Below are 56,368 nucleotides of genomic sequence, written 5' to 3'. Positions count from 1 at the left end.
TGGCAGCCCAGGCCTTCCGTCCACTTGCATTCGCCTGAAGGAAACGCCATGGACACCCTCCACGCCACCCGCCCCGACAGCCTGCGCCAACGCTGGAACCACCTCGCCGATCGTACACAGCTACTGCTCGGCGACACCCTGCTGTGCCTGGTGGCGCGCATGGCCATCGCCTCGACCTTCTTTCTGTCCGGGCGCACCAAGGTCGAGGGGTTTCTCAGCATTACACCCAGTACCTATGACCTGTTCCAGAGCGAGTATGCCCTGCCGCTGGTTTCCCCCTGGCTGGCAGCCCACCTGGCCACCTATGCCGAACACCTCTTCCCCCTGTTGCTGGTGCTCGGCCTGTTTACCCGGCTGTCGGCGCTGGCCCTGCTGGGCATGACCACGGTGATCGAGATTTTCGTCTACCCGGATGCCTGGCCGACCCATCTGACGTGGGCGGGCTTGTTACTAATGCTGATCGCGCGGGGCGCCGGAGCGTTGTCGCTGGACCGGGCCATGGGCTTGCGATGAGCCTCTAGCAGTGGGCCGGTTCGTCGGTCTGCGGCCCCACGCTTTTTTTGAACTCCAGGTGCAGGCGCCCTCTCCCAATCAAGAGACCGCGAACTGTCCCGGAGCCCGCCATGGCCAAGCCCCTGCAGGAGTACCAGCGCAAGCGTGACTTCAACGCCACACCCGAGCCGGCCGGCAAACGCGCGCATCCACGGCCGGCTCACGGGTTGCAGTACTGCATCCAGAAGCACGACGCCAGCCACCTGCACTATGACTTTCGCCTGGAGCTGGATGGCACCCTTAAAAGCTGGGCGATTCCCAAGGGCCCGTCCCTGGACCCCAAGGTCCGCCGCCTGGCCGTGCATGTAGAAGACCACCCGCTGGACTACGCCAGTTTCGAAGGGCACATCCCCGAAGGCCACTACGGCGCCGGCGACGTGATCGTGTGGGACCGAGGGCTTTGGGAGCCCGAAGGCGACCCGCGTGAGGCCTATGCCAAGGGCAAGCTGCGCTTTCGCCTGCAAGGTGAAAAGCTGTCGGGCGTCTGGAACCTGTTTCGTACCCACCTGGCGGGCAAGAAAGAGCAGTGGATGCTGGTCAAGTCCCACGATGGCGAGGCTCGCAGCGAAACGGACTACAGCATTGTCGAAGCCCTGCCGGACAGCGTGTTGAGCGACCGCACACTGGTACCCCGCCGCCCAGCCAAGGCGGCGACCTCCACGCGCAAGCGCAAGGCCAGCCCTGGCGCCCTACCCGACATGCTCCAGCCGCAGCTGGCAACCCTGGCCGACTCGCCCCCCGGCGGTGATTGGCGGTACGAGGTCAAGTTCGATGGTTACCGCATGCTGGCCCGCATCGACGGGGACGATGTGCGCCTGTTCACCCGCAATGGCCACGACTGGAGCGCCAAGCTGCCCCATCAGGTGGAAGCGCTGAAAGCGCTGGGGCTCGACTCGGCCTGGCTGGACGGTGAGATGGTGGTCGCAGACGACAATGGCGTGGCCGACTTCCAGGCGTTGCAGGCCGCCTTCGACAGCGAGCATGACGATGACATTACCTACTACCTGTTCGACCTGCCGTGGCTCGGCGGCAAGGACCTGCGTGAATTGCCGGTACAAGACCGCCGGGCGACCCTGGCCAAGCTGCTGAAGCACAACGCATCGGCCATCCTGAAGTTTTCCGAAGACTTCAACCAGCCGGTCGACGCGTTGCTCGACAGCGCCTGCCGGCTAGGGCTGGAAGGCCTGATCGGCAAGCGCGCCGACAGCCCCTACGTTGGCCGGCGCAGCAGCGACTGGATCAAGCTCAAGTGCAAGCAACGCCAGGAGTTCGTGATCGTCGGCTACACCGCGCCCAAAGGCAGCCGCCAAGGCTTCGGCGCCCTGCTGCTGGCGCTGCACGACACCGACAGCGGCCAGTTGCGCTACGCCGGCAAAGTCGGCACCGGCTTCAGTGCCGCCACGCTGGAAAGCATCCTTACCCGCCTGAAACCCCTGCACACCGCCAAGCCGCCCCTGCCTGAGCCCCCCAGCGGTGCCGATGCGCGGGGCGTGCACTGGCTAAAGCCCGAGCTGCTGGCCGAAGTCGCCTACGCCCAGATGACCCGCACAGGCATCGTGCGCCACGCGGTGTTTCACGGGCTGCGCGACGACAAGCCCGCCACTGCCATTGCCCTGGAACGTGCCATGCCGGCAAAGAACGCAGCACACACTGAGCCCAAGGGCCTGGGCAACCTCCGCCTGACCCACCCCGACCGCGTGATCGACAAGACCAGTGGTACCACCAAGCGGCAGGTCGCGGAGTACTACGCCCAAGTCGCCGACTGGCTGCTGCCACAACTCGAACATCGCCCCGTAGCGCTGGTCCGCGCCCCGGAAGGCCTGGACGGCGAGCTGTTCTTTCAGAAGCACGCGGGGCAGTTGCACATCCCCGATCTGACCAGCTACACCAAGGCCCAGGCCGGCCAGGCGGCAATGGTGCTCAACAGCGCCGACAGCCTGTTGGGCGCAGTACAGATGAACATGCTTGAACTGCACACCTGGAACGCCACCGACAAGAACTTCGACAGGCCTGACCGCTTCATCCTCGACCTGGACCCCGACCCGGCACTGCCGTGGAAGGCCATGCTCGAGGCCACCCAGCTGACCCTCACCCTGCTTGATGAGCTGGGCCTCAAGGTGTTTCTCAAGACCAGCGGCGGCAAAGGCATGCACCTGGTCGTGCCGCTCACCCGTCGGGCCGGCTGGGACGAAGTAAAGGACTTCAGCCATGCCATCGTCAAACACCTGGCAGGCCTGTTCCCGGACCGGCTCAGCGCGGTCTCCGGCCCCAAGAACCGGGTCGGGCGCATCTTCATCGACTACCTGCGCAACGGCAAGGGCGCTACCACCGTGGCCGCCTACTCGCTGCGCGCCCGCGAAGGCCTGCCAGTGTCGGTGCCGATCTGGCGCGAAGAACTGCCCAAAATCAAAAGTGCCAACCAATGGAATATCGGCAACTTGCACGCGCGGCTTGCGCAGCTGGACGACCCCTGGGCCGAGCTGGGCTCGACCCGGCAATCGATCACCCTGCGCATGCGCAAGCAACTGGGGATCGCATGATGGACTTCGCCCACCTCGATAACCTGCTGCAACGCTTCGCTACCCGTAAGCGGGCCATCGACCTCGACCCCTTGCTGCCTGAACTGTTGCAGGTACTTCGAGCCGAACAGCTTGACCTGCTGCCATTGCCGGGCCACGGGCGCACCCTCGAGCGCTGGCAGGCATTGGCGCGGGTCGCCGGATGCGATCTGGGCCTGGCCAAGCTGTATGAGGGCCACACCGATGCCTTGGCGATCCTCGCCGAGTGCGGCGCCGCCCAGCCTGCTCACGACGGTATCTGGGGCATGTGGGCCGCCGAGCCGCCGGATGCCAGGGCCCACATCGTCGCGCGCCATGGCCAACGGGTTCAACTGCAAGGCCGCAAGGCTTGGTGCTCGGGCGCGTTGCAAATCAATTGGGCATTGCTGACCGCCTGGGAAAATGACCAGCCACAGCTGGTAGCCGTCGAACTGTCACACCGCAGCCAGCGCATCCAGACCGAGCAATGGCAGGCCGTGGGCATGGCCAGCACCGCCAGTGTCACCGTTGAATTCGACGACTCGCCGGGGCTGGCCATCGGCGCACCCGGCCAGTACCTGTCGCGCCCTGGCTTCTGGCAGGGCGGCGCGGGTATCGCTGCCTGCTGGTACGGCGCCGCCGAGGCATTGGCAGGCTACCTGCGCGAGCACTGCAGCAAACCTCGGCCCGACCCCCATGCCGATGCTCATCTGGGGGCGGTCGATGCAGCCTTGTACGGTGCCCGCGCCGCCCTTCGCGAGTGCGCCGCGTGGATCGACCAGCATCCCAAGGACGACGCCAGTTTTGAAGTACGCCGCACCCGCGCCCAGATCGAGCAGGCAGTCGAACAGGTCATTCAGCATGTTGGCCGAGCGCTGGGGGCCACACCCTTCTGCCGCAGCAGCCATTTCGCCCGGCTCAGCGCCGACCTGCCGGTGTACCTGCGCCAGAGCCACGCCGAGCGCGACTTGGCCGAACTGGGTCAGCAAGTGGCCCGCACACCGACAGGAGCATGGCAGCTATGAACGAGAACCTGATTGATGCGGCCACGGGCACGCCATGGAGCGACTGGCAACATTCCGCGCACCTGGCACGCGCTACCTGGCTTGCGCCCGAGCAGCTGTGCCCACCCGGCCGACGCCTGGTGCTGCTGGCGCCGCACCCGGACGACGAGGTGCTCATGGCCGGCGGGCTGCTTGCCAGTTTTCGCGGGCGTGAACAGGACCTGGTGCTGATTTCCGCCACCAACGGCGAAGGCAGCCACCCGCAGTCCCCCCACTGGACCGAGCAGCGCTTGCGTCACCAGCGCCCGCTGGAAAGCCGGCATGCCTTGCAGCAACTGGACCTGGACCTCAACCGCCTGGACTGGCGGCGGCTCAACCTCAAGGACGGCGCACTGCCCCGCGATGAGGCTTTCCTGATCCGCCACCTGGAGCAGTTGCTGGAGCCCGACGACCTGCTGCTGACCACCTGGCGTGGCGACGGCCATTGCGACCATGAAGCAGCAGGCCGCGCCGCTGCCCAAGCGGCCCAGGCGCGCGGGGCACAGCTGGCCGAAGCGCCCGTGTGGGCCTGGCACTGGGCCGCACCGGACGACCCTCGCCTGCCATGGTCGCGGGCGCATCGCCTGCAGGTCGACGAAACGCGCCAGGCTCGCAAGCGCGAGGCCTTGGCTGCCCATACCAGCCAGTTGCAGCCCGACGGTGACCGCCCGCCGGTGGTACCGGCGCATTTGCAGGCGTGCTTGCTGCAACCCTTTGAACTGGTCTTCCTGTGATGGAGTCGCCATGAGCCTCGACGCGCAATATTTCGCCGACCTGTACGCCGACAGCGATGACCCCTGGGCGTTTCGCACCCGCTGGTACGAGCGGCGCAAGCGCGACCTGCTGCTGGCCAGCCTGCCCCGTCAGCGCTACGAGCGCGTGTTCGAGCCGGCCTGTGCCAACGGCGAACTGAGCGTGCTGCTGGCCGAGCGTTGCGCCAGCTTGCTGTGCCAGGACATCGACCCGACCGCCGTGGGGCTGGCTCACCAGCGCCTGGGCACCGCGCACCACGCCCATGTCGAGCAGGGGCATCTGCCGGGCGACTGGCCAGGCGGGCAGTTCGACCTGATCGTGCTCAGCGAAATCGGCTACTACCTCGACCCCACCGATTGGCTGCAAGTGATCGAGCAAGCGGTGGCCAGCCTCACGGGCGATGGCGCCCTGCTCGCCTGCCACTGGCGCCACCCCATTGCCGGCTGCCCGCAGGATGGCCGTGAGGTTCATGCCCTGCTGGCAAGGCACCTGCCGCTGTATCCGCTGTTGCGTCACGAAGAGGCGGACTTTTTGCTCGAGTACTGGACGTGCCAGCCCAGCGTGGTCGACCTGAATGAGCGCTGCCCATGATCGCCGTCATCATTCCCGCCCACAACGAGGCCCGGCGCCTGGGGCACTGCCTCAAGGCGGTCAAGGCTGCAAGCGCGCGAGCTGAGGCGGCAGGCTTTGCGGTAGAAGTGCTGGTGGTGCTGGACCGTTGCAGCGACACCAGTGCGCGGGTGGCCCGACGCCACGGGGTGCATACCCTTGAAGTGGACGCAGGCAATGTCGGCGTGGCCCGGCGAGCAGGCGCGGCATGGATGATCGCCCGTGGCGCCCAATGGCTGGCGTGCACCGACGCCGACAGCCGCGTCCCGCAACACTGGCTGACCTCGCAGTTGCAATGGCGCGCCGAGGTGGTGTGCGGCACGGTGCACATCGAGCGTTGGCAACCCTGGCAAAGCATCGCCCTGCGCCGGTTGTACCGCAGCCTTTACCAGGCCCGTGAGGGGCATCGGCATATTCATGGCGCCAACCTCGGCGTGTGCGCCAAGGCCTACGAACGCGTTGGCGGGTTCCAGCCATTGCCGGCCCACGAGGATGTTCAACTGGTGCTGGCCCTGCAAGCCAGTGGGGCGGAGATTGTCTGGACCGCTGAGCACAGCGTGGCCACCAGCAGCCGGCGTGATAGCCGGGCAAAGCAGGGGTTCGGCGACTACCTCAGTGGGCTGGAAGGCCAGGTGTGAGCACCTGGCGAGTCTCCACCCTCAGGAGGCCTTGCGTGGTCGTTTGGTAGCCGGTTTTGTTGCGCCCTTGGCCTTGCCGCCGAGGCTGCGTTTGAGCAATTCGGTGAGGTCGAGGATATCCGCGCTTTTCTCCTCGTCGGCGCCCTCCCCTTTGGCCACTGTCTCGATCTTGCCCTTGCTGGCCTTCTCTTCCACCAGGTCGAGAATGGTCTGGCGAAACGCATCGTGGTACTCGTCCGGGGCCCAGGGTCCACTCATGTCTTCGACCAGGCGTTTGGCCATGCCCAATTCGCGCTTGTCGACCTTGGCATCGGTCACGCTCTTGTCCAGCTCCAGGGTTTCAACACTGCGCACCTCCTCGGGCCAGCGCAGGGTGATCAGCACCAAGGCGTCTTCCAGTGGCCGCAGCAGCGCCAGGTGCTGACGGGTATGCAGCACCACGGTGGCCAGGGCTACCTTGCCGGTGCTTTCCAGCGTGTCGCGCAGCAGTGCATAGACTTTGCCGCCGCGCCGGTCAGGGCTCAGGTAGTAAGGTGTGTCAAAGTGCTGAAGTGGAATTTCGCCAGCCTGCACGAACGAGAAGATATCGATGGTCTGGGTCGCTTCGGGGCGCGCATCGCGGATCTCCTGCTCACTGATCACCACGTAGCGGCCCTTCTCGTACTCCACGCCCTTGACGATGTTGTCCTTGTCGATTTCCTTGCCGGTGACCTTGTTCACCCGCTTGTAGCCCACCGGCTCCATGCTGCGCTTGTCGAGCCAGTCAAAATCCACCCGCTCGGAGCTCACCGCAACGTTGAGCGAAACCGGGATGTGCACCAGCCCGAAACTGATTGCGCCTTTCCAGATAGCCCGCGCCATGTCGACCTCCTATGGGTTACCAGCGAACGGAGCACGTACTAAGACTGACTGACGACGGGTACGAAGGTTTAGTTTGGTTGCTCGACGGCAACGGGGGCGTGGAGTACCGGATAAATTGACCCGACTGCAAGCGGCCGAACCCTCAGCTGGAGACCACCCGCCGAGCATCCCTTCGCACGGCTTGAGGGGGAACCCCAAAACCACGGATGAACACCTCCCGCATATGCCGGCGGTCCCTGAAGCCGGTCTCCCTGGCCACCACATCCAGGCTGTGCAGGCTCTGCTCGATCATCAACCGGGCAGCCTCCAGCCGCAGGCTCTCGACGGCCCTGGCCGGTGACTGTCCGGTCTCGGCATAATCCCAGTTTTGGAGCCGCTTTGCGGCCCATCGCCGGCAAGCCGGGCTCCCACAGGTACAGCGCAATATTTGAGGGGTGCACCGTACCTGTGGGAGCCTGGCTTGCCGGCGATGGGCTGCGCAGCAGCCCCAAATTGCTTTTGTGTGGAGCGACCAGTCCAGGTCACGGGCGCTTCACACCATTTTCACTTCAAGCGAGAAAGTCTTACTCCACTCGGGCTGTTTTTTGAGTGAATCGAAACGAATAGTCTAAACCCACTTTTCGCATCCCCAAGAGGCAACGCCAATGAAGGCAGTCGTTTACACCCAGCCCGGTCTACCGATCCACGACCCACAAGCGCTGTATGACGCGCAGCTGCCCACGCCAAAACCGGGGGCCCGTGACCTGCTTGTCGAAGTCCGGGCAATTGCCGTCAACCCGGTCGATACCAAGATCCGTGCAAGCCGTGGCGGTGAGCAACCCCAAGTGCTCGGCTGGGACGCTGTCGGCGTCGTCCGCGAAATAGGCCCTGAGGTGACGTTGTTCCAACCGGGCGATGAGGTTTTCTATGCCGGTGCCATTGACCGCCCGGGCAGCTACAGCGAGCTTCATGTCGTGGACGAACGCATTGTCGGGCATAAGCCCCGCAGCCTGGACAACGCCAGCGCCGCCGCCTTGCCACTCACCTCCATTACCGCCTGGGAGCTGCTGTTCGACCGCCTGGGCGTTGAAGAAAACGGCGGCAAGCACCGAAGCCTTCTGGTGGTGGGTGCTGCCGGCGGGGTTGGCTCGATCCTGGTTCAACTCGCCCGCAAGCTCACACAACTCACGGTCATTGGCACCGCCTCGAGGCCCGAAACCCAGGCCTGGGTGCAGCAAGCGGGAGCCCACCATGTGATCGACCACTCCGAGTCGATTCCACTGCAGTTGGAAGCGCTCAAGCTGGGGCCGGTCGATTACGTCATCAGCCTGACCCACACAGACACGTACCTTGCGCAACTGGTGGAAGTGCTTCGCCCACAAGGCAAGCTCGCGCTGATCGACGACCCGGCGCAACTGGATGTCATGCCGCTCAAGCGCAAGTCCCTTTCACTGCACTGGGAGCTGATGTTCACGCGCTCGCTGTACAAGACCGAAGACATGATCAAGCAGCACCAATTGCTTGAGCGCGTTTCGCGGCTGGTCGATGATGGCACGCTCAAAACGACCCTGGGCGAGCACTACGGCACGATCAACGCCGAGCACCTCAAGCGCGCCCACGCCATGATCGAGAGTGGCAAAGCACGCGGCAAGATCGTGCTGGAAGGTTTCTGACGCCCGATCAGGCGCCCGACGGCCACGCCGCGGGCCCAGACACCGCATTGACGCCCTCAAGCGTCGAAAACGAAATGTCTTTCGCCGTGAGCAGGAAATCACTCATGTAAGGCACTTCGAGCATGTCGCTGCGTACCGCCGCGAACAGGGTGGCCTGCAACCCTGCTTCGCCCAGGCGCTTGGCCAGCACGTAGCCACGGGAGGTGTATTCATGCACCGCCCAGTTCGGCAGGCAGCAAACGCCACGGCCGCTGGCCACCAACTGCATCATCATGACGGTCATTTCTGCGGTACGTACCTGGGCAGGTTCGATGTCGGCCGGGTCGAAGAAACGGGTGAAAATGTCCAGGCGGTTGCGCTCGATCGGGTACGTGATCAGGGTCTGGCTGGCAATGTCGTCAGGTTGCAGATACGGCTTCTCGCGCAGGGGATGATGCTTGTCGATGGCCAGCATGGCCTCGTATCCGAACAACGGCACGTAGGTGATACCCGGCAGGGTCACCGGGTCGGAGGTCACCACAAGGTCGAGGTCACCCCGCTCCAAAGCCGGCAGCGGCGCGAACGACAACCCCGATGCCAGGTCCAGTTCAACTTCCGGCCAGGCGCAGCGAAACTCGTCCAGCGAGGGCATCAGCCATTGATAGCAACTGTGGCACTCGATGGCGATGTGCAGGCGGTCGGCCGTGCCACCCGCCAGCTTGCTCAGGTTGCGCTCCGTTGTGCGAATCAGCGGCAGCACCTGGTCGGCCAGCTGCAGCAGCTTGAGCCCGGCGGTGGTGAAGCGTACCGGTTTGGACTTGCGCACAAACACAGGCATGCCAACGCGGGTTTCCAGCTCCCGGAACTGGTGCGAGAGCGCCGACTGGGTCAGGTGCAGGCGTTCGGCGGCCTCGGGCAGGCTGTCCGTTTCGCGCAAGGCATGGAGAGTGCGTAGGTGTCTCAAGTCAATCATGAGCAGAAGGCAACGCTCACAGCGCGCCAGGCGCGGCAAGGTTGCAATATTGTCCTTTGAAATACAGCAAGGGTTGCGTCGCCACAGCGTCCTGCACGTTCAACGCTTTCACCTCACCCACCACGATCAAGTGATCACCGGCAACGTGTTCGGCGTAAATCTCGCAGTCGAGCCAATGCAGGCTACCGGCAATGACCGGGTTACCCAGCGGCGACACCTGCCAATCGACACCCTGCCACTTGTCAGTGCCTTTACGGGCAAACCGGTTGGATACGCCGACCTGTTCACCCGAAAGGATATTGACTGCAAATCGGCCCGCGCTACGAATACCGGGATAACTGGCCGAACTGGACATCACGCTGAATGACACCAGCGGTGGGTTCATCGACACGCTATAGAACGACTGGCAGGTGAAGCCAATCGGGTTGCCGTCGATAAGCGATGTGATCACCGTGATGCCCGAGGCGTAGTGCCCGAGCGCTTCGCGAAAGCTCAAGGGCTCGATGGCAGTACTGGAAAGCGACATGGTAAGTCCTGACGTTCGGGTGCCTTTAACGGGCCGAGAGTTCTCTGCGGACGATGTCTGCACCTGCACTCAACGCCCTGAGCTTGCCGCTGGCGACCCGACGCGGCAAAGGCGCCATGCCACAGTTGGTGCAAGGATAGAGCTTGTCTGCCTCTACAAATTGCAGTGCCTTACGTAGGGTATTGGCCACTTCCTCGGGTGTTTCAATGGCGTGGCTGGCCACGTCAATTGCGCCGACCATCACCTTCTTGCCTCGGATCAGCTCAAGCAGGTCCATGGGTACATGGGAGTTGTGGCATTCCAGCGAGATGATATCGATGCTGGACTTCTGCAGCTTGGGGAAGGCTTCTTCATATTGCCGCCACTCTGAGCCCAGGGTCTTTTTCCAGTCGGTGTTGGCTTTGATGCCGTAGCCGTAGCAGATGTGTACGGCCGTTTCACACTTCAGGCCTTCGATGGCCCTTTCCAGGGTGGCAACACCCCAGTCATTCACCTCGTCAAAGAAGACATTGAAGGCGGGCTCATCGAACTGAATGATGTCAACACCGGCAGCCTCCAGCTCCCGGGCTTCCTGGTTGAGGATTTTGGCAAATTCCCAAGCCAGTTTTTCGCGGCTTTTGTAGTGGCTGTCATACAGCGTATCGATCATGGTCATGGGGCCTGGCAGTGCCCATTTGATGGGTTGACTGGTCTGCTCACGCAAGAACCTGGCATCTTCGACAAACACCGGGTTTTTCCGGGCAACAGCGCCCACCACCGTCGGTACGCTTGCATCATAGCGATCACGGATCCTGACAGTTTCGCGGTTCTCGAAATCAACGCCACTCAGGTGCTCGATGAAGGTCGTCACGAAATGTTGGCGCGTTTGCTCACCATCACTGACGATATCAATGCCTGCGTTCTGCTGCTCCTGCAATGACAAGCGCAGGGCATCCTGTTTGCCTTCGATCAACGCCTCATCCTGCAGTTTCCAGGGTGACCAGAGCGTCTCGGGTTCTGCGAGCCAGGAGGGTTTAGGCAAACTGCCGGCAGTCGAAGTGGGTAACAGCTTTTTCACGAGGGAAGACCTTATATATTCAGTTAATCAGCAGGCGTAGTTGGCGGACCACTGCTCAAGCATCGCGTGGTGCGGTTTTATAAAGTGCTCCTCGACAAACTGCCCCTGCTCGATGGCCAGCCGGTTACGCTCCTCACGGTCATAAACAATACGGGTCAGTGAGTAATCCTGATGCTGCAAGCTGGGCTGATAGCACTTCCCTGCGGCAGAGTTCGCATTGTAGATCTCCGGGCGATAGATTTTCTGGAACGTGTCCATGGTGCTGATGGTGCTGATCAGCTCAAGGTTGGTGTAATCGCTGAGCAAATCGCCGGAAAAATAGAAGGCCAACGGCGCAACACTGTTGGGCGGCATGAAGTAACGCACCTTCAAGCCCATCTTCTCGAAATAAGTATCCGTCAGGGAATACTCATCCTGTTGATACTCAAAACCCAATACAGGGTGCTGATTATCGGTTCGATGGTAGGTCTTGCTGCTGGAAACGCTCAGGCAAATAACCGGTGGCTTGTCGAAGTGTTCCTTGTACGTGCTTGAGTTCACGAAGCGCTTGAACAGCTTCCCGTGCAGCTCTCCGAAATGCTCTGGCGTGCTGAACACAGGCTGGTTGGCATTGTGCCCCAGCAGCAGTACGCTGAAATCGTAATCGCGCACGTAGGAAGAAAAGTTATTCCCCACCATGCCCGCGATGCGCTCGCCGGTCTGTCGGTCGATAATGTTCGTTTTCAGTATTTCAATCAGCGGCAGCGCTTGATCACCGCCTTCAGCATCGATACTCATCTCGACAGAGATGATGTCAAGCTCGACGGCGTACCGGTCCCCTTTTGGGTTATCCCAATGCGCCAGGGCGTTGAAGCGGTTATTTATCATTCCCAGGGTGCTGCGCAAGTTCTGCTGCCGGCTCGCGCCCCTCGCCAGGTTGGCGAAGTTGGTGGTGATGCGCGTGTTTTCGGAGGGGTGATAATGCTCGTCGAAACGAATGCTCTTGATGGAAAACTTGAAGTCTTTATTCGTCATGACCGGAAGCCCACTCAAATATCCATATTCTCTATAATTGGCCCGTATTTTAGGTTGAGGGGATGAGCGAGGGAACTGAATTGATTTCACAGAACCTTTAGCCATGCTCATGACGCGCGCGGAAAATAATGCGGAAGATTCGCCGGGCTAATCTGTGCCAGTACCACGACTCGATGACCGCCGCGCTTCAAGCGGCGCTCAGGCATCGGTGCCATCGCCGCCGGGCTCCCGCGCCGGCGCGGCCAACCACTTGTCCCGCGGCACCCACTTCTCCTGCACCGGGTCCCCCAGGTAATGCGGCGACATGATCTGCACCCCATATTCGTTGAACACGTCCTGGATGTTGGCGTGCAACAGGCTCAGCAACTCCGCACGCGGCCTTGGCGCGCTGGGTACTGCCTGGGCCACCAGGCGGTATTCGGGGTAGAAGTCCGAAAGCCCGGTCTGGAACACCTGCGGCCGGGGGTTTTCCAGGATGCCATCGGTGCGCTGGGCCGCTTCCACCAGCATCGCCTCAACCTGGCGCCAGGGCGTGTCGTAGCCGATGGTGACCACGGTATCGACAATGTAGCCCTGCCCTTGCACCACCCGCGAATAGTTGCGCGTGACAGAGCCAGTGATCATTGAGTTGGGCAGGGTCAGCACCTCGCCAAGGCCGGTGCGGATGGTGGTGTTGAAAATGCCGACTTCGGTCACCGTGCCTTCGTTGTCGCCTACGCGCACGTATTCGCCAGCCTTCAGCGTGCGCGAATAGGTCAGGATCAGCCCCGCCGCCGCTTGCCCCACCACGCTAGTGGCCCCCAGCGAAATCATCAGGCCCAGTAGCACCGAAAGCCCTTTGAAGGCATCGGTACCCGAACCGGGCAGGTACGGGTAAGCCATGACCAGGGCAAACAGCCAGATCGCCAGCGAAGTGAGCCGTGTCGTGGGCTGCAGGGTTTCTTCGGTCAGCCACTTCAATGTGCCTGGGCGGGCCATGCGCTCCAGCATGCGCCGGCTGAAACCACTGATGCCACGGGCGATGAAGAAGATCATGATGGCCACGGCAATGCCGGGGATAGCGTGCAAGATGCCGTCGAGCAGGTAGCGCAGCAGGTCGAGCAGGTGCACGTTGAGGCTTTCGCCCCACGGCCGGGTGTAAGGGAACTGCGACAGCACAAAGCTCAGCCACTGGTAGCTGAGCAACAACACGATCACCCAATACATCAGGCGCAGCAGGCGGTCGATCAGGTAGTACACGTACTGCATGTCGAACAGTGGCAGCTGGCCAACCTTGATTTGCCGCGCGCGTTCACGCATCAGCATTGCTGTAGTGATAGCACAGCCTCCACTGGCCGGGCCCAGGGGCCGGACGGTCATGGCGAATAGCCTTGAGAGGGCTATCGTTGCTTGTCTGGGCAACGACTACCGAGCGAGGGCGGCGCCATGAACACCAGTGATCTACTCGAACAGTTGCTGCGGGCCGGGCAAGGCTCGCAAGCGCGTCAAGGCAGCGGCGGCATGTCATGGCAAGACGGCCTGGGCGGTTTGGGCGGCTTGCTGGGTGGTCTGCTGGGTGGCCGTGCCGGCAGCAGCACGGGCGGCTTGCCCCAGGGGCGTTCCGCAGGCGGCACCAATTTCGCGGCCCTGGCGTCGTTGGGCATGATGGCGTTCCAGGCCTATCAAAGCTGGCAGCGCAGCCAGGCGACAGCCCCGCAACAGGCGGTGCGTACGGTCGATCAATTGTCCGGCCCCGAGGCCGAGGACCACAGCCATGCCATCTTGCGCGCGCTGATTGCGGCAGCCAAGGCAGACGGCCGCATCGACCAGCAGGAAGAGCAACTGATTTACGCTGAAATCAAACGTCAAACCAGCGACCCACAGTTGCAGCAATGGCTGGATGAAGAAGTCGGCAAGCCACTCGATGTTGCCGAAGTGGCCCAGTCGGCCCGGGACCCGGCCATGGCCGCGGAAATGTACCTGGCCAGCGTGATGCTGGTGGATGACCAGCAGGACGCCGAGCGGGCCTACCTTGACGAGTTGGCCAGCGCACTGCAAATCGACCCTGAGTTGCAGGTGCATCTGGAACAGCAGGCCAAGGCACAGGCCTGAAGGTACTGAACGCTGCCGGGGGCAAATTCTTCAAGAGCGAGTTCCTGCCCCCGGCACATTAACAATACGCTTCGCCATCCAGCCTATTGCAGCCACTGACTGCTACCGACCCAGAGCTGCCAGTCTTATCTCAGGAGCGCGCTGGGTTCTTCGCGGGCATGCCCGCTCCCACAGGGACTGCGCAGGCTTCAGGCTAATGCTTTACCTGTGGGAGCAACTGTCTTGCTCAAAACCTGAAAGATTGCGCGATCACTGTGGGAGCGGGCGTGCCCGCGAACACCGGCGGAGCCGGTGCCATCCACCGCGCAGGATTCTTCGCGGGTGAACCCGCTCCCACAGGGACCGCGCAGGCTTCAGGCTCATGCAGTACCTGTGGGAGCGGCTTTAGCCGCGAACACCGGCGAAGCCGGTGCCATCCACCGCGCAGGATTCTTCGCGGGTGAACCCGCTCCCACAGGGACCGCGCAGGCTTCAGGCTCATGCAGTACCTGTGGGAGCGGCTTTAGCCGCGAACACCGGCGGAGCCGGTGCCATCCACCGCACAGGATTCTTCGCGGGTGAACCCGCCCCAACAGTGGCGGCCGCAGCATGGAGCCCACGTACGTCAGAAGGTGTATTTGATCCCCGTCATGATGTTTCTTGGAGCACCGTACATACCGTGATCGCCCGCATAGCTGAGGTACTCACGGTCGAACACGTTGTTCAGGTTGACCGACGCACTCAGATGTTGATTGAAGTCGTAGCGCGCCAGGAGGTTGGTGACGGCGTAGCTACCCTGAGTGAAGGTGTGCAGGTCGGCACCGGTTTTGCTCTGCCAGTTGACACCGCCGCCAAGGGTGACCTTATCCAGAATGCCCGGCAGGCGGTAGCTGGTGAACGTCTTGAGACTGTGGCGAGGCAGCGTGGTAACGATACGCTGGTCGTCCGCGTCGGTGCTGACCGCATAGGCATAACCTGCGGATGCCTGCCAGCCTTCGGCCAGTTCTCCGTCCAGGGTGAACTCAACGCCCTTGGTGGTGGTGCCCTGTTCTGACTTGTACGTGTTGCCGCCTGGGGTATCGATCCAGATGGCCAGGTTGTCCTGCTCGATCTTGAACAGCGCGACGCTGGAGTTCAGCTTGCCGTCGAAGTGGCTGCCTTTGACGCCGACTTCATAACCGGTGCCCTCCATCGGATCCAGGGGTTTGTTGTTGATATCGCGAACCCAGGACGACTGAGGGTTGAAGATTTTCGTGTAGCTGGCATACAGCGACCACGTGTCGTTGACGTCATACACCACGCCGGCGTACGGAATATAGACCCCGGTTTCCGATTCCTTGGTCTTGGTTTTTTCTGCGTTGTAGGGTTTATCTTCGATCTCCCGATGCCAGTCGATCACGCGGCTACCCAGCAAGATGCTGAGATCGTCGGTGGCGTGCAGGCGCGTGGCGAGATAGGCGGCGTATTGGGTTTCGTCGGCAGTGGATTTGCCCGTGACGTCGAATTCCGGTTTGACCGAGCCGCCGTTCCAGTTCAGCAGGTTGTCGATCGCGCCAGCCGGGGAGCCGGAATAGTCGTATTTCCAGCCGCCGTAGCTTGGCACGTTCTCGTAGGCGTTGGACAAGGTCACGCCGGCGATCAATTCGTGCTCGCGGCCCAACAGCCCGAACGGGCCGGTCAGGTAGGCATCGATGTTGTTCTGGCGCGGGATGCCGGAGAAGCGCACTGGCAACTGTGTGGTGCCGCTTCCGTCCGGGTTGAGGCTGCCGTTGACGTAGTTGAAGACTTCATCAAACTTGTTTTCGGAGTGGGTCAGCTCGACCTTCCCGCTCCAGCCATTAGCGAACTGCTGTTCGATCGAAGTGAAAAAGCTGGTTTGTTCATGGTCGTTGTAAGACCACGTCTGAGCCGAGTTGAGCGAGCGTTTGAGGTTGGTGCGAGAACCGTCGGTGAAGCGGGTCGGCAGGCCGGAGCGCATGGGCGAGTCAACGTCTGTGCGTTGGTAACTGAAGCCCATGGTCAGCAAGGTGTCTTCAGTCAGGTCGAACTCGGTAATGCCGTAGATCAGCTGCGAGTCCTGCTTGTAGCGGTCGACCCATGATCGCTCGGTCTTGAAGTCGGCGACCAGCCGACCGCGTACGTTGCCGGTTTCAGTCAGCGGGCCAGATACATCAAAGCCGGTTCCGTAGCGGTCCCAATTACCGGCTTCAGCCCAAACGCTGGCCTGAGACTCGAAGGTCGGACGCTTGCGGATCAGGTTGATCGTCGCTGAAGGGCTGCCCAGGCCGCTGATCAGGCCGGTAGCACCGCGCACCACCTCCACCCGGTCATACATGGCCATGCTCTGGGTGTAGTTGTCCATGCGTTTGACGGTGGGCACACCATCGATTTCAAAGTTCTGAACCTCGAAGCCGCGGGAGAAGTAACCATCGGATTCAGCACCCAGCCCGTCGCGCAACACGATGATGCCGGGTGTGGCATCGAGGGTATCGCTGAGGTTGGTCAGGCGCTGGTCATCCAGGCGCTGACGGGTCATGACGGTCAGCGACTGCGGGGTTTCCTTGGGGGTCAGGTTCAGGCGGGTCGAACTGCTGGATGAGTAGGTGGTGTAGAGCCCGGTACCTTCTGTAGTAGACCCGGGCGCTTTGCCCGAAATCGAAATGCTTTGAAGCTCCAGCGCGGTAGAGGCCGGCGCTCGCTGGAGGGTGTATCGCCCATCCGGCTGGCGCACCGCAATGAGTTGGCTACCCGCAAGCAGTGCCTGTAACGCACCGTCGACCGTGTAATCACCACTCAGGCCAGGGCTGTTTTGCCCGGCAATCAAGTCATTGGGAAACGACAACAACAAATGGGCTTGCTGGCCCAGTTGAGTAAGCGCAGTGCCCAGGGGCGCCGCGGGGATTTCGTAGTGTTGCACGCTGCTATCGGCGGCTGCCCACACGGGCGATGAAGTGGCAATCAGAACCGCTGCAGCGCAACCCAGGGTGCTGGCGAGCGGGGTTGCGTAGCACGACGAAATACTGCGGTGATGCATGTGAAGTTCCCCGATGTTTTTTGATGTATGGCCTATGAGTCTCGCCAGAAATCAAAACGGCTCATCGAAGACAAAAAAACTTCAAACGTTAGCTGACGAGGGGCGCAAGTTGACCCACAGGCGTGTGAAACGCTGTACATCCAGTTTCAGGGTGTGGGCGACGGCATCGATGATTCGATCACTGTCTGCCAACGGGTAGGTGCCCCATACGCGCAGATTGGCCAAGGCGGCGTCGCACCCAAGGTAACCATGACGATACCGGCCAAGTTCGCCGAGGAACGCCTGAAGCGGTTGGCCGTTGGCGACGATCATGCCTTCGGCCCAGGCGGGGGCGGATGCTTGCATTACACACAGATCGAGCATTTCAAGCGGCCCGAAACGCGCCACCTGCCCGGCTTGCAGGGCAGTCCAGTTGCTGGCTTGAGTCGGGATCACCTGAAGCGCGCCACGATAGACTTCCAACTGGGTTGAGCCATTGTCGAACTGACGTATCGTGAAACGCGCCGAGGACGCTTGCGTGCGAACCTGAGCGGTATCGATGAACAGCGCCGGGCTCAAGGCAGTGTCAATCAAGGCCTCGCCGCTGAGTAATCGAAGGAGCCAACCACGGTCAGTGGCGCGCGCATTTATCGCACTGTGGGTATTGAGTTCAAACGACAGATCCGCGGCCAGCGCAACACGTCGCTGCTCGCCCACCCCCGTGGTGTAATCGGCACTGATGCGCGACACCATTTCGCTGTCTCGGCTCATCCATGCGCCGGCGCCCACAGTCAGCAGCAAGGCCAGGCCTTTTATTGCCTGACGCCTGCTCAGCCCTTCCTGGGAAGGGAGCAACAGGGCTTGACGGGCAAGGTCTGGATCACCTTGGGTACGCAATGCGTCGAGCTGCGCCCCCAGCGCCAAGGCTCTTTCCCAGGCCAGCTCATGCAAGGGGTGTTCACTGCGCCATGCCATGAAAGCGGCCTGTGCTGGCGAATCGAAATCGGCCTCCTGCATATCGAGCCACCACTCCATCGCCTCCTCACACATTTTCGGCGATAGCGATGGTTCCCGGATAAAGGCGTTCCCGGCGGTATTCATTGCAGCGATTCCGTCACCAGCATGCATTGCGCGCCAGCCTTGATGATATGGCGTTTGACGGTAGCGATTGAAATACCCAGCCGCTCGGCAATTTCTGAGTGGCTGAGCCCATCCAGTTGCGACCAGAGAAACGCTTTTTTGACGGCGACATCCAGTCTGCCCAGCGCTTCGTCGAGCCGAACCAGCGTCTCGAAAATGATCAACTGGGTCGCCAAGTCCGGCAGCACGCTTTGGTCTTCCGTCTGGAGCGCATCCAGATAGGCTTTTTCCAGGCGTGCGCGGCGGTAGTGGTTGGACAGGACACTGCGTGCCACCTTGGCCAGAAAAGGTCGAGGCTGGCGGACTTCAATCACCTCGTTACTGGCCAACAGACGCATGAAGGTGTCCTGCATCAAATCGGCAGCGCGGTGAGAACAGCTCAATTGCCGATACAACCAGCTACGCAACCAGCGGTGTTGCTGTTCGTACAGGGCAGTGAACTGAGCGGTATCGACAGATGCCATTGGCGGCCACAAGAACGATGCAAATGAGACTTAGTATCATATTTGACTAATCGAGTGCCGACAAGAACGCAAAGGGGCGCCAGTTTCGGCAGGGGGTTGCCACATACATATGGAAATACGTATATTCGGTTTTCCATATGTATTGGTGTTGCCATGATCACCCCGCCCGATGTCTTCAAATGCCTGTCTGACGAAACCCGCGCTCGCGCCACCCTGCTCATCGCCAGCCTGGGAGAGCTTTGTGTGTGCGAACTGATGTGCGCGTTGGGCGACAGCCAGCCGAAGATCAGCCGCCATCTGGCGCAGCTGCGCAGCAATGGCATGTTGCTGGACCGCCGCCAGGGTCAGTGGGTGTATTACCGCCTTAATCCGGCGCTGCCCGCCTGGGTTCACGAGATGTTGCAGGTCACCTTGCAGGCCAATTCGCAATGGCTGGCCGACAACACACTTCGGCTCAAGTGCATGGACGACCGCCCCGTTCGCGACGCCGCCTGCTGTTGATCACCCTTTCGGCCCTGGCACTGCGCCGGCGCCCCTGACGTCCGCCACGAAGCAAAGGAGCCCTCCATGCGAATACTGTTCATGTGCACGGCCAACAGCTGCCGGAGCATCCTTTCCGAAGCGCTGTTCAACCACCTCGCCCCAGCCGGTTTCGAAGCGATCAGTTCGGGCAGTTTCCCCAAGGGGCAAGTATTGCCCCGTAGCCTGAGCACACTGGAGCAGGCCGGTATTTCGACCGTGGGCCTGAGCAGCAAGGGCAACGACGCATTCGAGGGCAACCTACCGGACATCGTCATCACCGTCTGCGACAAGGCCGCCGGCGAAGCCTGCCCGGTGTATTTCGGCCCCGCGCTGAAGTCGCACTGGGGGCTGGAAGACCCGTCGGATATGGTGGGTGACGAGGCGCAAGTCGACGCGGCGTTCCGCACCACGCTTGCGCACATCGAGTCGCGCTGCCGAGCCTTCTTCGCCCTTCCCTTCGCTAGCCTCGACCGTGATCAGCTCAAGCACGCGCTGGATCGCATCGGCACGCATTAAGCAGGAGTAAAAAATGTCCGATCACCTCCCCAACCTCGACCTCGCGTTGTTCGATCTGCCGCCAACGGCAACCGTTGCCAGCGAGCACAAACCACGCATCCTGCTGCTGTATGGGTCTACCCGCGAACGCTCTTTCAGCCGCTTGCTGGTAGAGGAAGCCGCGCGTTTGCTGGAGCACTTCGGCGCCGAGACCCGAACCTTCGACCCTTCAGGCCTGCCGCTACCTGATGATGCGCCGGTGGAGCACCCCAAAGTGCAGGAGTTGCGCGCGCTGGTGCAATGGTCGGAGGGCCAGGTCTGGTGCTCGCCGGAGCGCCATGGGGCGATGTCTGCGGTGTTCAAGGCGCAGATAGACTGGGTGCCCCTGGCCCTGGGCGCCGTTCGCCCTACCCAGGGCAAGACCCTGGCGGTGATGCAGGTATGTGGCGGCTCGCAGTCGTTCAACGTGGTGAACCAGTTGCGGGTGCTTGGGCGCTGGATGCGGATGTTCACCGTGCCGAACCAGTCTTCGGTACCCAAGGCCTACCTGGAGTTCGATGACGCCGGCCGCATGAAACCTTCGCCGTACTACGACCGCGTGGTGGACGTGATGGAGGAGTTGGTGAAGTTCACCGTGCTGCTACGCGACCGTCAGGATTACCTGGTGGACCGCTATTCGGAGCGCAAGGAAAACGCCGAGCAGCTATCTGCCCGCGTCAATCAGCGATCGATCTGAAGCGGCTGCACGCCCCGCTTGCACCAGGATGGCTAGCCCACCCTGGTGCGCGTTAGCGACGATCAGCGGTCTTGGTCACGCTGCGGGTTATCGCGTTGCGATTGCTGGCCGCCCATGCGGTCTTTATCAGCCTGATTCTGCTTGTCGGTTGCATTGTCTTCAGGCCGGCCGCCTTTGCTACCGGTATCACTGGAACGGTCCCAGTCCTTGTTCATCTTGTCCTCGGGCTTCTGCCCTGGCTGGTTATGACCCGGTTGTTGCTGGTTCGGCATGCCACCGCCCGAGCCTTGACCGCCTTGCTGCCCAGTACCGGCGGTGTTGTTGCCGGCACCAGTGTCGGTATGGCCCTGATTGCCGCCCTTGTCTTGATTATTAGCCATGATCGCTTACCTCAAGTCAGACACAGAAATGCCTGTGTGTTCGTACGACTGCGGCTTTGCTGGCGTGGCTGTATTTATTCGCAGCCTTTCGGATAAGCGATACCAAATGCAGCTACTTGATACTGAGCCGCGCTAAATACCGATGTGCTGTAGGACGGAAATCCAGGGAAACAGACACGCCATGGCCAGGAAAATTGGGGCAATTCATCTGTTTAAGCTGATCTGTAGCGCTGCATGGCTTATCCTTGTACCTCGCAATCAACTTCGAAGCAGTGAATTGAACAATGGGTTTTGAACAACTAGCTGAGCTACGTGACCGCCTGCGGGCGGAGAAAGTGCAGGAAAAGGCCGAAAGCCCGAAGCCCCCCAAGCGCAAGTCTCCGCCACAGGCGAAGGCTCGTGAGCAGGACCCGGCGGTGGCAGCGATCTGGCCGTTGCAGAAGCATTTTCCACTGGCCTTCCCTGTCAATCCGGCCCCCAAGGTTCCGCTCAAAGAGGGCATTTTCAAGGATGCCGAGCAACACCTGGAGCTGCTTGGCATCACCAGTGAACAGCTCAAGCTGGGTATTTCCACCTGGTGCCGGGGCACCCGCTACTGGGCAAGCATGGTCGAGAATGCCCCGCGCCTGGACCTGAATGGCCAGGTCGCCGGCATTGTGACCGCCACTCAGGCGATCCATGCGAAGCAGCAAGCTGCCCGCCATCGCGGCCAGGACCGACGCAATCGTGCGAAGTCGAAAGCACGTGCCGCGGCCCCCGTTGCCGAGACCGCAGCCGAGCAGACTCCGGACTGATTCAGACGACACGGTCGAAGGGTTGGCGCTGCTTGTGCGCATCGCCAACCGGCACATCGTCGCGCTGAAGATCAGTCAGCCATAAGTGGACTTGCCCAGCCTGGAACTGGATTGGTCGTGTGGCTGAAGGTCGCTCTCGGATGCAAGCTGCGCTTGAATCCAGTCGGTGAATACCCGCACGTGCGGCCGGCCCAGGCTCTCTTGGCGGGTAACCAGGTAATAGGCGAAGCGCGAAGGCCAAGGCCGGTCTATCGCCACCACCAATTGGCCGCTTCGAAGGTCTTCTTCCGCGTGCTGCGCCTGTACAAGCGCGATCCCCTGGCCACTGGCGGCCGCCCGTAACAACAGCAGGTCTTCGTCAAAACTCGGCCCGCGGCGGCTACGCTGATCGGGCTCGACACCATGCGCCTGCAACCACAACGTCCAGTCGGCACGGTCGGCATCCTGCAGCAGTGGGTAACGCAGGCAGTCCTGCGGCTCATCCAGCGCCGGCCCGCCAGCAAGCAGGCCTGGGCTGGCTACGGGCAGCAGCACAGGCGCCAGTAGCGGTATCGACTCCAGCCCAGGGTAATCGCCCAGGCCATGGCGCAAGGCAATATCGACAGGATCACGGTGCAGGTCGACCAGCTCGGCCGTGGACTGCACACGCACGTCGATTTCCGGGTGCAGCGCATTGAAATCGGCCAAGCGTGGCACAAGCCAACCGGATGCGAACGAGGGTTGGGTGCTGATCGTCAGGGTTTTAGCGCGCGTCAGCACTTCAAGGTCCAGCAACGCGCTTTCGATCTGGCCAAACCCGCGTGAAAGCCCCGGATAAAGGCTGGCGCCAGCCTCGGTGAGCTGCACCCCATAACGGCTCCGGGTCAGCAGGATAACGCCGAGGCGGTCTTCCAGCAGACGAATCTGTTGACTGATTGCGCCTGGGGTAACGCCCATACGCTCGGCAGCTGCCTTCAGGCTGCCCAGTCGAGTGGCTTCGGTGAAAGCGCGCAACGCAAGCAACGGCAAGACCGCACCCATGCAATTCCCAACCTTAGAAAAACTGATGTTAGGGCGTGAAAGGATCGTTAGTAAGCCCCGGGCCTGATGCCTAGCATAGCGTTGACCCACACAAACCCGAATCAGTTTATTTAAGGTGAACAGCATGCAAGGATTGCCCTTGAACCCCATCAACAGCAAAGGCGCCAGCGCCGATGCCTTCGCCCAACATCCCGGTTACCGTCGCATGTTCGCCCATGGCCAGCTGACGCTGGGTATCTTCCTGCCGCTTCGCTTCCATGACGGTGACATGGCAGTGCTTCAGGGGCAGGCGCAGCTGGTCAACGAAATCGACCGGCTGGGCTTCGCAGCCGTGTGGGTACGCGATGTGCCCTTGTACGACCCGGCTTTCGGTGACGCCGGCCAGGTATTCGACCCGTTCACCTACTTGGCCTATCTGACGGCCAATACCCGTACTATCGCCTTGGCAACCGGTAGCGCGATCTTCTCCCTGCGCCACCCGATCGACCTGGCCAAAGCTGCGGCCAGCCTGGACTGCCTGTCAGGTGGGCGCCTGGTGCTGGGTATTGCCTCGGGCGACCGCCCGGTGGAGTTCCCCGCCTATGGCCTGCCCCAATGAAAAGCGCGGGGAGCGCTTCGCGCAAAGCGTGGACTACTTCCGGCAGCTGCTGGCTGGCCCTGCTGCGCCGATCCATTCGCCATTGGGCCAGCTCGATGGCGCCCGCCTGCTCCCCTACCCCGTTACCGGGCGCATCCCGTTACTGGTCACCGGCTCGTCACGCCAATCCTTGCAGTGGCTTGGCGAACAGGCCGACGGCTGGATTACCTACCCCGAAGCCACCCACAACATCCTGGGTCCACGGCGCCTGGCCGAGAAGATCCGCGCTTGGCGAGCGGCCATTCCTGGCGGCGGTTTCCGTCCGCATGTCACCAATGAATGGATCGATCTTGATGAAGACCCCAACTTCCCACGCACGCCGCAACAAGGTGGCTATGTGTTGCGTACAGGCCGCAACGGGTTGATCGAGCTGCTGCATGCGTGGCGCGAGGCCGGGGTCAATCATGCAGCACTGGGGATGCAGATGGCCCAGCGTCCGGCGCAGGAGATCATCCAGGAGCTGGCAGAAGAAGTGCTGCCACTGTTTCCATCGCTGACGGGGCCTGAGCCGCATGGGCAAAACTGGTAGGTATTGCAGTGGCTGCTGGTTGTCTACGGCGTGTGCGTCGGCTTTACATTCAGCCCGTATGATAATAAGGTTTTAATCATACTGCGCGCTTGGCGCAGGCAAGCATGGCGCTCGATCTGCTGTTGCGGGGAGTGCTTAAAAGCCAGGTTAGCGGATGAGCAGGTAACCGCCCTGCTCGCCTGGGGTAAATCTTCCAAATCCGCAAGCCCGCTCAAAAGTAACCGAGCACCCACTTCTGAACGGCTGACGTGTCATTGATGTCGCCATCGAAAACATAGCGGGGGTCATAACTTTGATTATTCCCCCGCACCCGCCCTCTCCAGACTTTCAACGGTAACCAGAACTGCGCACCGCTTGGCAAGGCCTGAGAACCGATATCGATATACAACGTGTCGCCACTCGTTGAGAACCCAAAATGGAGCGTTCCAGGAACGGCCAGCACCGCATCTGCAAAATCCAGACAGGCGCTTGCACAGAATGAGTCCGTCACCAGCACAAGCTGCCCTTTGAATCTTCCTGGATTGGAATCCTTTGCACGGCTCTGGTCGAGCGATGACGTATCGGGCTGTCTCAGCCAGTCTTCCTTCTGCACAAGCGCAGCGCTCATCGACTCACGCATACCTGCAACAAACGTGTAGGCATCGCTGTTGTTTTCGTGATTGCCCTGCAGGCTGGCCAACGCGCTGTCGAGTGTGGCAAGCGCAAGCGGAGAGACCCGCCACATTGCATACGCATGCGAGGATTGGCCCAGGCTTTCAACAAACGCCTCACCCAATAGAGCAGACAGAATGCTCGCCCCGACCAGGCTGTTACCACCGCGATTGCCACGTGTGTCGAGTACAACCAGTTTGGCGTCCTCGATGTGCCTGAGCGTGTCGAGCATTTGTGCGAGGGCGGCATTATCGGCTGCCGAAGGGGCGAAATTGGAGGCGTGCACCCAATAGCGCCCACCGCCGAGGTTGCTCAGTGCCTGAACGGGTTGAGGTTGAGTCAGAAAATCCTTTAGTTGCCCACCCTCTTCCTGCCATGACAAGGCAAACTTTTGCTGCACGCCGCTCGGTAGAACAACCAGGCAACTGCTTGCCCGTTTTCTGGCAAGCACTGGAGTGTCCGCATCATCTACGGTCAAATGGCTGGCCAAGTGACGCCAGGTAGATTTCAGGTTCAGCCGACGATCTACGTAGGGCGACAGGTCATCAGCCAATATTTCACGGACTGCTTTGCCATCACACGAGATGATGCTTGAGCCGACTGGAGGTAAAGGGACAGGCCACGCCGTTGCAACACGACTGACAACAAAACCTTCCCCTCTCATGTCCACCATGAAACCCGCCCAGGATGACTTGCCTGCTCTGGGCGGATAAACGCCTACATGACCGTCCTTGAACCCTGAAATATAGAAACCCAGAACGGCTTGAGCATCCCTCTCCGAGCGGACACGCAATGCCAACTGCCTGGCCTCCCGATAACCCTTTTCGAGCCAGTCAGTAAAAACTCTTGTTTTCTTGATCTATGGCGCCCGGGTGAGAGGACACGATTAATTGATGAATAGCAGAAAGGTCCCTCACTGCCATGTCAACTAATCGACTCCTCGCAGACTCGTCAGCACTCAAAGAGCCGACAACGCCTGCACCGACAACAACAATAGCCAAAACGTTTCGGACAACACGCATGTAAAAGTTACCCATCACGCCAAACTGCCACAGCCCGGATAGTTTTTGGTCAGTCGTTGTTGACCAGATACTGATGCAAGTCGCGTTCAGCCTCATCCTGAAGCGCCAGTGCCAGGCTCATGAAGACGTTATCCCCGTCGTCGAAGCCGTTGTGGTTGAGGGTGAGCGTCATACCGGGATCCTTGGCAATGAATTTTGCCGTGAGGATACAGGATCAATAGCTCGCAGGGCCGTAGACAGTTTATTCCTGGTGGATCGCCACCGATGCGCCGACCCACCGTCTGTCACCAGTCGTAGGTAAGCGTCGCCACCACATTGCGCCGCGGGCCGAAATAGCACGCGCTGCTGTTGGTGCAGGCAACCACATAGTCCTTGTCCAGCAGGTTGCTGGCATTGAGCGCCACGCGTGTACCGGACAGCTGTGGCGAGAGTTTGCCCAGGTCGTAATGCACCGCGGCATCGAACAGCGTCACGTTGCCAGTCTTGATGCGGTCGAGGCTGGCGCTGGCAGACGAGGCGCTGCTGCCCCACAGGGCGCCGAAATAGCGGGCCCCGCCACCCAGGCCCAGGCCTGCGAGCGGCCCGTCGCTGAAGGTATAGTCGAACCAGGTGCTGGCCTGGTGCCGAGGGGTGTAAGGCAGTTCGTTGCCTTTGTCGGTGTAGGCCGAGGTCAGGTAACCGGAGCGGGTCACTTCGCTGTCGGTATAGGTATACGAGGCCAGCAGGGAGAGGTTGCGGGTCAGTGCGGCCTTGCCTTCCAGTTCGAAACCTCGGCTGCGGGCCTCGCCGATCTGCACGGTGTTGCGGGTGTCGGACGGGTCGACCGTGGTCAGGTTTTTTTGCTTGAGGGTATAGACCGAGGCAGTCAGGTAGCTTTCCTGGCCCGGCGGCTGATACTTGATACCGGCTTCGTACTGCTCGCCTTCGGTGGGCTTGAAGATCGGCGTGGTGGCGCTGACCGAGGTGTTGAGCGTCGGGTCGAACGACTGCGAATAGCTCAGGTAAGGCATCACGCCGTTATCGAACAGGTAGCCGAGCCCGGCGCGCCAGGTCCCCTTGTCATCGTGCTGAGCAATGTACCGGTCCGCCGCATTGTTCGCGTCGGGGCGGAAGTGGCTGTCGGCATCGGCCCAGTCATAGCGCCCGCCCAGGGTCACGATCCAGTGGTCGAGCTTGATCTGGTCCTGTACGTAAAGGCCGGTCTGTTCGAGGGTCTGGTACAGGTCGCGACCTACCCGGCGATTGCTCAGGCTACCGCCAGCACCGCTCTGGGTGAAGGGATTGGTGGCGCTGTAGGTGCCATTGATCGACGTGTTGTCGAGCGCATAACGCCGATAGTCCAGGCCGACCAGCAAGGTATGGGCGAGCGCGCCAGTGTCAAAGTGCGCTTCGAGCTGGTTGTCGACGTTGAAGATTTGCAGATTGCGCCGGATGTCCGACGTGCCGCGGTTGAGCACCGGGCTGCCGACGGCAGCATAGCCATTACCGTAGACCGAACGGTTCTGCACGTTGACCTTGCTCCAGCGCAGGTTCTGGCGAGCGCTCCAGGTGTCGTTGAAACGGTGTTCGAACAGATAGCCCAGTTGGAAGCTCTCACGGCGCAACTGGTCGTAATGCGGATCGCCGATCAACGTGTCGCTGTCGATATGGCCCCAGGGCGTGCCATGCAGGCTGCCGGCTGCCGGGTAGTACTGCTCGGTGGTGCCCCCCCAGTCGCGCTGGTACTGGGCCAGCAGGGTCAGGCTGGTGTCATCGTCCGGGCGGAAGGTGATGGAAGGCGCGATGAACTGGCGGTTGTTGTCGACATGCTCGACCTGGGTGCCGCTGTCCTTGACCAGGCCGGTCAGGCGATAGCTCCACATGCCCTGCCCGTCCAGCGGGCCGCCGAAGTCGAAACCCAGCTGCTTGAGGTTGTCGCTGCCGGCCTGTACCTGCAACTGGTGCAGGGGCGTTGCAGTCGGCAGCTTGCTGGTCAGGTTGATCAGGCCGCCCGGCCGGCTCTGGCCGTACAACATCGAGCTGGGGCCGCGCAGCACCTCGACACTCTGCAGACCATAGGGCTCGGCCATGCCACCCTGGCCACTCTCGCCATAGGGCAGCAACAGGCCGTCCTGAAACACGTAGGGCGAGAAACCGCGGATACGGAACTGCTCGCGAGTGTTGTTGGCGCCGGTGTATTCGCCGAACACACCGGGGGTATAGCGCACCGCGCTGCTGACGTCCTGGACCGCCTGGTCGTTCATCTGCTTGCGGCTGACCACCGAGATCGACTGGGGGATTTCGCCGATAGGCGTGTCAGTCTTGGTCGCACCACGGGTGTGGGTGACGACGTAGCTCTGGTCACCTTCGTCGCGGTCGTAGCGGCTGCCGGCATCGATGTTGGTCGGGGCCAGGGTGAGCGCGTCGCCGGACATTCGATTGAGCGTCAGGGTACCGTTGGCCGTGACAGCCACGCCTACCCCGGTGCCGGCCAATGCCTGGCTGATGGCGGCCTCGGTGCTCATCCTGCCTTTGATGGCGGCAGCCTGGTGGCCGTTCAGCAACGCGGGGTCGTAGACGATTTCACGCCCGCTTTGACGGGCAATACGCGCCAGCGTGGTGGCGGCCTCCGCGGCAGGCAGGTCGAAGTCGAGCACGGTCTGGTTGCTCTGCGCGCATGCCGGATTGCTGAGGGCGAACACAGGGCAGCACAGCAATGCTGCATACAACGGCGCCAGGGAAAAGGTAAAACGGTCAGACATAACGGACTCCATGCACTGCCACGATTTTCGGGCGTTCATGGGTATGTGCGACGAACACGAAAAAGCGATACAGGCAGGCGAAAATATTTTCAGGCACGGTCGATACTGGTCCACCACCCCAGGTAGCGGTGCACGCGCAGTGGCAGCGTCTGCTCAAGCGCGGCCAGGGCGCGATCACTGCGGTCCAGCGAAAAGCTCCCTGACACGCGCATGGCACCAGCCTCGGGGCTTACGCGCAGCACACCGCGGCAGTAAGGTCGCAAGGCATCCACTACCTCGGCCAGTGACCAGTCCTGAGCTTCCAGCCAGCCATCGTGCCAGGCGGTTTCGCCGATCCGGTTAATGGCCAGGGCCTGCAGGCCATCGCCATCAAAGCGCGCGCCCTGGCCGGCGTGCAGCAGCTGGCGCAGCCCTTGCCGGCCGATGACCTGTGCCTGGTGTTCGAGTACCCAGGCGCGGGCCGAGGTTTCCAGCGTCGCCACGCTCAGGCGCGCCTGGGTCGAACGTAGCTGGCCAAAGGGGGTGACGACCGACAGCGGTCTGGCCTCATCCCGGGCATCGATCATCAGGCGCCCGGCGCGCAGCACCAGCACGCGCTCCTCGTTGTTGAACTGCACGTCCACCGCACTCTGCGCATCCAGGGCCAGTTCGCTGCCGTCGCTCAAGGTCAGGCGCCGACGCTCGGCGGTGCCTGTTCGCAGGTCGGCGGTGATCTGCGCCAGCGGCAGGCCGGGGCGGCTCATCAGCGTCGCCGCGACGCCAACGCCTGCCAATGCCAGGGCGCCACGCAGCAGGTGCCGGCGGCTGGGGCGTGGGGCCTGCAATGCATGGCGTACTCCGGGGCTCGCCTGGGCAAGGGCGCCCAGCCCTTGCGCGAGGTGCCCCTGAACCTGCGCGTAGGTCTGGCGGTGCAGCGGGTCTGCGGCGAGCCAGTGCTCGAACGCCAGGCGCTCGCCGGGCGGCACAGGCTCGTCTCGCAGGATCACCATCCACTGCACGGCCTGTTCAACGCATTGGCGTGGCAGCTTGCTCATTCGACCAGCGTCCGGCAGCAGAGCATGATGCCCTTCGCCACGTACTGGCGCACACGAATGGTCGAGACGCCCAGTTGTTCGGCGATGTCAGCGTACTTCATGCCGTCCAGCTGGCTGCACAGGAAGGCCGTGCGCGCCCGCGGCGACAAGCCATCGAGCATACGGTCGATGGCCTCGAGGGTTTCCAGTACCAGCAGGCGTTCCTGCGGGCTGGGCGCCACCGGTTCGGGCTGCGCCGCCAGGGCTTCGAGATAGGCCCGCTCCAGGTCACGCCGTCGCCAGGTGTCGTACATCAGGCGCTTGGCGATGGTGGTGAGCAGTGCGCGGGGTTCGCGAATAGTGTGCGGCGTGGGCATGGCCACGATCTGGGCAAAGGTCTCGGAAGCCATGTCCGCGGCATCGTCCGGGCAGCCCAAGCGCGCGCGCAGGCGCTCGCGCAGCCAGGAATGATGCTCGCCAAACAGGCGGCGCAGGATCACTTGGCGCTGCTGAACAAGGGCTGGGGTGGGGGTGTGCATGCGGATTACACTTGCGCGTACTTTCTTGATAACGATTATCAGTCTTGAGAAAGTCTGTTTGCAAGTGTGTGACGGTCCCTGAAGCGGTTATTCTCAGGGCCAATCGGAGCATTACTGCCAGGGAGCAAGTCTTGATGTCCATCGATACCCGCACACTCGAGGTTCGAACACCACGCCTCTCGATACGGCCTTTCTCGCCGGAGGACGCCACCGACTCCTTCCAGCACCTCACCACCTCATTGACCCGCTACATGTCCTGGGAACCGCCAGCGTCACGCGAAGAATACGCGCAAGTGTGGGAGCAATGGCTGCCTGCAATAGCCGATGGCAGCGATATCGTGTTCGCGATCCGGCAGCGGGATGACGCCTGCTTTCTTGGGCTGGTCGGGCTGCACAATGTCAACGACACAGTCCCGGAGTTGGGAATCTGGATACGTGAGGACAAACATCGGCGAGGCTTTGGCAAGGAAGCTGTCGGCGCGATAGTGGCGTGGGCCAGTGAGCACCTATCCCCTTCCGGCTTTGTCTATCCGGTTGCGACGGACAACTTGCCCAGTCGATTGATCGCCGAGGCTCTGGGCGGGATCGTTACAGGGACACGGACCGCAGAGAAATATGACTCGGTGATTTACTCCATACCGCCATGTGAAGACACTGTGGGAGCGGGCATGCCCGCTCCCACAGTGATCGCGCAATCTTTTAGATTTTGATCAAGACAGTTGCTCCCACAGGTACTGCATGAGCCTGAAGCCTGCGCAGTCCCTGTGGGAGATTCTATGGTTGTCAGCAAGCCGGTTTCCCGCGTTTGCTGATGTATTCGTCCTGTCATCAGGGCGACTGCTACCTTACTTGAGTGACCAAGTCCGCCCCATCGCAGACTTTCGCAGAAAGCTATGGAGTAGGTAGCCCAAGCCGGTGCGGTTCTTTACTTACACTGAGCATTCGACACTAAAGGCACATTGAGCGGAAATGGATTGGGTGCTCGCGTAATCCTGAAATAGCATGGACTATTCACATTCAAGATGGCGCACTCGCGGTGAGCATATCCATGAAGCGAAAAACAACCCCGTCAGCCACCTCTGATTGGGTCATACGCAGCACCACACCCGGCAGTGTGGAGCGCATCGAAGCGTGGTTTGGCGGCCATGGCTACGACCCGCATCGTCACGATACCTATTCGATAGGCCGCACCCTTGCCGGCGTACAGAGCTTTCACTACAAGGGCGCGCTGTGCCACGGCGTGCCAGGCAACACGCTTGTGCTGCATCCCGACGAGGTGCATGACGGCATGGCTGGCACGGAGGTGGGTTTTCGCTACCGGATGGCCTACATCGACCCGTCGCTGATACAGAACGTTCTCGGGGGAGAACCGTTGCCTTTCATTGCTGGCGGACTATCCTGCGACCCGCGCTTGTACCACGCCAGCGAGGCTTTTGTGCAGGCACTGGATCATCCTCTGGAAACACTGGAGGAACAGGACGCCGTTTATGACTTGGCAATGGCGCTTCGTGCAGTCGGCGGCAAGCCGCGTGGCCGCAAACGTCTGGATTACCGTTCTGCCGAGCGCGCCAGGGCGTTCATCATGGAGCACCTTCACGTAGGCATCACCCTGGAGATGCTCGAACAGGCGAGTGGGCGTGAGCAATGGAGTTTGTCGCGAGACTTTCGGGCCCTCTACGGCACCAGCCCATACCGTTTTGTCACGCTAAGGCGCCTGGACGCTTTGCGCAGACTGATTCTGGATGGCTTCACACTGGTCGATGCCGCGCTCGCCTCAGGCTTTCATGATCAGAGCCACATGACCCGGCACTTCACTCGCACCTACGGCGTGCCGCCTCTGCGTTGGCTGGAACGCTTACGCACTGTTCGCTGAGTTGCAGGATCGTACAAGAACAGCGCGCTTTGCGTTCGCTAGGCTGGTCACTCCAATCAAGAGAGGATCAGCTATGTCCAGCATGCATCAGCAATTGGCATCACAACCTGTGAACCTGACTCAAAAAGCTGCTCTGATCGAGCAGCAATGGAGCCCAAGGGTCGTCGCGGAAATGAACGACTACCAGTTCAAGGTGGTACGCATCGAAGGTGAATTCATCTGGCATTCACACCCGGAAACTGATGAAGCTTTTCTGGTGCTCGAAGGCCTCTTGCGCATCGATCTCCCCGAGGGCTGCGTTCATGTGAAGCCGGGCGAACTGTATGTCGTACCCCGTGGTGTAGAACACAGAACAGCGGCAGAGACGGAAACAAAACTCATGATGATTGAGCCGCGAGGCGTATTGAATACCGGTCATGAAGGCGGGGAGCGAACAGCGCCGAGTGACGTCTGGATCTGAGTCGACATCCACAGTAGTTGCTGGCCTCATCAGGGCGTGAAGCGGACAGCCGATGTACGCTTTACGCCCTTGGGAAGACAATCCGGGCCTAGCTCAAGCGCTCAACCCCACACAGATACCTGTCCCCTTCAAGGCTCGCTTCAAACGCCTCCAGCCCGGCGTATATCTGCTGCAACCCTTCAATCTGCCCCATCACCTCCAGCTTCTTGTCGGCAATGGCTTTGCCCGCCAATTCCCAGGGCACATCAAACCCCGGGTGCCCCTGCAGGATCGCCTGCAGTTCCTTGAGTTTGAAACCCAGCTGCTGCGCGCATTTGATGAACGCCAGCAGCTCAACGCTTTGCTGGTTGTAAACGCGATACTGCCCTTGGCGCTCGGCCGGTGGCAGCAGGCCAATCGCTTCATAGTGGCGAATGGTCTTGACCGTGGTGCCCGACAGCCGGGCGGCTTTGCCGATGTACATGAACGTCCTTTTTCGTGCGGGTGCGGCGCATCTTTGCACAGCGCAACCGGCTCGGGAACACAGCAGGCACGATCAGCGGCTGGCGATGCCTTGGGCCTGCTTCAGCCAGGCTTCGCGCCGCTGCGGGCTGGAGCCCAGTATCGGCCCGAACATCAGGGTGTTCAGCGGTTTGATACCGCAGAACTGCAACGTGGTCTTGCGTACCTGGTGAAGGCCCGGCATGCGGTAGACCCAGCGGAAGTACCACGGAGGAGTATCCATCGTCACCAGCAGGTGCGCCGTTCGGCCTTTGAGCAACGGGTCGGGGAAGGCTTTGCCGGCCTGATAGCGGAACGCGAACCCTGGCAGGAATACCCGGTCGAAAAAGCCTTTCATCAAGGCCGGAATACCGCCCCACCAAATGGGGTAGATAAAGGCCAGGTGCTCGGCCCAGGTGATATCGGCCTGGGCCTTGAGCAGGTCGGGTTCCAGTGGCTGCGCCTGCCGGTAGCCTGCGCGCAGCACGGGGTCGAAGCTCAAGGCCTCAAGCCGCAACACCCGCACATCATGGCCGGCGGTTCTGGCTGCCTCGACATAACACTCGGTCAACGCACCACAAAAACTCTCCCCCGACGGGTGCCCCAGCACCACCAGCACACGCTTGCTCATCGTCACTTCATCCTGAACATGAAGCCTTCAGGGTAAAGCCTGCCCCTAGAGGGAGAGTCAATGCCCCGGCCTAAGGGGCGAAAGCTGCCCGCCATGCACAGGCGTCAGCGCAGATAGTCCTGAACCCACTTCACCCAACATTCAGCGCCAATCTTCACCAACGCATCGTTGAAATCGTAGTGAGGGTTATGCACCGAGCAGCCATGGAACTCGCCCGTACCGTTGCCCAGCATGAAGTAACAACCAGGCCGTGCCTGCAGCATGTAGGCGAAGTCTTCGGTGCCCATGACCTTCTTGGGCATTTTGTCCAGCATCGCCCCGTCGGCGAACAACGGCTTCAGGCTTTCCCGCAGCAACGCGCTTTCGTGATCGCTGTTGCACAACGCTGGCGCCAGTTGGGTGAATTGCACCTCGATTTCCACGCCAAAACTCTCGGCGTGCCCCCTGGCCAGTGCGTCAATGCGGCTGTTGATCTTCTGCTGGGTCTCGGCCGTATCGGTGCGCACGCTCAGCAGCATGCTGGCCTCATCAGGGATGATGTTGTAGACGGTACCGGCCTGGATCATGCCGATGCTGATGACGGCATAGTCCTCGACGCTCAGGTTGCGCGACTTGATGGTCTGGATGCCACTGATCAGGCTGTTCAGCGCCATCACCGGGTCTACCGACAGTTCCGGCATCGCCCCGTGCCCGCCTTTGCCGGTGATGCGAATGCTGACCCGCTCGGAGGACGCCATGGTCGGCCCGGCCTGTACCACGCAGGTGCCCACCGGCATGCCGGGCATGTTGTGCAGCGCGTACACCGAGTCGCAGGGGAAGCGCTCGAACAGGCCGTCGTCGATCATCGCCTTGGCCCCGGCCAGGCCCTCTTCGTCTGGCTGGAAAATCACGTTCAAGGTGCCGTTGAAGCTGCGCGTGGCCGCCAGTTGCGCAGCGGCTGCCAGCAGGATCGCGGTATGCCCGTCATGGCCACAGGCATGCATGCGCCCGGGGATTTTGCTGGCATGCGCGAAGGGGTTTTTCTCGCTCATGGGCAATGCATCCATGTCTGCCCGCAGGCCGATGCTGCGCGGGCTGTCCCCTGCTTTCAGCACGCCGACCACGCCATGCCCGCCTACGTTGCGATGCACTTCATAACCCCAGGCCTGCAGCTTGTCGGCCACCAACGCCGCCGTGTCGGGGGTGTCGCCGCCAAGCTCCGGCGCGGCGTGAATCTGCCGGCGAATCACGACGAACTCATCCAGCCCTTCTACCGCTGGCTGAGGTTGATTGCTCGGGAAAGTAGTCATGTTCAAAGTGCCCATGTCACTCGCATCCTTTGTTTTCGGGGAAGTATTTGAGGCAGGCCAGGCTGACGACGCCGCCGGCCAACAAGAAGTACGCCGGCGCCATCGGAGTGCCGAGCGCCGCAATCAGCCAGGTCGCCACCAGCGGCGAGAAGCCGCCGAAAATCGTCACCCCCAGGCTGTAGCTGACCGAGGTGCCGAACGAGCGCCGCGCTTTCGGGAAGCCCTCCATCATCAGCGCGAAGAACGCACCGGCACCGATGCAGGTCGGCAGGATCAGCACAGCCACGCACATCATCGCCAGGCCCATGTGCTGCACCTGCCCAAGCAGGTAGAACACCGGTAGGGTCAGCACCACCGGCATGGCAACCGTCCACCCCAGTAGGCGCTTGCGCAGCTGGTACTTGTCGGCAAACTTGCCCGCCAACGGGCAGATGACCGCCATGCAGCCGCTGCTGATACAGGCAATCGCCATCGCGCTGCCGGCCGGGTAATGCAAGGCCGTGGTCAGGTAGGTGGGCATGTAGAACACGAACAGGTACATGCCGATGGTCGAGCTGGCCATCAGGCCGATGCCTTGGGCGATACGTTTGAGCAATTCGGCGTCCAGTACCTGCTCCGCCTTGTGCGCCGGGGCGGCCTCATGGGTTTCGGGCAAACGCGTGCGAATGTACCAACCGACCGGGCCGATCAGCAGGCCGAAGATGAACGGGATGCGCCAGCCCCAGCTTTCCAGGGCCGCAGGGTCGAGCAACTGGCTGAGGGCAAAGCCGAAGCCGGCCCCTACCAATGCCGCGTAACCTTGGCTGGCGGCCTGCCAGCTGACGTTCTGGCAACGGTTGCCAACCGCACTGGACTCCATCAGGAACACCGACGCGGTACCCACCTCCCCGCCCGCCGACATGCCCTGGATGAGGCGGCCGGCCACCAGCAGCAATGTTGCGAAGATACCGATCTGCGAATACGTGGGCGCAAAGGCGATCATGGCAGTGCCCAAGGTCATCAGCCCGATGGTCAGGCTCAAGGCCGCCTTGCGCCCACGCCGGTCGGCGTAGCGGCCGATGACCATCGCCCCCACCGGACGCATCAGGAACCCGACGCCAAAGGTGGCCAGCGACATCAGCAACGACGCCATCGCCGACTCGGAGGGGAAGAAATGCTTGCCGATCAACACAGCGAAGAAGCTGTAGATCGTGAAGTCGTACATTTCCAGCGCGTTGCCCAGCGAGCAGGCAATCAAGGTTTTACGTGAAGAAGATGCCTGCGCGGCTGAATGCGCGCCCGGCTGCATGAGGGGCCGTGCGGGTAGCGGTGTAGTCATTGTTATCTCCGATGGCAAATCGCGGCATGCAGCGAATATCGGCCAATCGGGGGCTCAACACACTTGCAGTTTGGGCATGTAGCTAACCAATGGTTAATTGACCGGAGCAGTCGTTGACCAATTTGCCCTAAGCTGGCGCACAGATTGCCTTGCGCCTGCGCGGCGCCCCAATAATGCTCAGCCCTCAGGCCTTTTGCGCGTGGCCTTGCGCCGTGGTCCAAGCCTGTCTGGAACAGACCTTCCCGCCAAGCCCAAGGCCCCGCCAGGCCCCGATTAACCAATCGGCATGACATGGCCGAATAAGCAATCACGCTGCAACCTGTTGTTCACCGACGCTACAGCCACCACATCACTGTGCTGGCCTGGAGTCGTGAATGAACACTCGCATTACGTCGTTGCTGTTGATGATCCAAGGGGCATGCCTTGCTGCGCAGGCACAGGCCGAGGGCTTTCCCACACTCGGCCGGATTGCGCCGGGTTTCGGTTACTACGGGGTGGATACCGGTTTCGATGACAAGCTCAAGGTCTACGGAACGGTGGATGCATTCGCCGGCTATCACGACTCGCAGCACCACTCGGGCTATCGCCTGGCCGGCGGCGGCGCATGGACCAACAAGCTCGGGCTGTATGCCCGCAAGGGGCTGAACCCCGACACCGTGCTGGAGCTCGACGTCGAGGAAGGCTTCAACGTCAATGGCAAGGCCCTGGAGGGCACCTGGGACACCATCGGTAGCCTGCGCCTGGCAACCGTCGCCCTGCGCTCGCGCACCCTGGGCAAGCTTGAGTTCGGCAAAACCTACAACATGGGCACGCCCACCTACGCCGACCCGTTCCTGGCCACCTATGGATCGCCCTACACCTACCTGGCCCTGCCGGCCGCCGGCAAGGGCGCTTTTTACCTGGACCTGCGCCCCAAGCACACCCTGGCCTACACCAGCCCGAACCTGAACGGCTTCAGCCTCGGCACCGCGCTAAGCTTCGGCTTCGACGATGCCGCAAGCGCCGGGCGTACCGTGCGCGGTGGTGGTACCAGGCTGCAATACCGCAACAGCCGGGTGATGCTGCTGGCCTCCTACAACCTGTACTACAGCGACCCGTGGGACGACGCTGGCACCTCGCGTCAGACCGCCAACTACTACAAGAGCCTGTCGGCGTTCTACGATTTCGGCCCGCTGGCCACCAGCCTGACCTGGCAACGCCAGGACGTGGACCAGGCCGGCACGCCCAGTACCACGCTGTACACCTTCGGGGTGATGGCGCCAGTCGGCGAGCTGGATGTGCTGCGCCTGGCCGTGATGCAGCGCCAGGTCACGGCCCGCGACAAGGACGCAGCCGGGGTGATGATCGGCTATGACCATTTCATCAACCCACGCTGGGCCATCTATGGGCGGCTCGGCCTGATTGCCAACCAGCGTGCGTCGTCAGTCACCTACGCCGGCACCCCGGTGGATCAGGTTGGCGACAACCCCAGCAATGTCTCGCTAGGCATGTACTACCACTTCTGACGCCGCTGGGCGCGTTTGCCGTAGCACCTGCCCGCGCAAGCTGTGAAACAGCTCCTGGGCAGGCGCCGTAAGGCTGTGGCGGTCGATACAGACCAGGTTGATGGGGTAGTCCGGAATCAGCTCCTGCACCGCCATGGCCACGTACTCGCAATCCACGCCAAAGGTGAACCCCCGGTCCACAGCCAGCTCGCTGATGGTCATCAACGATTCGGTGTTCTTCAGCAGCTTGAGCGCCATCATCACCGAGGTGCATTCAACGGTGTTCTGCGGTACCTGAAGGCCGTTGACCTCGAACAGCTGGTGAAACTGCGAAGCCTGGTCGGACAGCTCGTCCAGGCTGATCCAGTGGCCGTACTGCAAGGTGCGCAGCGACTTGGAAAACTTTTGTGCATTGGACGCGTGGCAAATCACCCGGCCCTTGATACTGCCCAGCGCCTCCCAGTCCAGGCTCAGCCGGCTCAGCGGTTGCTGCGAGGTAATGGCAAAGTCCAGGCTGCCATCGCGCAGGCGTTGCAGGATCTGGCTGGGGCGCAAGTCAGTGATGGTGATCTTCACCCGCGGGTATTTGCGGCGGAAGGCCAGGATGCTCTCATCGACACCATCGAGCATCGCCGTCAGCGATGTGACCCCGATCGACACTGCGCCCAGCGCGGCATCCTGAATGCTCGCGGCTTCGATCTGCAGGCGACGGATGCTCTCCACCACGAGGTTGGCGTGGCGGATGACACGCTTGCCTTCCTCGGTAAGGGCCATGCCTTTGTGCGAGCGCTGCAACAGGCTGAAGCCGACTTCCCGTTCCAGGTCCTTGATCGAACGGCTCAGCGCAGGCTGGGTAATGTGCATGAGCTTGGAAGCTTCAAGGATGCTGCCTGCGTTATGGATGGCGACCAGCGCCTTGAGTTGGTGAAGTTTCAACCGGGTTTACCTTGTTGTTATCGAGTCGGATTGAAATGTTCTTCGGGGATCCGGATAGTCGTTGAACATACCTCAAATAGAGCCTGCAAACCGTTCTAAATCGCCAATCACAGCCTGAGCAGGCTGCTACACCCGTCCATGCGCCCTATCGCTGGCGGGCGGAGTTAAGGCAATTAGTTATGACCTGAACTCACAACTCGATGAGTTTATCTCGTTACGCCACCCTATCCACCCAGTGATAAAAATCCTCGCGACTGGCCACCGCCAGCAAGCTCGTCCAACTACAAAAAAGAGCGTCGCGACATGCCCCCATACCTGCATCTGCGCATGACCCCTTCCCCTTCGCCACGTATTGCGGTTGAGCCGAGCACCTGATTCGCACATCGGGCGGTAGGTACCGCCCGGGTTTCTTGATTGCTGCCCATTTCGAGGTTCTCCATGAAGCAACTTGCCCTGTACATCGGTGAAGGTTTTGAAGGCCCAGGCGTCAATGCCGCCCACATCAACATCATGATCGGCCCACGCAATGGCCCAGCCGGCCAGGCCTTCGCCAACAGCCTCGCATCCCCCAGCCAAGGCCACTGCCCGTTCATGGTCATCGCCCAGCCGAATATCCCGGTCAAGCCGATGACCCTCTACGTGAACAAGGCCGCCATCGACAGCGAGCTGCACGGCAACGCGACCTGGGGAGCGTCCCAGGCCGGCATCGCCAAGGCGGTGACCGAGGCACTGCTCGACGGCACCCTGCCCGCCGAGGCCGAAGATGAGTGGGCCATCGTCACCGCCAACTGGGTCAACCCCGCCTGCGATGACCTGGACGCGGTCTACCTGAACAACTACAACGCCTGCCGCACGGCCATTCGCGCTGCGCTGCAAGGCCTGCCAGTACGCGCCCAACTGGCCGATGTGGTCGGCCAGATCGCCAACCCGTTCTACACCCCGAAAGCCTGAGGCCCGCGCCATGCAATACATCCGTCTTGGCAACTCCGGCCTGCAAGTTTCCAAACTCTGCCTGGGCACCATGAACATGGGCACCCCAGACTGGAAACCGTGGATTTTCAACGAACAGCAAAGCGAGCCAATCGTTCGCCACGCGCTGGACAACGGGGTCAACTTCATTGACCTGGCCGACTTCTACTCCGCTGGGGTGGGTGAGGAAGTGGTCGGTCGTATCCTCAAGCGCCTGGCCCGTCGCGACGATCTGGTGGTGACCACCAAGGTTGGCTACGGCACCCGCACCGGCATCAACGCCAGCGGCCATTCGCGCAAGCACATCATGGAGAGCATCGACGCCTCGCTGCAGCGCGCGGGCATGGATTACTTCGACATCTATATGCTGCATTACTTCGACACCACCACCCCGGTCGAAGAAACCATGGAGGCGCTAAACGATATCGTGCGGGCCGGCAAGGCGCGGTATATCGGTGTCTCGACCATGCTCGCGGGGCAACTGGCCAAGTTGTTGCTGGCATGCGAACGCAATGGCTGGACGCGGCCGATCAACATGCAGCTGCAAATGAACTGCGCCTACCGCGAAGAAGAACGCGAGATGATCCCCTTCTGCCGCGATCAGGGGCTCGGCGTTTCGGTCTTCAGCCCGCTGGCCCGTGGCCTGTTGACCGGGGACGTGCAGTCGACCCGCAATCAGACCGACTTCTTCACACAGCAAATGTACAACGATGAGGCCTCGTTCGAGATTGCCCGTTCGGTACAGCGGGTCGCCCTGCGCCATGGCGTATCCAACGCCCAGGTAGCTCAGGCCTGGGTGCTGCAGCACGGCGGCGTCGACAGCATGCTGGTGGGTGCCGATACCACCGCGCAGTTCGACAGCGCCCTCGCCGCCCTGGACATGCGCCTGGATGCCGACGACCTCTATGAGCTGGAGCGCAACTACACCCCATGCGATGTGATCAACGACTACACCGCTGGCAAACGCATCTTGCGTGTCGCGCGCCCAGCGCGTGGCCCGTTTGACCTGCAGGAGGCCGTGGCATGAGCGACTTGCTGAAAACCGGCCATTACATCGACGGCCAATGGCTGACCAGCAACGCAACTTATGCGGTGCTCAACCCGGCCAGCGGCGAAGTCCTCGCACAGGTTGCCCTGGGTGGCGCCGAGGAAACCCGCGCCGCTATCAGCGCCGCCGAGCAAGCATTGCCGGCCTGGCGGGGCTTGCTGGCCAAGGAGCGGGCAGTAATCCTGCGCCGCTGGGCAGAGCTGATGCTGGCCCGCCGCGACGACCTGGCTGCCCTGCTCAGCCGCGAACAAGGCAAACCGTTGGCCGAAGCCAAGGGTGAGGTGGCCTACGCCGCCAGCTTCCTCGAATGGTTCGCCGAAGAAGCACGGCGCGTGTATGGCGACGTGATCCCTACACCCAAGGCCGATGCCCGGGTGCTGGTGACCAAAGAGCCGATCGGCGTGGTGGCGGCCATCACACCGTGGAACTTCCCCTTGGCGATGGTCACCCGCAAGGTCGGTCCGGCCCTGGCGGCAGGCTGCACCCTGGTGCTCAAACCGTCCGAAGAAACACCGCTGTCCGCCTTCGCTCTCGCGGTGCTGGCCGAACAGGCAGGCGTACCGGCCGGGGTGTTCAACGTCGTCTCCGGCGATGCGCCGGCCATCGGCGGCGCGCTGCAAGCGTCGACCTTGGTCCGCAAGCTGTCGTTCACCGGCTCTACCCGCACCGGCAAGCTGCTGATGCGCCAGGCCGCTGACACGCTGAAAAAAGTCTCGCTGGAGCTGGGCGGCAACGCCCCGTTTATCGTCTTTGACGACGCCGACCTGGACGCCGCCGTGCGCGGCGCCATGGCCTCGAAGTTCCGCAACACCGGGCAGACCTGCGTGTGCGTGAACCGTTTCTATGTCCAGGACAGCGTCTATGACGCCTTCACCCGCAAACTCGCCGACGCCGTGCAAGCCCTGCGTGTAGGCGATGCACTGCAAGGCGAAAGCGACCAAGGCCCGCTGATCAACGCCGCGGCCCTGGCCAAGGTCGAGCAACATGTCGGCGACGCGCTGGAAAAAGGCGCCCGCCTGCTCTGCGGTGGTCGCCGCCATGCACTGGGTGGCACATTCTATGAACCGACCGTATTGGCCGAAGCCAATGACCAGATGCTGATCGCCGGCGAAGAAACCTTCGGCCCGGTGGCTGCATGCTTCCGCTTCAAGGATGAAGCCGAAGTGCTGCGCCTGGCCAACGACACCCCATACGGGCTGTCGGCGTACTTCTACAGCCGCGATATCGGCCGGGTGTGGCGCATGGCCGAAGGCCTGGAAGCCGGCATCGTCGGGGTCAACGAAGGGATCATTTCCACCGAAGTGGCACCATTCGGCGGCATCAAGGAATCGGGCATGGGCCGGGAAGGCTCGAAATATGGCCTCGAAGATTACCTGGAGATCAAGTACGTGCTGATGGGGGGCCTCGCCGGCTGACAGCGGTAACGTCAGGTGCCGTGCCCGCAGCGGGCGCGGCACTTCCCGCAATGCCCCGACCCAACAAGAACAACGAGGTGTCAACATGACGGGCCAAACAGTCAAACTCGACGACCTGCCTATCGGTCGTTTCCACATCAAGATCGCCGGCCTTACCTTCGGCGCGCATTTCACCGACGGCTACATTCTTGGCCTGATCGGCATCGCCTTCACCCTGATCAACCCGCAGATGCAGCTCTCGCCCTTCTGGCAAGGCCTGATTGGCAGTTCCGCGCTGATCGGGCTGTTCCTGGGCAGCCTGTTTTTCGGTTGGATCTCCGACCGTGTAGGGCGACAAAAAATCTTCCTGGTCAGCTTCGTGCTGATCACCGTAGCGTCAGCCATGCAGTTTTTCGTCGAAAGCGCGTTGCAGTTGTTCATCTGCAGGGTGCTGATCGGCATTGGCCTGGGCGGCGACTACAGCGTCGGGCACGCGATGCTTGCCGAGTTTTCGCCCCGCAAGCACAGGGGGGTGCTACTCGGCTCGTTCTCGGTGGTGTGGACCTTCGGCTACGTCGCCGCGACGTTCATCGGTACCGCCATGTTGCCGCTGGGTGACGATGCCTGGCGCTGGATGCTGGCATCGGCGGCCGTGCCCGCAGTGCTGATCCTCATCGCCCGTATCGGCACCCCAGAGTCACCGCGGTGGCTCATGCAAAAAGGCCGCGTAGAAGAAGCCCGTGCCATCGTACGCAAGCACCTGGGCGCCCACGTGGTACTCGATGACGCACCTGCACAGCCTGGGCAATCTGGTTTCAGCGCTTTGTTCAGCACGCAATATCGCAAACGCACGGCGTTCAACTGCGTGTTCTTCATTTGTATCGTGATGCCCTACTTCGCCATCTACACGTTCCTGCCGACCATTCTGCAAAAAATGGGGCTCGCGGAAGGCTTTGGCACTGAAATGATGCTCAACGCGCTGCTGATCGTCGGTGCGGTGCTGGGCATCTACTGCACGCTCAAATACACCCGGCGCGGCTTTCTCATCAGCAGTTTCCTGATCCTGTGTGTCTCGCTGTTCCTGCTGGCATTGATGCCCGGCAGCATGGCCTGGGCCATGGTCGCCGTGTTTGGCCTGTTCACCCTGGTGTTGTCGGCGGTCAGCAACCTGGTGGGGGTGTACCCGGCAGAGAGTTTCCCCACCGAAGTACGCGCCAGCGGCATCGGGCTGGCCACGGCAGCAAGCCGCCTGGGCTCTGCCATCAGTACCTTCCTGCTGCCGGTGAGTGTTGCCGGTATTGGCTTGAACCCGACGATGGCACTGCTGGCGGGGGTGCTGCTGATGGGCGCGCTGGTGTCGATCGCATGGGCACCGGAAACCAAAAGCCTATCGCTCGATGACGCCTGCCGCAGCGACGTCCCACCAGGGGGTGAAGAAAGCCGTCAGGGGTTGCTCATCGAAGCCAACCAGTCCTGAAAGCGCTCGACCTTGGCCAGCCCACGCTTGTCGGCAGGGATGTCGAGCCAATATCCATAGGGGCCGCTGACCTCCACCGGGCTGATGGGCAGCAGGCTGCCGCTGGCCAGCTCACGCTCGATCATCTGCCGATCGATCACCGCCAGGCCACCCCCGGCCAGGGCGGTGTTGATCACCTGATCAAGCGTGGAAAACTCGATGCCGGCATCCGCGTCGATATCATGCTGGCCGGTAGCGGCCAGCCAGTTTTCCCACACTTGCAGGCGCCGGCCTGCATGCAGGATGTGCAGCAGGGGGTGTTCGTACAATGGCGGGGCTTCTCCGCCCACGAACAACTCCGGGCTGGCCACGGCGATGTGACGTTCCATGACCAGAAGCCGTTGCTGACCGTGGGCATGGTCCTGGTGGCTGAACAGGATCCGCAGGTCGAGGTCGCCCGGGTGATCTTCATCCTGCTGGTTAGTCACGCTCAGGCTGATGTCCGGGCAACGCTGCATGAAGTGTCGCAAGCGCGGCGACAGCCAGCGCGTCGCCCAAGTGGGCGGCGCAAGGATGCGCAAACGCTGCCGCAAATTCGGCACACGCAGCGCCTGGACCACGCGCTCGATGCGGTCAAACGCCTCGCCCAGTTGCCCGGCCAGCGCCTGCCCCGCTTCGGTCAGCACCAGACCGCGTGGGCTGCGCACGAACAACACGACCCCAAGGTAATCTTCCAATTGCTTGATCTGACGGCTCACCGCACCTTGAGTGACACTGAGCGCCACGGCGGCGCGGTTGAAACTGCGATGGCGAGCGACTTCTTCAAAAACCCGGAGCATGTTCAGCGGCGGTAATGTACGCATGGTTCAGGCACGACAGTTTATTTTTGTAGGACGATTCTACAGCGTCGCCTGACTTTACAAACGTGCGGTTTTATCATGATTGCCGTGCGCATAGATCGTTTGCCGTCTGCAGGGCACATAGGTAATTTCGGCCATTTTCGATCACAGCGCCACGCGATACATGAGCCGGGCCACCCCCCTAACAACAACAGGAGACCCAGGCCAGTGAAACGCAAGATCCCCGCACTCAATGCCCTCAAAGCCTTCGAGGTCGCCGGTAGCACTGGCAGCTTTACCCGTGCGGCCGAACTGCTCAACGTCACCCAAAGCGCGGTGAGCCGCCAGGTCCGCCAGTTGGAAGAGCAACTGGGCGAAACCCTGCTGCAACGCCGGCATCACCACCTGCAACTGACCGATGCCGGGCGTACCCTGCTACGCGCGCTGCAACAGTCGTTCGACCGCATCGAATTGACCGTACGCGGCATCCAGACGCACCAACAAGCCAACCGTATTCGCCTCAATGCTCCACCGACCTTCGCCAGCCGCTGGCTGCTGCCACGCTTGGGCCGCTTACGCGAAGCTTGTCCTGGCCTCGAGGTCACCTTGACCAGCCAACTGCAAGACAACCTGGCTGAGCTCGCTACTCTCGACGGTGCCATTCGTTTTGGTAACGGTGAGTGGGAAGGCCTGGACAGCTCACTGCTGATGCATGAACGGCACATCGCCGTGTGCTCGCCCTCGCTGCTGTTACAGCAGGAAAACCGCCGCGTGGACCTGCGCAACATGACGCTACTCCACGTACTGGCCCGTGAAGACCAGCGCTACTTGACCTGGCGCCACTGGCTGGATGCAGCGCGAATCTCCAACATCGACCTGAGCGGCGGCTACGAGTTCGACACACTCGACCTCGCCATCCGGGCGGCCATCGACGGCCTGGGCATCACCATCGCCGACCGGCAAATGGTGGCGCGGGAGCTGGCTGCCGGGCAATTAGTGCAAGTGCTGGACGTGCAGGTCGACGGCCATCAATCGTACTGGTGGGTCAGCCGGCCTGGCCAGGATCTGCCCGTCCATGTGGAACAGTTCCGCGAATGGCTGATGCATGAAGTCTGGTTGGCTGAGGGCAACTTGGGGGGCTCTGGGGAGGTCGCCGACTGCAATTGACGAGCGCGCCTCTCCTTTCGCGTATTTCGATCACCGCAACGATGATCGCGCCTGTCAAGTAACATGCGCGTAGCGAAGGTTAAAGCGACGTAATAGTCGTTTGTCGGCCTTACCCCGTTTGAAGAAACTCCAGGCACCTCTAATAAAAACAACATGAGAGCTGCCCTATGTCCGACGAACTCATCACCCTGGATGGCGGCGCGCCGCACCCTGCGGTTGCCGATCTTTGCCAACAGGTAAAAAGTGGCGAAATCAACCGTCGCCAGTTCCTACGCACCGCCAGCCTGCTGGGCGTGGCCGCCGCAAGCGCCAGCACCTTCCTTGGCTCGACCCTGCTGGGCCCTTCGCTGCAAGCAGCCATCCCACAGGCCGGCGGTAGCCTGCGCTTTGCCTGCGCCATCCAGGAAATCCAGGACCCGATGCTCATCACCTGGATCGAAGCGTCGAACCTGCTGCGTAACGCCCTTGAGTTTCTGACCTGGGTAGATGCCGACAACATCACCCACCCCTACCTTGCAGAAAGCTGGAGCCCGTCCGAAGACCTCAAAGTGTGGACCTTCAAGTTGCGCCAGAACGTGAAGTGGAGCAATGGCGATACCTTCAACGTCGCCGACGTGCAGCACAACTTCGAGCGCTGGACCGCGCCAGACTCCAAGTCGGTGAACCGCACCGCGTTCCAGGAAATAGCATCGTTCGAAAAGGTCGACGATCATCAGTTCCGCCTGCTGCTCAAGCGGCCGATGCTGGCAATCCCGGAGATGCTCAACGCCTTCACCTGCGCCATCGTGCACCGCAGCTTCAACAACGGTGACGATTGGGCACGCAACCCACTGGGTACCGGGCCCTTCAAACTGGCCAGCTTCGATGTCAACAAACAGGCCACCTTCGCCAAACGTGCCGACTACTGGGGCCAGCCGGCGCTGCTGGACGAGCTGCGCTACATCGACATGGGCACCGACATTTCCTCGCAACTGGCGGCCCTGCAAGCCGGCCAGGTAGACGTGCTGTACCGCATCAGCGTGGCCGAAGTGGACCTGGCCAAACGCTTGCCCAACGCGCAGTTGCTGAGCTGCAAATCGGCACAAACCGTGGTCATGCGCATGGCCTGCGACCAGAAGCCGTTCGATGACCTGCGTATCCGCAAGGCCGTGGTGCTGTGCGCCGACAATGCGCAAATGCTCAAAATCGCCTACCGCGGCATGGGTACCGTGGGCGAGGACCACCATGTCGCCCCCTCGCACCCCGAATACTTCCCGTTGCCAAAGCGCGCCCGTGATGTTGCCCAAGCCAAGCAACTGCTGGCTGAGGCCGGCTTCTCCAAGGGCATCGACATCGACCTGATCGTGGGTAACACCCAAGGCCGTTTCGAGCAGGACTGCGCGCAGATCCTGCAACAGAACTGCACGGAGGCCGGCATCCGCATCAACCTCAAGGTCATACCCGCGACCCAATACTGGCCGATCTGGGACAAGGCCGCGTTCAGCCTCACCTACTGGGCACACCGGCCACTGGGCGTGATGTCGCTGGAGCTTGCCTACCGTAGCGGCGCCGCCTGGAACGAAAGCCACTACCAGGACCCAGCCTTCGACGCGGCCCTGGACCAGGCCATGGGCATCATCGACCCCAAGCGACGGGCCGAGGCCATGCAAAGCGTCGAGCAGATCCTCCAGGACGCCTGCGTGATGGTGCAGCCGTTCTGGGGCGACAAGTTCACCGTGGCGAGCAAGAAGGTCCAAGGTTTCCGCGTGCATCCATCGGACTTCTTCCCGATGGACCAAGTGTGGCTGACCGCCTGACCCATGCGACCGGGCTACCCGCTCACGGATAGCCCGCCCTCCCTTGACTAGCCGGAGCGCGCAAGCATGGCTGAGTTTCTATTACGCAAGGTCCTGGGGCTGATAGCGACACTGCTATCGGTTTCAGTGATCGTTTTCCTGGCCCTGGAACTGAACATTGAAGACGTTGCAACTCACGTGCTTGGCCCCTACTCGGCGGCCGACCAACGCGCGGCGTGGCTGCACGAACAGGGCTACGACCAGCCGTTCGCCTGGCGTTACCTGGTGTGGCTGAAAGACTTCGTGACCGGTGACTGGGGCACTTCGGTGCACTTTCGCACCCCAGTCATCGACCTGCTGCTGCCCAACCTCATGCAAACCCTAGCACTCGCAGGCCTGGCACTGCTGGTTATGGTGCCGGTAGCAATCACGCTCGGTGTCCTGGCTGGCATCCGCCAGGGCTCGCTGCTCGACCGCCTGGTGTCCTGCCTGTCGATCGTGACCACTTCGATCCCGGACTTCGCCAGTGCGGTGTTCGTCTCGGCCATTTTCGTCTTCTGGCTGAACTGGTTGCCTGGGGTCAGCAGCATGGCAGATGGCTTCAACCTGGCGGAACTGGCCATGCCGCTGATGGTGCTGTGCCTGTTCGGCGTCGGCTACCTCGCGCGTATCACCCGTGCCTCGATGATCGAGGTCATGCAGGCACCGTACATCCGCACCGCGCGCCTCAAGGGCGTGCCCACCCGGCAAATCGTTCTGCACCACGCCTTGCGCAATGTGCTGATCGCGCCGGTGACGGTAATCATGCTGTACATCCCCTGGCTGCTTTCGAACGTGATCGTGGTGGAGGTGTTCTTTGCCTACAAGGGCTTCGGTTCGCTGCTCTACACCGCCTCACTGAACCACGACGTCTACTTGATCGAGGCCTGCGCCATGATCAGTGCGCTGGTGGTTGGCGCCACCAAGATCTTCTCCGACCTGGCCTACACCTGGCTCAACCCGCGCATCACCTTGCGCAGCCTCGGAGGTGCCTGATGCACATACTAAACGCCTTCAAACACCCCCTGGCGCTGCTCGGCCTGCTGCTGGTTGGCAGCTGGGCCACACTCGCGCTGCTTGCCCCTTGGCTGGCCCCCTACGATCCGCTCGCCAGCTTCACGCCGCTGCTCACACCGTTGAGCAGTGATGACGGCGGGCAATTGTTTCTGCTCGGCACCGACATGATGGGGCGGGACATCGCCTCGCGGCTGATCTGGGGCACGCGCACAGTCTTGCTGTGGTCGATCCTCGCCACCGCCACTGCCTTTGCCGTGGGTATCGCCATGGGCCTGTGCGCTGGCTACTTCAACGGCAAGGTGGACGCCGTGCTGTCGTACGTCGCCGACACGGTGCTGGCGTTCCCGGTGCTGGTGCTCTACATCGTGATCATCATCGCCCTGGGCGCCTCGGCGGTGAATATCCTGATCGCGGTGACCTTCACCAGCGCGCCGGCGATTTTCCGCATCATGCGTGCCCTGACCATCGATATCCGCTCGCGCGACTACGTGCTCAGTGCCATCACCCAAGGGGAAGGCTCGCTGCGCATCATGCTGGCAGAAATCCTGCCCAACTGCAGCGGGCCGTTGATCGTCGATTTCTGCCTGCGCATTGGCTACACCGCGATCATGATCGGCGCCTTGGGCTTCCTCGGCCTTGGCCTTCCTCCGCCAACGCCAGACTGGGGCGGCATGATCAACGAAGGCCGCAGCATGGCCATCACCTTCCCGCATCTGGTGATCTTCCCCTGCATCGCCATCTCCACCTTGATGCTTGGCCTCAGCCTGCTGGCTGATGGCCTGGACGAACACGCACAAAAAGGCACGAGGAGCTGAGTGATGACCCAACAGCACGTACTGCACGTAGACAACCTCAGCATCCAGTTGCCGGAAGGCGCAGACCGCAGTCACGCGGTCCAAGGTATCAGCCTGGATGTGTACAAAGGCGAAATCCTCTGTGTGATCGGTGAGTCCGGCTCCGGCAAATCGGTGCTGTCCGCCGCCATCATGGGCGACTATGCCAAGGGCTTGCGCCAGGGCGGCGGGCGTATCGAGTTTCTGGGTGAAGACATCTGCGCCCTGGACGAAGCGGCCCTGCGCAAGCTGCGTGGCAACCGCATCGCGATGATCTTTCAGGAGCCCATGGCCGCCCTCAACCCAGCAATCCGCATTGGCCGCCAGGTTGAAGAAATCTTCGAGATCCACGCCCCCGAGTTGAATGCCCAGCAACGCCGTGAGCGCATGCTCGCCTTGCTGGAGTCCACCCACCTGCCCGACCCACCCCGGATCGCCGAGAGCTTCCCCCATCAGCTTTCTGGCGGCCAATGCCAGCGGGTGGTGATCGCCATGGCCCTGGCCATGAACCCGGACCTGCTGATCGCCGACGAGCCCACCACCGCCCTGGACGTGACCACCCAGGCACAAGTGCTCAAGCTGGTCAGGGAACTGCGTGGCCGGGGGCAGCATGGCATCTTGTTCATCACCCACGACTTTGGCGTGGTGGCCGAGATCGCCGACCGCATTGCCGTGATGGAAGGCGGCCGGCTGGTGGAAATCGGTGAGCGGGACCAGGTGCTGAATGCGCCGAACCACCCGTACACGCGCAAATTGATCGCGGCCGTGCCTTCGCTCAACCCTGAGCTGCACACACCCTCGCCCGACGGCGAACTGGCCCTGCGCATCGAGCACCTGACCAAGACCTACCGCGTTGGCAGCCAGCAGGTGGCGGCACTGAAGGACGTGACGCTGAACCTTCCACGCGGCAAGACCTTGGCCATTGTCGGCGAGTCCGGCTCGGGCAAGAGCACGCTGGTCAAGGCTGCGATCCGGCTGATCGAAAGCGACAGTGGCCATGTCTGGGTTGGCGAAACGGATTTTTTGGCCTTGCACGGCAACCACCTGGCACAGAACCGTCGACGCATCCAGATGATCTTCCAGGACCCTTACGGCTCGCTCAACCCACGCCATCGGGTCGGTGACATCATCGCCAGGGCCGCACAACTGCGTGGTGTGGGCGCCAAGCAGGCCTGGCAAGAAGCAGGCGACCTGCTGGAGCAGGTCGGGCTCAAGCGTGACGCGCTCAAACGCAAGCCTCGGCAGTTCTCTGGCGGGCAACGCCAGCGCATCGGCATCGCCCGCGCCCTGGCCATGCGGCCTGAAGTGTTGATCGCCGATGAAAGCGTGTCGGCCCTCGACGTTTCGGTGCAAAAGCAAGTGCTGGAGCTGCTCGCTTCACTGCAGCAGCAGTTGAACCTGAGCATTTTGTTCATCACGCACGACCTGCGGGTCGCGGCGCAGATCAGCGATCACATCGCGGTGATGCGCCAAGGCGAGGTGGTGGAGTACGGCACCGCGCAACAGGTGCTGGGCAGCCCCCGCCATGCCTACACGCAAACCTTGCTGGCGGCGGCGCCGGGGGCCTCGGCCTCGCCTGGCGCCAAGGTATGCGCGTGATGTTCGGCTAAACCACGCCCCACCAGGCCCGCAACACCCTGTTTTCGGCTGCGGCAATTGCCGCGGCACAGGCTTCGTTTGCCAACCATAACCATAAAACAAGGAGCACCACTGTGCGCATTTCACGCCCACACGCCTTCCGCCTCATCACCCTGATACCGGTACTGGGCGCAATCGCGGCCCCTGCGTCGGCCATTCAGGTCACCGATAACCTCGACCTCGGCGGTGCAGTGCGCGCCCGCTGGGACTACGACCCGGACCGCGATATCCAGAAGTTCAACTTCGACACCGCGTTCCTCACTGCCAAATACACCTCGGACACCTGGATCGGCGCCGCCAAGTACCGCTTCTATGGCCGCGCCTACCCTTACCAGTACACCAACAACGTCGGCGATGTGGCCTTCGCAGAGAGCGCGTGGGTGGGTTACAAGTTCAACCCCGACCAGCAGGTCCAGGTGGGCCTGAACCAAGTGCCGTTCGGCCTGCAGCCCTACTTCGGCAGCACCTTCTTCGAAACCCTGGGCAACGTGGTCGGCCTGGAGGACGTGTACCAGATTGGTGCCAAGTACATTCAACAGGTGGGTGACTGGAACATCCAGACCGGCTACTACGTGCGCCCGGCCTGGCAAGGCAAGGGCACTTCCAACGGCCGTACTTACTCGACCGTGGTTTCGTCGGCCGATGACTATGTGGCCGATGGCAGCGACAACCGTGAGCGCAACACCGCGGTGCTACGCGTGGCCAAAGCCCTGGACCTCGGGGGATGGAAGTCCGAGGTAGGTGTGTCGGGCCTGACCTCGACCCTGAAGAACAACGATACCGGCAACGATGGCCGTCGTAACGCAATAGCGGTGCATTACCTGGGCAAAAATGGCCCTTGGGGTGTGCAGTTGCAGGCGGCGCGCCAGCAAATGTCGCCACGCAACCCTGGCACCGACGAAGTAGTCAGCTTCGGTGGCTATGACGGCACCTTCAACGTTGCCAGCGGTGGCAACCTGTATGTGGCCGACCTGAGCTACGACGTGGACGGCAAGTATCTGTTCGACCAGATCAGCGGGGTCAAGCTATATGCCAACTACAGCGCTTTCGACAAATCCGCTTCCGACTTCAAGACGTCACAGCGGTTGATCCTGGGCACGTCGTTCTCGTTCAGCAAACTGTGGATTGCCACCGAATGGCTGATCGGCAAGAACGACCCGTACATTGGCGGCAGCAGCTACACCCAGAGCCTGGGTGTTGGCGGTAGTGACCAGTGGGAAAACCAGCTTTACATGAACATTGGCTATTACTTCTAAGTTTTTGGGGCCGCTTTGCGGCCCCAAAACGCCCACTAACATGCTTTTTATGCACATTACTGGCGCCTATTAATCGTTTGCCCCCTCCCCCGCGCTGCGACAAATTGTCCGCCATAAGCCACAAGAAAAAACCTGAATGCCCGCCGGTCATCTCGCCCGCTACTCAGGCCTTGTGGAGCCATTAAACCTCGCACTCGGACCTCCCCATGCGTACAGAGCAGAACTTTATCGACGGCCGTTTCGTCGACCGTACCGCCAACGACGCCTTCACCGTGCTCGACCCGGCCACCGGCGAACAGGTCGGCACCGTTGCCGCCGCCAGCCATGAACTCGTCACCCAAGCCGTCGACGCTGCCGCGCGTGCTCAGCGCGAGTGGGCCGCACTGCCGGCCATCGAACGTGCCAATCACATGCGTCGCCTGGCCTCGGCACTGGGTGCCTGCGCCGACGATATCGGCCAGGCGCTGGCCGCCGAGTCCGGCAAAGCCCCGCTCGAAGCACGCAACGAAGCCCTGTATGCCGCGGAAATCACCCGCTACCACGCCGAATGGGCCCGCCGTATCGAAGGTGAAGTGATCCCCAGCGACAGCCGCGACGAGACCATACTGCTGCAACGCGAGCCGATTGGCGTAGTCGCCTGCCTGATCCCGTTCAACTACCCGGTGTACACCTTCATGCGCAAGGTGGCCCCGGCGCTGATTACCGGCAATACCGTGGTGGTGCGGCCCAGCAACAACACGCCGCTGTCGGCCTTCGCCATCGCCCGTGCCGTGCAACAGGCCGACCTGCCAGCGGGCGTGATCAACATCCTGGCCATGGGACACGACGTGGCGGCCACGCTGTGCACGCACCCAGCGGTCGGCATGATCACCCTGACCGGCAGCGTGCGTGCCGGGCGCACCGTGCTCGAATACTGCAAGGCCAACATCGCCAAACCTTCGCTGGAGCTGGGGGGGAAAACCCCCGCCATCATCGAAGCTGATGCCGATCTGGAAGCGGCCGCCAGCGCCATCGTGGCCTCCAAGACCACCCATTGCGGTCAATTGTGCACCGCCATCGAGCGGGTTTATGTACAAGCCAGCGTGCACGACCGGTTCCTGGCCTTGCTGCGTGAAAAATTCGCTGCCGTGCGTATCGGCAACCGCGCCGACGATGCCGCCTTCATGGGCCCGCTGATCAGCGCCGCCGCCCGTGAAGAAATCCACGCCAAGGTGCAACGCGCGATCGCCGACGGCGCGCGCGTGGAGGCCGGTGGTTATCTGCCAGAAGGGCCGGGCAACTTCTACCCCGCGACGTTGCTCAGCCACTGCCGCCAGGACATGGAAATCGTCCAGGAAGAAAACTTCGCCCCGGTGCTGCCGGTATTGGCCTACGAAACCCTGGACGATGCACTGGCGATGGCCAACGACCACCAGTTCGGGCTGTCGTCGGTGCTTTACAGCGAGCACTACCGCACGGCGATGAAGGTGGCCCATGCCATCGAGGCCGGCGAACTCTACGTCAACCGCACCCCAGCCGACCCATACCAGGGCTACCACGCGGGCTGGAAGCGCTCCGGGCTCGGTGGTGATGACGGCAAGCACGGCATGCTCGAATTCACCCAGACCCGCCTTGTGGTCCTCAAATACTGATCGATAACGGCGCGCTGCCTGCGCGCCTATTCACCCTTGGGCGGCCCCACGCCCGTGAGAGCAACAATGAAAAAAACAATAAATGCACAAACCCTCGACGCCACCCCCTCAACTGCCAACATGGGGCGATACCTGCAACTGGCGCTGCTGGTTCTGGCTGCGGGTGCCATCTACCCCATGCTCTACCTGCGCCAGGTGTACCAGAGCTCGATGCTCGAAGCGCTGGCCATCAGCAACAGTGAACTGGGCTACCTGTACTCGATCCTGGGCACTGCATTTCTGCTCAGCTACCTGCCCAGCGGCTGGTTGGCCGACCGCATTTCACCGCGCTTTCTGATCAGCTTCTCGCTGATCGGCACCGGCTTGCTCGGGCTGTGGTACGCGCAACTGCCCAGCTTCGACATGCTCTTGATGATCTTCTGCGGCTTCGGCATCACCACCGGGCTGACCTTCTGGGCGTCACTGATCAAGCGGGTCAACATGATCGCCGGCGAAGCCGAGCAAGGCCGCTTCTTCGGCGTGCTGGACGGCGGTCGCGGACTGGTCGAGGCCTTGTTGGCCACCGTGGCGCTGGCGCTCTTCGCGTATGTCGCGGACAACAACACCAATGGTAACGCGCTCGGTCTGGTAAAAGTCATTCACTTCTATGCCGCCTGCTGCATCGTGCTCGGCTTGCTCTTGGCCCTGGTGCGCGACCCACAGGTTGCCACCAGCCAGAAACAACGTGAAAAACCCAACCTGTTGCAGGACCTGCGCACCCTGGCGGCCATTCCAGAGCTGTGGTTGGTCACCGCCATCGTGTTCTGCGGCTACCACTTCTTCTGGGCAACCTACAGCTTCTCGGCTTACTTGCAAGAAGGCGGCTTCGGCCTGAGCGCCACTGCTGCTGGCCTGATCACCACAATCAAGCTGTGGATGCGGCCCCTGGGCGGTATCGGCGGTGGCTGGCTGGGCGATCGCTTCTCCAAGGTCGGCGTGCTGGCCTGGGCCATGCTCTGCGCCGCGTTGGGCATGCTCGGCCTGATCCTGCTGCCAAGCCTGCATTCGCTGGGTGTGCTGGTGTTCCTGGTGCTGTTCATCGGCCTGATGACCTACGCCATCCGTGGCTTGTACTGGGCCATTCTGGATGACTGCCAAATCCCGCTGCGGGTCACGGGCCTGGCCATCGGCATCATTTCGCTGGTCGGCTATTCGCCTGACGTGTTCCTGCCGCTGCTCAACGGCTGGATCACCGACCACTACCCTGGCTTTCTCGGTTACCAGATCTACTTCTCCTACGTCGTGGGCATCGGCCTCCTGGGTGTGATTGCCACGTTCCTGCTGAATAAACGCATCAAGGCCAAGGCAGACAAAGCATGAAAATCGTCTCTCTCCAGACTCACGTCGTCGCAGTTCCGCCGCCCCATGTCGGCGGTATGTACTGGCTGTTCGTCACCCTGAAGACCGACTGCGGCATTGAAGGGGTCGGCGAGATCTACGCCGCCACCTTCCACCCGCGTGCAATGGTGCCGGTGATCGAGGATGTGTTCAGCCGCTACCTGCTCGACCAGGACCCGCACCACATCGAGCGCTTCTTCCGCCGTGCGTATTCCAGCGGTTTCACCCAGCGCCCGGACTTGACCATGATGGGTGTGGTCAGCGGCCTGGAGATGGCCTGCTGGGACATCATCGGCAAGGCGGCGAACAAGCCGGTGTACGAGCTGCTCGGCGGCCAGGTGCATGAGCGCCTGCGTTCCTACACCTACCTGTACCCGGTCAACGCCCAGGGTGAGTACGACTACAGCGACCCGGACCTGGCCGCCGAGTGCGCGGTGCAGAACATGGAGCTGGGTTTTACCGCTGTGAAGTTCGACCCGGCCGGCCCGTATACCGCGTTTTCCGGCCACCAGATTTCGCTGGAAGTGCTGGAGCGCTGCGAAACCTTCTGCAAACGCATCCGTGAAGCGGTGGGCAACCGTTGTGACCTGCTGTTCGGTACCCACGGGCAGATGGTGCCGTCGTCGGCCATTCGCCTGGCCAAACGGCTGGAGAAGTACGACCCGCTGTGGTTCGAGGAGCCGATCCCGCCAGGCCAGGAAGAGGCCATGGCCCAGGTCGCCAGCAAAACCAGCATCCCGATCGCCACGGGCGAGCGGCTGACCACCAAATACGAATTCTTCAAGCTGCTGCAGGCCGGTGGCGCGTCGATCCTGCAAATGAACGTGGGGCGCTGCGGCGGCCTGCTCGAAGGCAAGAAGATCGCCAGCATGGCCGAAGCGTACTACGCGCAAATCGCCCCGCACCTGTACAACGGGCCGATTGGTGCGGCCGCGAGCTTCCAACTCGCGGCCTGCACGCCGAACTTCCTGATTCAGGAAAGCATCGGCACCTGGGATGGCTTCCACGCCGAAATCCTCAAAAAGCCACTGCAGTGGGAAGACGGCTACATCATCCCGTCCCGCGAGCCTGGCCTGGGGATCGAGCTGAACATGGACGTGGTGCGTCGCCATTCGGGGTACGAAGGCGAACGCCTGCACTTGCAGATGGCCCCTCATCCGGTCGACGTCAAGGACGTCTCGCCCGCCAAGGGCTGAATGCCCGGCCGCCCAACGCGGGCGGCCTTACCTTCACCTGGATTAGCCCTACATGAACACATTCGACTACATCATCGCCGGTGCCGGCTCAGCGGGTTGCATCCTCGCTGCGCGCCTGAGCGAATCGGGCCAGCACTCGGTGCTGCTGCTCGAAGCAGGCGGCAAAGACCGCTCGCCCTGGTTCAAGCTCCCGGTGGGCTTTGCCAAGCTCTACTACAACCCCACCTTCAACTGGATGTACTACAGCCAGCCACAGGCACAACTCGCCGGCCGCAGTCTGTACGCACCGCGTGGGAAGGTGC

At 61.8% G+C, this 56,368-nt stretch carries 53 protein-coding genes and 2 pseudogenes (2 of these 55 running past the window's edge); 32 read left to right on the top strand and 23 right to left on the bottom strand.

The window, feature by feature from the left end; all coding sequences use genetic code 11:
* From ABOC32_RS15580 to ABOC32_RS15550, 7 genes are all read left to right on the top strand, one after another.
* On the top strand, window positions 1–38 hold the final stretch of the coding sequence (locus ABOC32_RS15580; protein WP_426807841.1) for a DNA-binding domain-containing protein. Its footprint begins 718 nt before the window's first position; the window shows 38 of its 756 coding nt (coding positions 719–756); its start codon lies beyond the left edge, outside the window; it ends in the stop codon at window positions 36–38.
* Between the two features lie 10 nt (window positions 39–48).
* Window positions 49–513 carry a DoxX family protein gene (locus ABOC32_RS15575; RefSeq protein WP_426807840.1) on the top strand — a complete coding sequence of 155 codons (465 nt, stop codon included), beginning with the start codon at window positions 49–51 and terminating at the stop codon, window positions 511–513.
* A gap of 110 nt (window positions 514–623) precedes the next feature.
* Window positions 624–3,092 carry a DNA ligase D gene (ligD, locus tag ABOC32_RS15570; protein ID WP_426807839.1) on the top strand — a complete coding sequence of 823 codons (2,469 nt, stop codon included), beginning with the start codon at window positions 624–626 and terminating at the stop codon, window positions 3,090–3,092.
* Window positions 3,092–4,114 (top strand): acyl-CoA dehydrogenase, encoded by a 1,023-nt coding sequence (locus ABOC32_RS15565; protein WP_426811610.1) that lies wholly within the window; start codon window positions 3,092–3,094, stop codon window positions 4,112–4,114. The genes ligD and ABOC32_RS15565 overlap by 1 nt, the downstream gene beginning before the upstream one ends.
* The gene (locus ABOC32_RS15560) at window positions 4,111–4,866 is read left to right on the top strand and encodes a PIG-L deacetylase family protein (protein WP_426807838.1); all 756 of its coding nucleotides are present in this window, start codon (window positions 4,111–4,113) and stop codon (window positions 4,864–4,866) included. Before ABOC32_RS15565 ends, ABOC32_RS15560 begins: the two co-directional genes overlap by 4 nt.
* A 10-nt stretch (window positions 4,867–4,876) precedes the next feature.
* Complete coding sequence (locus tag ABOC32_RS15555; protein WP_426807837.1) at window positions 4,877–5,476, top strand: class I SAM-dependent methyltransferase; 600 nt, start codon at window positions 4,877–4,879, stop codon at window positions 5,474–5,476.
* The gene (locus ABOC32_RS15550; protein ID WP_426807836.1) at window positions 5,473–6,132 is read left to right on the top strand and encodes a glycosyltransferase; all 660 of its coding nucleotides are present in this window, start codon (window positions 5,473–5,475) and stop codon (window positions 6,130–6,132) included. The genes ABOC32_RS15555 and ABOC32_RS15550 overlap by 4 nt, the downstream gene beginning before the upstream one ends.
* A gap of 21 nt (window positions 6,133–6,153) precedes the next feature.
* Here the strand turns inward: ABOC32_RS15550 and ABOC32_RS15545 are convergent, their stop codons facing one another.
* Window positions 6,154–6,993 carry a Ku protein gene (locus ABOC32_RS15545; RefSeq protein ID WP_426807835.1) on the bottom strand — a complete coding sequence of 280 codons (840 nt, stop codon included), beginning with the start codon at window positions 6,991–6,993 and terminating at the stop codon, window positions 6,154–6,156.
* Between the two features lie 142 nt (window positions 6,994–7,135).
* Entirely contained in the window at window positions 7,136–7,417 is a 282-nt protein-coding gene (locus tag ABOC32_RS15540; protein ID WP_426807834.1) for a helix-turn-helix domain-containing protein, read from the bottom strand.
* 220 nt (window positions 7,418–7,637) lie between these two features.
* Between ABOC32_RS15540 and ABOC32_RS15535 the strand changes: the two genes are divergently transcribed.
* A complete protein-coding gene (locus tag ABOC32_RS15535) occupies window positions 7,638–8,645 on the top strand; it encodes a zinc-binding alcohol dehydrogenase family protein (RefSeq protein WP_426807833.1) in 1,008 nt (335 codons plus the stop codon).
* Between the two features lie 7 nt (window positions 8,646–8,652).
* On the opposite strand, the gene ABOC32_RS15530 is transcribed toward ABOC32_RS15535, so the two are convergent.
* The 5 genes and pseudogenes from ABOC32_RS15530 to ABOC32_RS15510 form a co-directional block, all read right to left on the bottom strand.
* Complete coding sequence (locus tag ABOC32_RS15530) at window positions 8,653–9,597, bottom strand: LysR substrate-binding domain-containing protein (protein ID WP_426807832.1); 945 nt, start codon at window positions 9,595–9,597, stop codon at window positions 8,653–8,655.
* Between the two features lie 16 nt (window positions 9,598–9,613).
* Window positions 9,614–10,123, bottom strand: coding sequence for a flavin reductase family protein (locus tag ABOC32_RS15525; RefSeq protein WP_426807831.1), 510 nt, complete (start codon window positions 10,121–10,123; stop codon window positions 9,614–9,616).
* A gap of 25 nt (window positions 10,124–10,148) precedes the next feature.
* Entirely contained in the window at window positions 10,149–11,180 is a 1,032-nt protein-coding gene (locus ABOC32_RS15520; RefSeq protein WP_426807830.1) for a methionine synthase, read from the bottom strand.
* Window positions 11,181–11,207: 27 nt separating this feature from the next.
* A complete protein-coding gene (locus ABOC32_RS15515; RefSeq protein ID WP_426807829.1) occupies window positions 11,208–12,194 on the bottom strand; it encodes a DUF1852 domain-containing protein in 987 nt (328 codons plus the stop codon).
* Window positions 12,195–12,392: 198 nt separating this feature from the next.
* Window positions 12,393–13,472 (bottom strand): annotated as a pseudogene (locus tag ABOC32_RS15510) (mechanosensitive ion channel family protein); the annotation flags it as partial.
* A gap of 147 nt (window positions 13,473–13,619) precedes the next feature.
* Between ABOC32_RS15510 and ABOC32_RS15505 the strand changes: the two are divergent.
* The gene (locus tag ABOC32_RS15505; RefSeq protein ID WP_426807828.1) at window positions 13,620–14,285 is read left to right on the top strand and encodes a tellurite resistance TerB family protein; all 666 of its coding nucleotides are present in this window, start codon (window positions 13,620–13,622) and stop codon (window positions 14,283–14,285) included.
* A 604-nt stretch (window positions 14,286–14,889) separates the two neighbouring features.
* Here ABOC32_RS15505 and ABOC32_RS15500 read toward each other — a convergent pair.
* From ABOC32_RS15500 to ABOC32_RS15490, 3 genes are all read right to left on the bottom strand, one after another.
* Complete coding sequence (locus tag ABOC32_RS15500) at window positions 14,890–17,298, bottom strand: TonB-dependent siderophore receptor (RefSeq protein ID WP_426807827.1); 2,409 nt, start codon at window positions 17,296–17,298, stop codon at window positions 14,890–14,892.
* Between the two features lie 81 nt (window positions 17,299–17,379).
* A complete protein-coding gene (locus tag ABOC32_RS15495; RefSeq protein ID WP_426807826.1) occupies window positions 17,380–18,405 on the bottom strand; it encodes a FecR domain-containing protein in 1,026 nt (341 codons plus the stop codon).
* Window positions 18,375–18,881 carry a sigma-70 family RNA polymerase sigma factor gene (locus tag ABOC32_RS15490; RefSeq protein ID WP_426807825.1) on the bottom strand — a complete coding sequence of 169 codons (507 nt, stop codon included), beginning with the start codon at window positions 18,879–18,881 and terminating at the stop codon, window positions 18,375–18,377. The genes ABOC32_RS15495 and ABOC32_RS15490 overlap by 31 nt, the downstream gene beginning before the upstream one ends.
* A gap of 153 nt (window positions 18,882–19,034) precedes the next feature.
* On the opposite strand from ABOC32_RS15490, the gene ABOC32_RS15485 reads away from it, so the two are divergent.
* The 3 genes from ABOC32_RS15485 (at window position 19,035) to arsH (ending at window position 20,634) form a co-directional block, all read left to right on the top strand.
* Window positions 19,035–19,382, top strand: coding sequence for a metalloregulator ArsR/SmtB family transcription factor (locus ABOC32_RS15485; protein ID WP_234225308.1), 348 nt, complete (start codon window positions 19,035–19,037; stop codon window positions 19,380–19,382).
* 66 nt (window positions 19,383–19,448) lie between these two features.
* A complete protein-coding gene (locus ABOC32_RS15480) occupies window positions 19,449–19,919 on the top strand; it encodes an arsenate reductase ArsC (RefSeq protein ID WP_426807824.1) in 471 nt (156 codons plus the stop codon).
* A 13-nt stretch (window positions 19,920–19,932) separates the two neighbouring features.
* Entirely contained in the window at window positions 19,933–20,634 is a 702-nt protein-coding gene (gene arsH / locus ABOC32_RS15475; protein ID WP_426807823.1) for an arsenical resistance protein ArsH, read from the top strand.
* A gap of 62 nt (window positions 20,635–20,696) precedes the next feature.
* On the opposite strand, the gene ABOC32_RS15470 is transcribed toward arsH, so the two are convergent.
* Window positions 20,697–21,014: a hypothetical protein gene (locus ABOC32_RS15470; protein WP_426807822.1), complete on the bottom strand. Its 318-nt coding sequence runs from the start codon at window positions 21,012–21,014 to the stop codon at window positions 20,697–20,699.
* 284 nt (window positions 21,015–21,298) lie between these two features.
* Here ABOC32_RS15470 and ABOC32_RS15465 point away from each other — a divergent pair, with 284 nt between their 5' ends.
* A complete protein-coding gene (locus ABOC32_RS15465) occupies window positions 21,299–21,808 on the top strand; it encodes a ProQ/FinO family protein (protein WP_086977348.1) in 510 nt (169 codons plus the stop codon).
* Between the two features lie 75 nt (window positions 21,809–21,883).
* Here the strand turns inward: ABOC32_RS15465 and ABOC32_RS15460 are convergent, their stop codons facing one another.
* Window positions 21,884–22,828, bottom strand: coding sequence for a LysR substrate-binding domain-containing protein (locus ABOC32_RS15460; RefSeq protein WP_426807821.1), 945 nt, complete (start codon window positions 22,826–22,828; stop codon window positions 21,884–21,886).
* A 124-nt stretch (window positions 22,829–22,952) separates the two neighbouring features.
* Here ABOC32_RS15460 and ABOC32_RS15455 point away from each other — a divergent pair.
* A pseudogene (locus ABOC32_RS15455) lies at window positions 22,953–23,994 on the top strand (LLM class oxidoreductase).
* A 211-nt stretch (window positions 23,995–24,205) separates the two neighbouring features.
* Here ABOC32_RS15455 and ABOC32_RS15450 read toward each other — a convergent pair.
* The 5 genes from ABOC32_RS15450 to ABOC32_RS15430 all read right to left on the bottom strand — a co-directional run bounded on the left by ABOC32_RS15450 (window position 24,206) and on the right by ABOC32_RS15430 (window position 29,960).
* Window positions 24,206–25,444, bottom strand: coding sequence for a S41 family peptidase (locus tag ABOC32_RS15450; RefSeq protein WP_426807820.1), 1,239 nt, complete (start codon window positions 25,442–25,444; stop codon window positions 24,206–24,208).
* A gap of 272 nt (window positions 25,445–25,716) precedes the next feature.
* A complete protein-coding gene (locus ABOC32_RS15445) occupies window positions 25,717–25,839 on the bottom strand; it encodes a hypothetical protein (RefSeq protein WP_426807819.1) in 123 nt (40 codons plus the stop codon).
* A gap of 112 nt (window positions 25,840–25,951) precedes the next feature.
* Entirely contained in the window at window positions 25,952–28,408 is a 2,457-nt protein-coding gene (locus ABOC32_RS15440; protein WP_426807818.1) for a TonB-dependent siderophore receptor, read from the bottom strand.
* Window positions 28,409–28,497: 89 nt separating this feature from the next.
* Entirely contained in the window at window positions 28,498–29,442 is a 945-nt protein-coding gene (locus ABOC32_RS15435) for a DUF4880 domain-containing protein (protein ID WP_426807817.1), read from the bottom strand.
* Entirely contained in the window at window positions 29,439–29,960 is a 522-nt protein-coding gene (locus ABOC32_RS15430) for a sigma-70 family RNA polymerase sigma factor (protein WP_426807816.1), read from the bottom strand. The genes ABOC32_RS15435 and ABOC32_RS15430 overlap by 4 nt, the downstream gene beginning before the upstream one ends.
* Window positions 29,961–30,094: 134 nt before the next feature.
* On the opposite strand from ABOC32_RS15430, the gene ABOC32_RS15425 reads away from it, so the two are divergent.
* From ABOC32_RS15425 to ABOC32_RS15415, 3 genes are all read left to right on the top strand, one after another.
* Window positions 30,095–30,670 carry a GNAT family N-acetyltransferase gene (locus tag ABOC32_RS15425; protein WP_426807815.1) on the top strand — a complete coding sequence of 192 codons (576 nt, stop codon included), beginning with the start codon at window positions 30,095–30,097 and terminating at the stop codon, window positions 30,668–30,670.
* 338 nt (window positions 30,671–31,008) lie between these two features.
* Window positions 31,009–31,833: an AraC family transcriptional regulator gene (locus ABOC32_RS15420; protein WP_426807814.1), complete on the top strand. Its 825-nt coding sequence runs from the start codon at window positions 31,009–31,011 to the stop codon at window positions 31,831–31,833.
* 73 nt (window positions 31,834–31,906) lie between these two features.
* A complete protein-coding gene (locus tag ABOC32_RS15415) occupies window positions 31,907–32,293 on the top strand; it encodes a cupin domain-containing protein (RefSeq protein WP_426807813.1) in 387 nt (128 codons plus the stop codon).
* An 88-nt stretch (window positions 32,294–32,381) separates the two neighbouring features.
* On the opposite strand, the gene ABOC32_RS15410 is transcribed toward ABOC32_RS15415, so the two are convergent.
* From ABOC32_RS15410 to ABOC32_RS15395, 4 genes are all read right to left on the bottom strand, one after another.
* Complete coding sequence (locus tag ABOC32_RS15410; protein WP_426807812.1) at window positions 32,382–32,756, bottom strand: MerR family transcriptional regulator; 375 nt, start codon at window positions 32,754–32,756, stop codon at window positions 32,382–32,384.
* Between the two features lie 72 nt (window positions 32,757–32,828).
* On the bottom strand, window positions 32,829–33,404 hold the full coding sequence (locus ABOC32_RS15405) for an NAD(P)H-dependent oxidoreductase (RefSeq protein ID WP_426807811.1): 576 nt from the start codon (window positions 33,402–33,404) through the stop codon (window positions 32,829–32,831).
* Between the two features lie 104 nt (window positions 33,405–33,508).
* Complete coding sequence (locus tag ABOC32_RS15400) at window positions 33,509–34,693, bottom strand: M20 aminoacylase family protein (protein WP_426811609.1); 1,185 nt, start codon at window positions 34,691–34,693, stop codon at window positions 33,509–33,511.
* Between the two features lie 16 nt (window positions 34,694–34,709).
* Window positions 34,710–36,011 carry an MFS transporter gene (locus tag ABOC32_RS15395; protein ID WP_426807810.1) on the bottom strand — a complete coding sequence of 434 codons (1,302 nt, stop codon included), beginning with the start codon at window positions 36,009–36,011 and terminating at the stop codon, window positions 34,710–34,712.
* Between the two features lie 374 nt (window positions 36,012–36,385).
* Between ABOC32_RS15395 and ABOC32_RS15390 the strand changes: the two genes are divergently transcribed.
* Window positions 36,386–37,516 carry a porin gene (locus ABOC32_RS15390; protein WP_426807809.1) on the top strand — a complete coding sequence of 377 codons (1,131 nt, stop codon included), beginning with the start codon at window positions 36,386–36,388 and terminating at the stop codon, window positions 37,514–37,516.
* On the opposite strand, the gene ABOC32_RS15385 is transcribed toward ABOC32_RS15390, so the two are convergent.
* Window positions 37,493–38,431, bottom strand: a complete 939-nt coding sequence (locus tag ABOC32_RS15385) for a LysR family transcriptional regulator (protein ID WP_426807808.1) — start codon at window positions 38,429–38,431, stop codon at window positions 37,493–37,495. The two genes, ABOC32_RS15390 and ABOC32_RS15385, sit on opposite strands and share 24 nt — an antisense overlap.
* A gap of 438 nt (window positions 38,432–38,869) precedes the next feature.
* On the opposite strand from ABOC32_RS15385, the gene fae reads away from it, so the two are divergent.
* From fae to ABOC32_RS15365, 4 genes are all read left to right on the top strand, one after another.
* Window positions 38,870–39,382 carry a formaldehyde-activating enzyme gene (gene fae / locus ABOC32_RS15380; RefSeq protein ID WP_426807807.1) on the top strand — a complete coding sequence of 171 codons (513 nt, stop codon included), beginning with the start codon at window positions 38,870–38,872 and terminating at the stop codon, window positions 39,380–39,382.
* Window positions 39,383–39,392: 10 nt separating this feature from the next.
* Complete coding sequence (locus ABOC32_RS15375) at window positions 39,393–40,427, top strand: aldo/keto reductase (protein ID WP_426807806.1); 1,035 nt, start codon at window positions 39,393–39,395, stop codon at window positions 40,425–40,427.
* The gene (locus ABOC32_RS15370) at window positions 40,424–41,863 is read left to right on the top strand and encodes an NAD-dependent succinate-semialdehyde dehydrogenase (RefSeq protein ID WP_426807805.1); all 1,440 of its coding nucleotides are present in this window, start codon (window positions 40,424–40,426) and stop codon (window positions 41,861–41,863) included. Before ABOC32_RS15375 ends, ABOC32_RS15370 begins: the two co-directional genes overlap by 4 nt.
* Window positions 41,864–41,948: 85 nt before the next feature.
* On the top strand, window positions 41,949–43,319 hold the full coding sequence (locus ABOC32_RS15365) for an MFS transporter (RefSeq protein ID WP_426807804.1): 1,371 nt from the start codon (window positions 41,949–41,951) through the stop codon (window positions 43,317–43,319).
* Here the strand turns inward: ABOC32_RS15365 and ABOC32_RS15360 are convergent.
* Window positions 43,286–44,161 (bottom strand): LysR substrate-binding domain-containing protein, encoded by an 876-nt coding sequence (locus ABOC32_RS15360; protein WP_426807803.1) that lies wholly within the window; start codon window positions 44,159–44,161, stop codon window positions 43,286–43,288. The two genes, ABOC32_RS15365 and ABOC32_RS15360, sit on opposite strands and share 34 nt — an antisense overlap.
* Window positions 44,162–44,365: 204 nt before the next feature.
* Between ABOC32_RS15360 and ABOC32_RS15355 the strand changes: the two genes are divergently transcribed.
* From ABOC32_RS15355 to ABOC32_RS15310, 10 genes are all read left to right on the top strand, one after another.
* A complete protein-coding gene (locus ABOC32_RS15355) occupies window positions 44,366–45,304 on the top strand; it encodes a LysR substrate-binding domain-containing protein (RefSeq protein WP_426807802.1) in 939 nt (312 codons plus the stop codon).
* A 167-nt stretch (window positions 45,305–45,471) separates the two neighbouring features.
* Window positions 45,472–47,100 carry an ABC transporter substrate-binding protein gene (locus ABOC32_RS15350; protein WP_426807801.1) on the top strand — a complete coding sequence of 543 codons (1,629 nt, stop codon included), beginning with the start codon at window positions 45,472–45,474 and terminating at the stop codon, window positions 47,098–47,100.
* A gap of 66 nt (window positions 47,101–47,166) precedes the next feature.
* The gene (locus ABOC32_RS15345; RefSeq protein ID WP_426807800.1) at window positions 47,167–48,114 is read left to right on the top strand and encodes an ABC transporter permease; all 948 of its coding nucleotides are present in this window, start codon (window positions 47,167–47,169) and stop codon (window positions 48,112–48,114) included.
* Entirely contained in the window at window positions 48,114–48,950 is an 837-nt protein-coding gene (locus ABOC32_RS15340) for an ABC transporter permease (RefSeq protein WP_426807799.1), read from the top strand. The genes ABOC32_RS15345 and ABOC32_RS15340 overlap by 1 nt, the downstream gene beginning before the upstream one ends.
* Before the next feature lie 3 nt (window positions 48,951–48,953).
* Window positions 48,954–50,567, top strand: coding sequence for a dipeptide ABC transporter ATP-binding protein (locus ABOC32_RS15335; RefSeq protein WP_426807798.1), 1,614 nt, complete (start codon window positions 48,954–48,956; stop codon window positions 50,565–50,567).
* Between the two features lie 119 nt (window positions 50,568–50,686).
* Window positions 50,687–51,862: a hypothetical protein gene (locus ABOC32_RS15330; RefSeq protein WP_426811608.1), complete on the top strand. Its 1,176-nt coding sequence runs from the start codon at window positions 50,687–50,689 to the stop codon at window positions 51,860–51,862.
* A gap of 206 nt (window positions 51,863–52,068) precedes the next feature.
* On the top strand, window positions 52,069–53,493 hold the full coding sequence (gene aldA, locus ABOC32_RS15325) for an aldehyde dehydrogenase (RefSeq protein WP_426807797.1): 1,425 nt from the start codon (window positions 52,069–52,071) through the stop codon (window positions 53,491–53,493).
* 66 nt (window positions 53,494–53,559) lie between these two features.
* The gene (locus ABOC32_RS15320) at window positions 53,560–54,852 is read left to right on the top strand and encodes an MFS transporter (RefSeq protein WP_426807796.1); all 1,293 of its coding nucleotides are present in this window, start codon (window positions 53,560–53,562) and stop codon (window positions 54,850–54,852) included.
* Complete coding sequence (locus ABOC32_RS15315) at window positions 54,849–56,066, top strand: mandelate racemase/muconate lactonizing enzyme family protein (RefSeq protein WP_426807795.1); 1,218 nt, start codon at window positions 54,849–54,851, stop codon at window positions 56,064–56,066. Before ABOC32_RS15320 ends, ABOC32_RS15315 begins: the two co-directional genes overlap by 4 nt.
* A 52-nt stretch (window positions 56,067–56,118) precedes the next feature.
* A protein-coding gene (locus tag ABOC32_RS15310) for a GMC family oxidoreductase (RefSeq protein ID WP_426807794.1) crosses the window boundary here: on the top strand, window positions 56,119–56,368 show its beginning. Its footprint extends 1,385 nt past the window's final position; only the first 250 of its 1,635 coding nucleotides appear in the window; its start codon is at window positions 56,119–56,121; its stop codon lies off the right edge, out of view.

It is taken from the genome of Pseudomonas sp. WOUb67, assembly GCF_050058005.1.
Taxonomy (GTDB): Bacteria; Pseudomonadota; Gammaproteobacteria; order Pseudomonadales; family Pseudomonadaceae; genus Aquipseudomonas; species Aquipseudomonas putida_R.
Note: the sequence above shows the minus strand (reverse complement) of the source record. Positions and strands in the feature narration are given on the sequence as shown.

Bases quoted from the DNA above. Each gene is read 5' to 3' on its own strand.
- ABOC32_RS15500 (WP_426807827.1), bottom strand. From the start codon at position 17,298: ATGCATCACCGCAGTATTTCGTCGTGCTACGCAACCCCGCTCGCCAGC.
- aldA (WP_426807797.1), top strand. From the start codon at position 52,069: ATGCGTACAGAGCAGAACTTTATCGACGGCCGTTTCGTCGACCGTACC.
- ABOC32_RS15460 (WP_426807821.1), bottom strand. From the start codon at position 22,828: ATGGGTGCGGTCTTGCCGTTGCTTGCGTTGCGCGCTTTCACCGAAGCC.
- ABOC32_RS15575 (WP_426807840.1), top strand. From the start codon at position 49: ATGGACACCCTCCACGCCACCCGCCCCGACAGCCTGCGCCAACGCTGG.
- ABOC32_RS15555 (WP_426807837.1), top strand. From the start codon at position 4,877: ATGAGCCTCGACGCGCAATATTTCGCCGACCTGTACGCCGACAGCGAT.
- ABOC32_RS15480 (WP_426807824.1), top strand. From the start codon at position 19,449: ATGCGAATACTGTTCATGTGCACGGCCAACAGCTGCCGGAGCATCCTT.
- ABOC32_RS15485 (WP_234225308.1), top strand. From the start codon at position 19,035: ATGATCACCCCGCCCGATGTCTTCAAATGCCTGTCTGACGAAACCCGC.
- ABOC32_RS15415 (WP_426807813.1), top strand. From the start codon at position 31,907: ATGTCCAGCATGCATCAGCAATTGGCATCACAACCTGTGAACCTGACT.
- ABOC32_RS15535 (WP_426807833.1), top strand. From the start codon at position 7,638: ATGAAGGCAGTCGTTTACACCCAGCCCGGTCTACCGATCCACGACCCA.
- ABOC32_RS15350 (WP_426807801.1), top strand. From the start codon at position 45,472: ATGTCCGACGAACTCATCACCCTGGATGGCGGCGCGCCGCACCCTGCG.
- ABOC32_RS15560 (WP_426807838.1), top strand. From the start codon at position 4,111: ATGAACGAGAACCTGATTGATGCGGCCACGGGCACGCCATGGAGCGAC.
- ABOC32_RS15320 (WP_426807796.1), top strand. From the start codon at position 53,560: ATGAAAAAAACAATAAATGCACAAACCCTCGACGCCACCCCCTCAACT.
- ABOC32_RS15360 (WP_426807803.1), bottom strand. From the start codon at position 44,161: ATGCGTACATTACCGCCGCTGAACATGCTCCGGGTTTTTGAAGAAGTC.
- ABOC32_RS15435 (WP_426807817.1), bottom strand. From the start codon at position 29,442: ATGAGCAAGCTGCCACGCCAATGCGTTGAACAGGCCGTGCAGTGGATG.
- fae (WP_426807807.1), top strand. From the start codon at position 38,870: ATGAAGCAACTTGCCCTGTACATCGGTGAAGGTTTTGAAGGCCCAGGC.
- arsH (WP_426807823.1), top strand. From the start codon at position 19,933: ATGTCCGATCACCTCCCCAACCTCGACCTCGCGTTGTTCGATCTGCCG.
- ABOC32_RS15395 (WP_426807810.1), bottom strand. From the start codon at position 36,011: ATGACTACACCGCTACCCGCACGGCCCCTCATGCAGCCGGGCGCGCAT.
- ABOC32_RS15490 (WP_426807825.1), bottom strand. From the start codon at position 18,881: ATGGCATCTGTCGATACCGCTCAGTTCACTGCCCTGTACGAACAGCAA.
- ABOC32_RS15410 (WP_426807812.1), bottom strand. From the start codon at position 32,756: ATGTACATCGGCAAAGCCGCCCGGCTGTCGGGCACCACGGTCAAGACC.
- ABOC32_RS15345 (WP_426807800.1), top strand. From the start codon at position 47,167: ATGGCTGAGTTTCTATTACGCAAGGTCCTGGGGCTGATAGCGACACTG.
- ABOC32_RS15515 (WP_426807829.1), bottom strand. From the start codon at position 12,194: ATGACGAATAAAGACTTCAAGTTTTCCATCAAGAGCATTCGTTTCGAC.
- ABOC32_RS15525 (WP_426807831.1), bottom strand. From the start codon at position 10,123: ATGTCGCTTTCCAGTACTGCCATCGAGCCCTTGAGCTTTCGCGAAGCG.
- ABOC32_RS15470 (WP_426807822.1), bottom strand. From the start codon at position 21,014: ATGGCTAATAATCAAGACAAGGGCGGCAATCAGGGCCATACCGACACT.
- ABOC32_RS15505 (WP_426807828.1), top strand. From the start codon at position 13,620: ATGAACACCAGTGATCTACTCGAACAGTTGCTGCGGGCCGGGCAAGGC.
- ABOC32_RS15530 (WP_426807832.1), bottom strand. From the start codon at position 9,597: ATGATTGACTTGAGACACCTACGCACTCTCCATGCCTTGCGCGAAACG.
- ABOC32_RS15465 (WP_086977348.1), top strand. From the start codon at position 21,299: ATGGGTTTTGAACAACTAGCTGAGCTACGTGACCGCCTGCGGGCGGAG.
- ABOC32_RS15565 (WP_426811610.1), top strand. From the start codon at position 3,092: ATGGACTTCGCCCACCTCGATAACCTGCTGCAACGCTTCGCTACCCGT.
- ABOC32_RS15315 (WP_426807795.1), top strand. From the start codon at position 54,849: ATGAAAATCGTCTCTCTCCAGACTCACGTCGTCGCAGTTCCGCCGCCC.
- ABOC32_RS15545 (WP_426807835.1), bottom strand. From the start codon at position 6,993: ATGGCGCGGGCTATCTGGAAAGGCGCAATCAGTTTCGGGCTGGTGCAC.
- ABOC32_RS15370 (WP_426807805.1), top strand. From the start codon at position 40,424: ATGAGCGACTTGCTGAAAACCGGCCATTACATCGACGGCCAATGGCTG.
- ABOC32_RS15430 (WP_426807816.1), bottom strand. From the start codon at position 29,960: ATGCACACCCCCACCCCAGCCCTTGTTCAGCAGCGCCAAGTGATCCTG.
- ABOC32_RS15550 (WP_426807836.1), top strand. From the start codon at position 5,473: ATGATCGCCGTCATCATTCCCGCCCACAACGAGGCCCGGCGCCTGGGG.
- ABOC32_RS15420 (WP_426807814.1), top strand. From the start codon at position 31,009: ATGAAGCGAAAAACAACCCCGTCAGCCACCTCTGATTGGGTCATACGC.
- ABOC32_RS15365 (WP_426807804.1), top strand. From the start codon at position 41,949: ATGACGGGCCAAACAGTCAAACTCGACGACCTGCCTATCGGTCGTTTC.
- ABOC32_RS15445 (WP_426807819.1), bottom strand. From the start codon at position 25,839: ATGACGCTCACCCTCAACCACAACGGCTTCGACGACGGGGATAACGTC.
- ABOC32_RS15390 (WP_426807809.1), top strand. From the start codon at position 36,386: ATGAACACTCGCATTACGTCGTTGCTGTTGATGATCCAAGGGGCATGC.
- ABOC32_RS15405 (WP_426807811.1), bottom strand. From the start codon at position 33,404: ATGAGCAAGCGTGTGCTGGTGGTGCTGGGGCACCCGTCGGGGGAGAGT.
- ABOC32_RS15340 (WP_426807799.1), top strand. From the start codon at position 48,114: ATGCACATACTAAACGCCTTCAAACACCCCCTGGCGCTGCTCGGCCTG.
- ABOC32_RS15425 (WP_426807815.1), top strand. From the start codon at position 30,095: ATGTCCATCGATACCCGCACACTCGAGGTTCGAACACCACGCCTCTCG.
- ABOC32_RS15440 (WP_426807818.1), bottom strand. From the start codon at position 28,408: ATGTCTGACCGTTTTACCTTTTCCCTGGCGCCGTTGTATGCAGCATTG.
- ABOC32_RS15400 (WP_426811609.1), bottom strand. From the start codon at position 34,693: ATGACTACTTTCCCGAGCAATCAACCTCAGCCAGCGGTAGAAGGGCTG.
- ABOC32_RS15495 (WP_426807826.1), bottom strand. From the start codon at position 18,405: ATGCATGCTGGTGACGGAATCGCTGCAATGAATACCGCCGGGAACGCC.
- ABOC32_RS15375 (WP_426807806.1), top strand. From the start codon at position 39,393: ATGCAATACATCCGTCTTGGCAACTCCGGCCTGCAAGTTTCCAAACTC.
- ABOC32_RS15335 (WP_426807798.1), top strand. From the start codon at position 48,954: ATGACCCAACAGCACGTACTGCACGTAGACAACCTCAGCATCCAGTTG.
- ligD (WP_426807839.1), top strand. From the start codon at position 624: ATGGCCAAGCCCCTGCAGGAGTACCAGCGCAAGCGTGACTTCAACGCC.